This is a genomic window from Streptomyces sp. DSM 110735 (assembly GCF_016482685.1).
Classification (GTDB): domain Bacteria; phylum Actinomycetota; class Actinomycetes; order Streptomycetales; family Streptomycetaceae; genus Streptomyces.
Map to the genome: position 1 here is coordinate 1 of NZ_JACYHF010000017.1, position 56,404 is coordinate 56,404.

The window sequence follows — 56,404 nt, forward strand, 5'->3', positions numbered from 1 at the left end:
GGTGCCTCGGGTGTCTCCGGTGCGGGCTCCGGGTCCTCTGTCTGGCTCACCGAGCCGTCGCTCGCGCTCCGGGTGCGGCGGGGTCGGGCGGGGGTGCGGGGCTCCTCCGGTGCCTCGGGTGTCTCCGGTGCGGGCTCCGGGTCCTCTGTCTGGCTCACCGAGCCGTCGCTCGCGCTCCGGGTGCGACGGGGTCGGGCGGGGGTGCCTGCGGCGACCTCGCCGGTGGACGGGGCGTCAGCGGGGTTGGCGGTGCCAGCCGTTTCGCCCACCGATCCGGTGCCGTCGGCGCCACCCGCCGATCCAGCCCCGGTGTCCCCAGCAGCCTCCGTCGCCCCCGCGATCTGGCTCACCGAGCCGTCCGAGGCGGAGCGGGAACGGCGCACCGGACGCTCCGCCGGTGCGGAAGCGTCCTGGCTCACCGAGCCTTCCGACGCAGAACGCGTACGCCGCTCCGTCGCCGGAGGCGTCTGGCTGGCCGAGCCCTCCGACGCCGAGCGTGTGCGACGTGCCGGGCGGTCCGCCGCCGCGGACTCCGCGCCGGGGGAGCCCTCCGTGGCCGAGCGGGTGCGGCGGGCGGGGCGTTCGCGGGTCGGGGCAGGAGGGAGCTGGCCCTTCAGGGGGCCCCATTCGTTGGGGTCCGGGACGCCCGGGGGGAGCATCTGGCGGCGCTTGGGGGTGCCGTGTTCCGACTCGCCGGGTTCCTTGGCGCCGGGCCATGCCTTGGCGACGCGGGCGGCGAGGACGAAGTCCTTGCGGAGGGGGTGACCCTCGAAGTTCTCGGGGAGGAGGAGGTGTTCGAGTCCGGGGTGGCCCGTGAAGTCGACGCCGAACATCTCGTGGGTCTCGCGCTCGTGCCAGGCGGCACCCGCGTAGACGCCGACGGCGGACGGCAGGACCGGCGCCGCGTGCGGCACGGTCGTACGGACGAGCAGGCGCCGTACGGGACCCAGGGCCACCACGTGCGCGGAGACCCGGAAACCCGTGCCGGGCTCGTCCACCGCGCTCAGCCAGTCGAAGTACGTGCAGGTCAGGGTCGTACGCGCCGTTTCCAGGGCGTCGAGCCAGGCGTCCGGGGCGACGTCCACCGTGAGGACGTCGTACGACTCCTCCGCCGTGGCCCCCGGTCCGAACAGTTCCTCGGTGTCGGCGGGCAGCCAGCCGGTCGTCGTCATCGCGCGTCCCCCTGGACAGGGGCGGCGGGCGGCTTGACCAGACCGCTCTGGAGGGCGGCGGCGGAGGGCCTGGCGGAGCCGTACCGCTCGCCCAGCGACTCGCGCGCGATCTTCTCCTGGAGCTTGAGGATGCCCTGGAGGAGCGCCTCGGGGCGCGGCGGGCAGCCGGGGACGTACACGTCGACCGGGATGATCTGGTCGACGCCCTTGGTGACGGAGTACGAGTCCCAGTACGGTCCGCCGCAGTTGGAGCAGGCGCCGAAGGAGATGACGTACTTCGGCTCGGGCATCTGCTCGTAGAGCCGCTTCACGGCGGGCGCCATCTTGTCGGTGACCGTGCCGGAGACGACCATCAGGTCCGCCTGGCGGGGACCCGGCGCGAAGGGGATGACGCCGAGGCGGATGAAGTCGTGCCGGGCCATCGACGCGGCGATGAACTCGATCGCGCAGCAGGCGAGACCGAAGTTGAAGACCCAGAGGGAGTAGCGGCGGCCCCAGTTGAGGACGACCTTCATCGGCTCGGGGGCGAGCCGGGCGAGCGCGCCGAGCCGCTTCGGCTCGGGCAGCGGCACCGGCTCGGCGGAGGCGGCGGCGGAGGTCGCGGCCGGGTTCACGTCCATGTCAGGACGCCCTTCTTGTATGCGTACAGCAGGCCGACGGCGAGGAAGCCCAGGAAGATGAACATCTCCACGAGGGTCGTCGCGCCATAGCCGGGGGCGGCGAAGACCGTCGCCCAGGGGAACAGGAAGATCGAGTCGACGGCGAAGATCACGTAGAGGAACGCGTACACGTAGTAGCGGACCTGGGTGTGCGCCCAGCCCTCGCCGACCGGGTCGACGCCGCACTCGTACGTCATGAGCTTCTCGGGGGTGGGAACGACCGGCCGCAGCAGCCGTCCCGCGCCGAAGGCGACCGCGACGAAGAGCACGCCGACGACGGCGAGCAGCCCCACGACCGAGTACGACCCGAAGTACGACCCGGGGTGGTCCGCCGCGAGGCTGGCCGCGGCGACCGTCGAGTCCCCCAACGTCTCCCGCACCGTCCTTCTCCTCGCTCCCTGACCTGTGTGATCCGCGTGCCCTGGGTGACCCCTGTGAACCGCGTGACGTGACGCGATCCGAGGGTCTGTATGCACGGGAGTCTAGGCCCTGGCAAAGGAGCGGTAAGCAGGTCGTCACGCGCTGAGAGGGGCGGGAAGGGGCGCGGGGTGGGGTTTTCCCCCGGGGGCGGAAGGCGGACTGCCGCATGGCGCGGGGGGTGTGGGACACGGCAGGCTGACCGCCATGACCGCTGCCGCCTCCGCCGCGAGCCGGGACGAGGGCAACGTCCGGACCGCTCACGCCCTCCCGACCGACGCCGCTCACGCCCTCCGGACCGACGCCCGTGGGACGGACCACGCCCGCCGGACCGACGCCCCCGTCTCCCCCTCCGACGCCGAACCCCTCTCCCCCGCCCGGCTCCCCTTCGGTGGCCAGACCTGGAAGGAGATCGCGTTCCTTCTGCTGAACCTGCCGGTGGCGGTGTTCGGGTTCACCTATGTCGTCACCTGCGTGTCCGTCAGCGCGGGGCTGACGGTGACGGTGCTCGGGCTGCCGCTGCTCGCGGGCTGTCTGCTGGGGGCGCGGCTGCTCGGGCGGCTGGAGCGGGCGCGGGTGGGCGGGCTGCTCGGGGTGCGGGTGCCCGAGCCGTCGCCGCTGGCGGTGCTGCGCGGACGGGACCGGAGGGCGGCGCGGCGGCTGTGGCTCGTGCTGCGTGATCCGGTGGGCTGGCGGGCGCTGCTCTACTTCTTCATCCGGCTGCCCTGGGGCATCTTCACCTTCTGCACGGTCCTGACCTCGCTGTTCGTGCTCTGGCCGGTACTGTCGTTCATCGCCCGGGGACTGACGAACGTGGACCGGGCGCTGGCCCGGGGTCTGCTGTCGCCCTCGGACGAGCTGGAGCGGCGGATAGCCGAGCTGGAGTCCGACCGGGGAGTGGTCGTGGACACGGCGGCGGCGGACCTGCGGCGCATCGAGCGGGACCTGCACGACGGGGCTCAGGCGCGCCTGGTCAACCTCGCCATGGAGCTGGGGCTCGCCAAGGAGAAGCTGCTGGAGGACCCGGAGACCGCCGCCCGCATGGTCGACGACGCCCACGGCGAGGTGAAGACCGCCCTGCGGGAGCTGCGCGACCTCGCCCGGGGCATCCACCCCGCCGTCCTCACCGACCGCGGACTCGACGCGGCGCTCTCCTCCATCGCCGCCCGCTGCACGGTCCCGGTGACCGTCACCACGGATCTCCCCACGCGCCCCGCCCCCGCCATCGAGGGCATCGCCTACTACACCGCCAGCGAACTCCTCCAGAACATCAGCAAACACAGCCGCGCCCACCACGCCACCGTCGACCTCTGGCGCACCGACGACCGCCTGATGCTCCAGGTCCGCGACGACGGCACGGGCGGCGCGACCGCCTCCCCCGGCGGCGGTCTCCACGGCCTCACCGAACGCCTCGGCGCGGTCGACGGGCTCCTCCTGATCGACTCCCCGCCGGGCGGCCCGACGACGATCACGGCGGAACTGCCGTGGCGGGACCGGATGGCGTAGACGGGACCGTACGGCGTAGGAGCGGGCGCCCGCCTAATGCGTCGAGGGCGCCAGCACCAGCCGCCCCCGCAGCCCGCCCTCCGCCAACCGCTCGTGCGCCCGTGCCGCCCCCTCCAGCGGGAGCACGTCCGCCACCCGCAACGTCAGGCCCAGCGCGGCGAGGCCGGCCAACGCCACCCCGTCCGCGCTGATCCACTGCTCATGGGTCCGGATGCCGCGCAGCGGAGGCGGCGCCGTCCCCACGGCCGCCGTGACGTACGCACCCCGCGTGCGCACGGCGGCCAGGGCCCGGATGCCGAGTCCGGCCGTGTCGAGGACGGCGTCGACCCCGCCCGGGATCACCCGCCGGACCTCGGCCGCGAGCGCGGAGGCATCCCGCCCGACGGTCCGTCCCGCACCGAGGCCGCGCACGAACTCCCTGTCCCGCGCGCCTACTTGGGCCACGACACGCAGACCGCGCCGTACCGCCAGTTCCACGGCGAAGCCGCCCACCGCCCCGGCCGCGCCGGTCACCAGCAGGGTGTCGCCGGGGGCGAGGTCCAGCGCGTCCAGGGACTGCGCGGCCGTGAGGCCGTTCAGCGGCAGGGTCGCGGCGGCCACCGGGGAGACACCGGGCGGCGTCGGCGCCACCGCCGCCGCGTCCAGCACCACGTACTCCGCATACGTCCCCAGCGACACGTCCAGCAGATCACGCAGCCCGATCACCGGCTCCCCCGGCGCGAACGCCGTCACCCCGGCCCCGGGCCGGTCGACCACGCCCGCAACGTCCCAGCCGAGGCCCGTGCACGACCGCGCCGCCATCAGCCCGCCCTCGACCAGCGCGCCGGAACGGGTGGCCAGATCGACAGGGTTGACCGTCGCCGCCTCGACCCGGATCCGTATCTGTCCGGGCCCTGGTTCCGGCAGCGGAACCGTCACCGTCTCCAGCACCTCGGTCCCGCCGTACCCCCGGGCCACCACCGCCCGCATCGTCCCGCCCGCGTTCTCAGCGCTCATGCCGCTCACCGTAGGGAGGGCTACTCTCCAGCAGGAAGTACGTACTTCGAGGTGCCCTCGGCACCGAAAGGAGAGCCATGCCCACCCGCACCGCCGCGCAGCGCAGGACCGAGGCGAAGCGCGAGTACGACGCCTACCTCGCCGAATGCCCGGCCCGCCAGCTCCTGGACCGCATCGCCGACAAGTGGGTCAGCCTCACGGTCACCGCGCTCGCCGACGGCCCGAAGCGGTACAGCGACCTGCACCGCAGGCTGGCCGGGGTGAGCCAGAAGATGCTTACCCAGACCCTCCGGCACCTGGAGCGCGACGGCCTGGTCACCCGGACCGTGACCCCCGCCGTCCCCGTCCGCGTCGACTACGCGCTCACCCCGCTCGGCCGTTCCCTCCTGCCCGTCATGCGCGCGATCAAGGGCTGGGCCGAGGACCACATGGCCGAGGTGTGGGAGGCCCGCGTCGCCTACGACGCCCGGGACTGACCCACAGCCCGCCGGAGGCCGAACGGTAGGGAAAACCCCCGCCCACCACACCGGCCCACGTCATGGCCCCGCGCCCATCCCCCGCGGGAGCCTGGAGGCACGTTCGGACAGGTGACGAGAGGACGGTTCGCGGCGATGGCCACCGAGTACGACGGACAGGGGTACCGGGTTTCCAGTGCATCCGGCGGCGGGCGGAGCCCTCGTGTGCCGGCCGGGTTGCGGGCGCCGTTCGAGGGGCGGACCTGGCGGGAGTTCGGGTATGTGCTGCTGAGCCTGCCGATCGCGATCGCGATGTTCGTGTGGGCGGTGACGGCGGTGTCGCTCGGCGCGGGGCTGCTGGTGACGTTCGTCGGGGTTCCGGTGCTGGCGCTGGGGCTTGCGGGCTGCCGGGGGTTCGGGGCGCTGGAGCGGGCGCGGGCGCGCGGGCTGCTCCGGGTCGAGGTGGCGGAGCCGGAGCCGCTGACCGTACGGGGACCCGGTGCCCTCGCCTGGATCGGCGCCGTGCTGAAGAGCGGCAGCTCCTGGCGGACCCTCCTCTTCGCGCTGCTCCGCTTCCCGTGGGCGGTGTTCTCCTTCGCGGTCGGGCTGAGCTTCTGGACGTACGGCTGGGCGCTGCTGACGTACCCGCTGTGGTTCTGGGTGTTCCCGATGTACGCCGGGCAGGGCGGCATCCAGCTCTACGGCGACGCGCACCACAGCGTGTATCTGGACAACCCCTTCGAGATCACCGTGACCGCGCTGACCGGTCTGGTGTTCACGCTGCTCACGCCGTGGGTCCTGCGGGGTCTGACCACGGTGGACGGGCTGCTGGTGCGCGGGCTGCTCGGTCCCTCGCGGCTCGCGCGGCGTGTGGAGCGGCTGGAGTCGGGGCGCGGGACGGTGGTGGACACGGCGGCGGCGGACCTGCGGCGCATCGAGCGGGATCTGCACGACGGCGCCCAGGCGCGGCTGGTCAACCTCGCCATGGACCTCGGTCTCGCGAAGGAGAAGCTGCGCGAGGACCCGGAGGCGGCTGCCCGCATGGTCGACGAGGCGCACGGCGAGGTGAAGACCGCCCTGCGGGAGCTGCGCGACCTGGCGCGGGGCATCCATCCCGCCGTCCTCACCGACCGGGGTCTCGACCCGGCGCTCTCCTCCGTCGCCAGCCGCTGCACGGTCCCGGTGACCGTCACCACCGACCTGCCGAGCCGTCCCGCCCCCGCCATCGAGGGCATCGCGTACTACACCGCCTCCGAGCTGCTCCAGAACATCAGCAAGCACAGCCGCGCCCACCGCGCCACCGTCGACCTCTGGCGCACCGACGACCGGCTGATGCTGCTGGTCACGGACGACGGTGTGGGCGGCGCCGACCCCGCCAAGGGCTCCGGACTCGCGGGTCTGTCGGCGCGCCTGGGCGCCGTGGACGGTCTGCTGGTGGTCGACTCCCCGCCCGGCGGTCCGACCCGGATCACGGCGGAACTTCCCTGGCGGGACTGAGCCGGGCGGCGACAGCACAGCCGAGGTGGAGAGACCCCCGCACCGCCCTCTTTGCTGGGATGCTGGTCCCGTGGTGGACAAGGCGTCGTGGCAACGGGCTGTGGGGGGCCGGGAGATCGTGGAGAACAGGGTGCGCGTGGTCATCGCCGAGGACTCGGTGCTGCTCAGGGAGGGGCTGACCCGGCTGCTGACCGACCGGGGTCACGAGGTGGTCGCCGGGGTCGGGGACGCGAAGGCGCTGGTCAAGACCGTCACCGAGCTGAACGCGGCGGGCGAGCTGCCGGACGTGGTGGTGGCGGACGTACGGATGCCCCCGACCCACACCGACGAGGGCGTACGCGCCGCGGTCGAGCTGCGCAAGGCGCACCCGGGGCTCGGGGTGCTGGTCCTTTCGCAGTACGTGGAGGAGCGGTACGCCACCGAGCTGCTGGCCGCGTCCAGCCGGGGCGTGGGGTATCTGCTGAAGGACCGGGTCGCCGACGTGCGCGAGTTCGTGGACGCGGTGGTCCGGGTGGCCGGGGGCGGTACGGCGCTCGACCCCGAGGTCGTCGCGCAGTTGCTCGGGCGCAGCCGCAGGCAGGATGTGCTGGCCGGGCTGACCCCGCGCGAGCGCGAGGTGCTGGGGCTGATGGCGGAGGGGCGGACGAACTCGGCGGTGGCCAAGCAGTTGGTGGTCAGCGACGGCGCGGTGGAGAAGCACGTCAGCAACATCTTCCTCAAGCTGGGGCTCGCCCCGAGCGAGGGGGACCACCGGCGGGTGCTGGCGGTGCTGACGTACCTGAACTCGTAGGGGACGTGTCCGCGCCCGTAGGGGCGCTCCCCTACGGGCGCCGTGGGGGTCACTCCTTATGGGGACTGTTCTCACGGGGACTGTTCGCGTCCGGCGCCGGGGGAACCCGGGTGAAACCAGGGGCCACCTGGGGAGTGTCTTTCGAGTGGTCCTCGGGGGTGACGGGAAATCATGAGCTGTCAGCCCGCGAGGCCGTCCCGGGGAGCCGTCCACCATGTGGATTCCCTCGGAAGGCGACCCTAACCGACGTAGGGTTGATCCTGGACGGCCGGTGGGACGGCCGCCCATGGACAGCCGCCTCGAAGGAGGTCCAGTTCAGTGACCAGCCAGGTCAGCAGCCCAGCGGAACCGGCCGACGACACGGTCGTGGGAGAGCAGCGCACACCGGGCGGCGCGAAGGACGTGCGGCGCCTGGACCGGGTGATCATCCGGTTCGCGGGGGACTCGGGTGACGGGATGCAGCTCACCGGCGACCGCTTCACCTCGGAGACCGCGTCCTTCGGCAACGACCTCTCCACGCTCCCCAACTTCCCCGCCGAGATCCGTGCCCCCGCGGGCACCCTGCCGGGTGTCTCCTCGTTCCAGCTCCACTTCGCCGACCACGACATCCTCACCCCGGGCGACGCGCCGAACGTGCTGGTCGCGATGAACCCGGCCGCGCTGAAGGCCAACATCGGCGACCTGCCGCGCGGCGCCGAGATCATCGTCAACACCGACGAGTTCACCAAGCGCGCCCTGCAGAAGGTCGGCTACGCGGGCGACCCGCTGGAGGACGGCTCGCTGGACGGCTACCAACTGCACCCGGTGCCGCTCACCACGCTCACGGTCGAGGCGCTCAAGGAGTTCGACCTCTCCCGCAAGGAGGCCGAGCGCAGCAAGAACATGTTCGCCCTCGGGCTGCTGAGCTGGATGTACCACCGCCCCACCGAGGGCACCGAGAAGTTCCTGCGCACCAAGTTCGCCAAGAAGCCGGACATCGCGGCGGCGAACATCGCCGCCTACCGCGCGGGCTGGAACTTCGGCGAGACGACCGAGGACTTCGCCGTCTCCTACGAGGTCGCCCCGGCCGCCCGCGCCTTCCCGCCGGGTCTGTACCGCAACATCTCGGGCAACCTCGCCCTGTCCTACGGGCTGATCACCGCCTCCCGGCAGGCGGATCTGCCGCTGTTCCTCGGCTCGTACCCGATCACCCCCGCCTCCGACATCCTGCACGAGCTGTCCAAACACAAGAACTTCGGTGTGCGGACCTTCCAGGCGGAGGACGAGATCGCGGGGATCGGCGCGGCGCTGGGCGCGGCGTTCGGCGGCAGCCTCGCGGTGACGACGACCAGTGGTCCGGGCGTGGCGCTCAAGAGCGAGACGATCGGGCTCGCGGTCTCGCTGGAGCTGCCGCTGCTGATCGTCGACATCCAGCGCGGTGGTCCCTCGACCGGTCTGCCGACCAAGACCGAGCAGGCCGACCTGCTCCAGGCGATGTACGGCCGCAACGGCGAGGCGCCGGTCCCGGTGGTCGCGCCGAGAACCCCGGCCGACTGCTTCGACGCGGCGCTGGAGGCGGCCCGGATCGCGCTGACCTACCGCACCCCGGTGTTCCTGCTCTCCGACGGCTACCTGGCCAACGGCTCGGAGCCGTGGCGCATCCCGGAGTCGGACGAACTCCCGGACCTGACCGTGCGGTTCGCGCAGGGTCCGAACCACACCCTGGAGGACGGCACCGAGGTCTTCTGGCCGTACAAACGCGACCCGCTGACCCTGGCCCGCCCCTGGGCGATCCCGGGCACGCCCGGTCTCGAGCACCGCATCGGCGGCATCGAGAAGCAGGACGGCACGGGCAACATCTCCTACGACCCCGCGAACCACGATCTGATGGTCCGCACCCGCCAGGCGAAGATCGACGGCATCGAGGTCCCCGACCTCCGGGTGGACGACCAGGACGGCGCCCGCACGCTGGTGCTGGGCTGGGGTTCGACGTACGGCCCGATCACGGCGGCGGTACGGCGGCTGCGCACGGCCGGCGAGCCGATCGCCCAGGCTCATCTGCGCCACCTCAACCCCTTCCCCGCCAACCTGGGCGAGGTCCTCGCGCGCTACGACAAGGTGGTGATCCCCGAGATGAACCTCGGCCAGCTCGCCACCCTGATCCGGGCGAAGTACCTGGTGGACGCGCGCTCCTACAACCAGGTCAACGGGATGCCGTTCAAGGCGGAACAGCTTGCCGCCGCGCTGAAGGAGGCCATCGATGACTGACCTGGGCAACGGGCTGCTCCAACTGGTCCCCAAGGCGGAGGCCAAGCAGTCGATGAAGGACTTCAAGTCCGACCAGGAGGTCCGCTGGTGCCCGGGGTGCGGTGACTACGCGATCCTCGCCGCCGTGCAGGGCTTCATGCCGGAGCTGGGGCTGGCGAAGGAGAACATCGTCTTCGTCTCCGGGATCGGCTGCTCCTCCCGCTTCCCCTATTACATGAACACCTACGGGATGCACTCCATCCACGGACGCGCCCCGGCCATCGCGACCGGACTCGCCGCCTCCCGGCGGGACCTGAGCGTGTGGGTGGTCACGGGCGACGGCGACGCCCTGTCCATCGGCGGCAACCATCTGATCCACGCGCTGCGCCGCAACGTCAACCTCAAGATCCTGCTGTTCAACAACCGGATCTACGGTCTGACCAAGGGGCAGTACAGCCCGACCTCCGAGCTGGGCAAGATCACCAAGTCGACGCCGATGGGCTCGCTGGACGCGCCGTTCAACCCGGTCTCGCTCGCGCTCGGCGCGGAGGCGTCCTTCGTGGCCCGCACGATCGACTCCGACCGCAAGCACCTCACCGAGGTCCTGCGGCAGGCGGCGGACCACCCCGGCACGGCGCTGATCGAGATCTACCAGAACTGCAACATCTTCAACGACGGCGCCTTCGACGCCCTCAAGGACAAGCAGCGCGCCGAGGAGGCGCTGATCCGCCTGGAGCACGGGCAGCCGGTGCGGTTCGGCGGCGCGGACGGCGAGCGCGGGGTCGTGCGCGACCGGGCGACCGGTGACCTGAAGGTCGTCGACGTCACCCCGGAGAACGAGGCGGACCTGCTGGTCCACAACGCCCACGCCGACTCCCCCACCACCGCCTTCGCGCTCTCCCGCCTGGCCGACCCCGACACCCTGCACCACACCCCGATCGGGGTGTTCCGCTCGGTGGAGCGTCCGGTCTACGACACGCTCATGTCCGACCAGCTCGACACGGCGATCGAGCAGCGGGGCAAGGGCGATCTGGCGGCGCTGCTGGCGGGCGGCGACAGTTGGACGGTCATCGGCTGAGGAACGCCGAGGTGACGGAGCCCGGGCGGGTCCGCGCGTCCGGGTTCAGGAAGCCCGGGCGGCGGACGCGGTCCGGGCTTCGTCGTACGTCCGGCGCGCCGCGTCCACCCGGTCCATGCGGTCGTGGGTCCACTGGGCCAGCGACCTGACCTGTTCGGCGGCCTCGCGGCCGAGCGGGGTGAGGGAGTAGTCCACGCGGGGCGGGATGACGGGCTGGGCGTCGCGGTGGACCAGTCCGTCGCGCTCCAGGGTCTGGAGGGTCTGGGTGAGCATCTTCTCGCTGACGCCCCGGCCGTTCCAGCGGTCGATGGCGCGGCGCAGCTCGCCGAACCGGTAGGAGCGGTCGAGCAGCTCGATCAGCACGAGGACGCCCCAGCGGCTGGTGACGTGCTCCAGGACCAGCCGGTACGGGCACTGGGCCTCGGCTTCCGCCATGTCACTTACTGCCATGCCAGTACCTTACTTCAAAGTGGGTACTTTCGCTTGGTTAGCGCCGCTCCTAGGGTGAGTGCATACCGACCCGGCTTACCGCCCTCAAGGAGCGCACCCATGAGCATCGTCGTCACCGGAGCCACCGGACACCTCGGCCGTCTGGTCGTGGAGCAGTTGCTGGAGCAGGTCCCCGCGGGGGAGATCACCGCCGTCGTACGGGACGAGGCGAAGGGCGCCGACCTCGCCGCGCGCGGGGTGCGGATCGCCGTCGCGGACTACAACGCCCCCGAGACCTTCGACGGTCTCCTCGCCCCGGGCGACAAGGTCCTGCTGATCTCGGGCAACGAGATCACCAAGGACCGCGCGGTCCAGCACCAGGTCGTCATCGACGCGGCCAAGGCTGCGGGGGTGGCGCTGCTTGCGTACACCAGCGCGCCGGGCACGCTGAACGTACGGCTGACCGACCCGCACCGGGCCACCGAGAAGGCGCTGCTCGCCTCCGGGCTGCCGTACTCGCTGCTGCGCAACGGCTGGTACCACGAGAACTACACCGAGAACCTGGCGCCGGTCCTCGCCCACGACGCGGTGGTCGCGGCGGCGGGCGACGGCCGCGTCTCCTCTGCCGCGCGCGCCGACTACGCCGCCGCGGCGGTCGCGGTGCTGACCGGCGAGGGTCACGAGAACACGACGTACGAGCTGGGCGGCGACGAGGCGTGGGGCTTCGCCGAGTACGCGGCGGAGCTGAGCCGGGCGACCGGGCGGGAGATCGCCTACCGGTCGGTCTCCGTGCCGGAGCTGGAGGCGATCCTCACCGGCGCCGGGCTGCCGGAGGCGCTCGTGACGGTGTTCGCCGAGGTGGACCAGGCGATCGAGCGGGGTGACCTGGTGGTCTCCGGCGGGGAGCTGTCGCGCCTGATCGGGCGCCCGACGACGCCGCTGGCGGTCGCGGTCGAGGCGGCGCTGAAGGACTGAATGCCCTTGCCGGGCCGCGTGTCATGACCGTATGGCGATACGGGCATGACACGCGGCCCGCGGCGGCGCTACCTTCTTCCTCGCGTGGCTGGAAATGCGAGAAGGAGGGGCCCGTGGCCGGGACGTCCAAGGGTGAGCACCGAATAGGTCTGCTGAACGGCTTCGCGGCCTACGGCATGTGGGGTCTGGTCCCCCTGTTCTGGCCGCTGCTGAAGCCCGCCGGGGCGATGGAGATCCTGGCCCACCGGATGGCGTGGTCGCTGGTGTTCGTCGCGGTCGCGCTGCTCTTCGTACGGCGCTGGGCGTGGGCCGGTGAGCTGCTGCGGCAGCCGCGCCGCCTCGCGCTGATCACGCTGGCGGCGGCGGTCATCACTGTGAACTGGGGCGTCTACATCTGGGCTGTGAACGCGGGTCACGTGGTGGAGGCGTCCCTCGGGTACTTCATCAACCCGCTGGTGACCATCGCGATGGGCGTGCTGCTGCTCAAGGAACGGCTGCGGCCGGTGCAGTGGGCGGCGGTCGGTGTGGGCTTCGCCGCCGTCGTCGTCCTGACCGTCGGCTACGGCCGTCCGCCGTGGATCTCCCTCTGTCTCGCCTTCAGCTTCGCGACGTACGGGCTGGTCAAGAAGAAGGTCGGGCTCGGCGGTGTCGAGTCGCTGGCCGCCGAGACCGCGATCCAGTTCCTGCCCGCGCTCGCCTATCTGATCTGGCTCTCCGTCCACGGCGGCGCCACCTTCACCACCGACGGTCCCGGCCACGCGGCGCTCCTCGCCTCGACCGGCATCGTCACCGCCCTCCCCCTGGTCTGCTTCGGCGCGGCCGCCATCCGCGTCCCCCTCTCCACCCTCGGCCTCCTCCAGTACCTCGCCCCCGTCTTCCAGTTCCTCCTCGGCATCCTCTACTTCCACGAGGCGATGCCCCCGGAACGCTGGGCGGGTTTCGCCCTGGTCTGGCTCGCCCTGATCCTCCTGACATGGAACGCGATGCACTCCGTGCGGAGGGCGCGGGTGGTGGCGCGGTCGGCGGGGGTGTCGGGGGCGGCGTCGTCTTCGGCGTCGGCTCCGGCGGAGGTTCCGGGGGCTTCGGCGGAGGTGGAGCCGACGGCGGCTGCGGCGGAGGCGGCTACGGCGGAGTCCTGAGCGGGCGCTTGCGGCGCGCGACCCTCCCGTAACCGCACCCGGCACCCGGGGGGGTGCCGCCGCGACGCCCCCACGCCCCGTTCCGCCGATCACCCGGCACCCGCCCACCCCCACCGCTATAAGTGGGACATGACGAACCCGTCCTCCCCCGCCCCGCTGCACTGGAAGCTCGTCATCGACGCGGCCGACCCGCACGCGCAGGCTGACTTCTGGGCCGCTGCCCTGCGTTACGAGCCCGAGGACAACAGCGCGCTGATCGAACGCCTGCTGTCCTTCGGCGCGCTCGACGGCGAGGCCACCGTGGAGTACCACGGGCACCCCGCCTTCCGTGACCTCGCGGGCGTACGCCACCCCGACGACCCCTACGACCCCGCCACGGGCACCGGTCTCGGCCGACGCCTCCTCTTCCAGCGCGTCCCCGAACCGAAGACGGGGAAGAACCGCCTCCACATCGACCTCCACCCGGGCCCCGACCACCGCGCCGAGGAGATCACCCGCCTGAAGTCCCTCGGCGCCCGCGTCCTGCGCGAGGTCTCCGAACCGGCGGGCGACTGGGTGGTCCTGGCGGATCCGGAAGGCAACGAGTTCTGCGTCAGCTAGGGCCTGTCCGGCGGATCTTCGTGGAGCAGCCCGCGGCGTCTGGTGCGTGCTCTCGGCGTGCGCCCGGATCTCCCTCGTACTGGACGTACTCGGGTGATTCGGGCGTGCGGCGAGAGTGCGTGCCAGGCGTCGCGGGCCCACGAAGATCCGCCGGACAGGCCCTAGCCGACGCGAGTGTCCCAAGGAAAGCCGAGCCCATGACCGACCACTGCTGCGAGTCGATGACCGCCCAGGTCAACACCCGCTGCCCCCACCACGCCGACCCCTTCACCTGCCCCGACGCCCTGATCGACTTCACCCCCCGCTTCCAGGAATACGCCCTGATCATCCACGACGGCGGCACCTCCAGCCTCACCATCGACTACTGCCCGTGGTGCGGCCACCGTCTCCCGGAATCGCAGCGCGACCGCTGGTACGACGAACTGGAGCACCTCGGAGTCGACCCGGCGGAGGACGAGATCCCACCGGCGTTCCAGACGGCGGACTGGCTGACGGCGCTGCCTCGTGAAGGCGTATGAACTGGACGCCATGAGGCGGGCCATCGCCATCTCCGCTCAGGGGCTCGGGTCGACGAGTCCGAATCCGCCGGTCGGGTGTGTGGTGCTCGGCAGGGACGGGCGGGTCGTGGGCGAGGGGTATCACGTGCGGAAGGGGGAGTCCCACGCCGAGGTCAACGCGCTTGAGGCGGCCGGAGGGCGGGCGGTGGGCGGTACGGCGGTGGTCACGCTGGAGCCGTGCAATCACTACGGACGTACGCCTCCTTGCCGGGAGGCGTTGATCGACGCCGGGGTCGCCCGGGTGCTGATCGCCGTGCTGGACCCGACCTCGCGCGGGGAGGGCGGGGCGGCACTGCTGCGGGCGGCGGGGGTGGAGGTGGAGCAGGGTGTGCTCGCGGACGAGGCATTGCTGGTCCTCGGGCCCTGGCTGGCTTCGCTGACGCGTGGACGGCCGTTCGTCACCTGGGTGTACGGCGCGGGAGAGGGCGAGCGGCGGAGCCCGGTGTCCGACGAGGTCCGGCGGCTGCGGCAGTCGTACGACGTGGTGATCCGGGCGAGCGGAAAGGTCGAGGAAGGGAATCCCGGTCGTCACGGGGACGGGGTTTTCCGGGTTCCCCGGCTCTCTCCGGGCGCCAGTGGGGACGAGGTGCTGAAGGTGCTCGACGGGGCAGGCGTGCGGTCCGTTCTGGTCGAGGGGGCGTCCGCCGGTTCGTCCCTCGCGGCGCTTGCCGACCGGGTGATCTGTTACCTGCCGCCCACGCCGAGCGGCGTACCGTACGCCCCACCACGGCATCCACCGGTCGCGTTGCCTGCGGGCTTCCGCCTCACCGACGTCTCGCGCGACGCGGAATATGTCCGCCTGGTGGGCGAGCGGGAGGTCTAGGTCGGGCGCCCGGCAGCTCGCGCCCGCGCCGCCAGGCGCGGTAGGCGTTCCCGCGCCGACTCCAGCAGATGCGGGTCATCTGTCGATGCCGGACCCGGTTCCGTCAGGAGGAGGGTCCAGAGGGTGGTCAGGGTGTGGCCGAGGGGGAGGGCGCTTGCCGGGTCCGGGATCGCTCGCCAGGCCGCCGCCGCGCTGAGGACGTTGGCGTAGGCGGCGGCGGGGTTGGCGGATTCGCGGTGGCGGTAGGCGAGGTTGAGGGAGAGTTCGCAGGCGTGGCGGACGTCGCCGGTCAAGTAGGCGATGTAGGCGGCGAGTTCGCCGAGGGTGAGGACCTCGGGGTGGCGGGGGCCGAGCGCGCGGGCTGCGTGGGCTGTCGTGCGGGACGCCAGGGTCGCCGCTTCCGGGATGCGGCCGTCGCGGATCGCCTCGGCTATCGGGGCGAGGGGACCGGTCAGGGAGTCGGAGAGGATTTCCTCGGCCAGGGTGTCGAAGCGGCTCGCGGGTGGGACGGGCTCGGTCTGCTGAATCGGTTCGGCAGGTAGGTGCCGCGCCGCCGGGACCGACACCGCGCGCTTCTTCTCCAGACTCAGTCCGGACATCGTTTCCTCACTCCCCCGGCGCCGCCATCCGGCCGTACGCCTCCTGTCTGCCAGTGTGCCCGGCGCTCCTCGGCCGGGCCGTCACCGGCGCGTCACAGCCTCGCATCAGCCCAGAGGGTCGGAGAGACAGAGAGACAGAGAGACGGACCTTGAGAAAGGTCGACCCGGAATAAGTGCGTGTGCATAAGATGCTTGCGTCTGTATCAGGGACCGCCACCACCCCGGGAGAACCATGAACCGCCGCTTCGTCTTCGTTCTGGGCAGCGCCCGCACCGAGGGCAACACCGAGTTCCTGGCCCGTACCGCCGCCGAGCAGCTCCCTTCCGACACGGAGCAGGAGTGGCTGCGGCTGTCCGAGCTGCCGCTGCCCGAGTTCACCGACCTGCGGCACGACAGCGATCACGTACGGCCCGCCTCGGACACCCCCGTCGGACGGCTGCTGGACGCCACCCTCGCGGCGACGGACGTGGTGATCGCCTCGCCGCTGTACTGGTACTCCGTCTCGTACCTCACCAAGCACTACCTGGACCACTGGTCGGGCTGGCTGCGCATCCCCGGGCTCGGCTTCAAGGAGCACATGGCCGGGCGGACCCTGTGGGGCGTGACGGCGCTCGCGGGCGCGAACCCCTCGGTCGCCGACCCGCTGGTGGGCACGCTCAACAACTCGGCCGCGTACATGGGGATGCGCTTCGGCGGCGTCCTGCTCGGCAACGGCAGCGCACCCGGTGACGTACGCAAGGACACCGACGCGCTGGCCCGCGCCAAGACCTTCTTCGCGGGCGACGCGCCCCTCGCCCGCTTCCCCTACCAGGACGCCTGAGCCGAAGAGCGCCTACGCCTCGATGTCCCGCGCGGTGAACCGCGCCCACGCCGCCGCGCCGAACACCGCCACGTACAGCCCCTGCAGGCCCAGGTTGCGCCACACGTCCTCCCAGGGGACGGGGTCGCGCAGCAGGTCGGCGAAGGACAGCCAGTAGTGGGAGAAGAGGTACGGCTGGAGGGCGTGCAACTGGGGCAACTGGTCGAGGATCTGGACGGTGATGAGCAGCCCGACCGTGGTCGCCATCGCCGCGATCCCGCTGTTGGTCAGCGTCGACACGAACAGACCGAGCGCCGCCACGCCGGTCAGGGACGCGGCGACGACCAGCGCGATCAGCAGGGCGCGCCCGATGCCGTCGGCGAAGGAGATCCGGGTGCCGGAGATGGTGGTGACGTCGCCCAACGGGAAGAGCAGGGCGCCGACGATCAGCGCGGTGACGGCGACGACGAGCGTGGCGAGCAGGCAGAAGGCGACGACGGTGGCGTACTTGGTCAGCAGCAGCCGGGTGCGTCCCGCCGGGGCGACCAGCAGATAGCGCAGGGTGCCCGCACTCGCCTCGCCCGCGATGGCGTCCCCGGCGACGACGCCGACGGCCATCGGCAGGAAGAACGGCAGCGTCGCGGCGAGCGCCGTGAACACCAGGAACAGTCCGTTGTTGGTGATCTGCGACAGGAAGGCAGGTCCCCCGCCGCCTCCTCCGGCCGATCCGCCGTCGCTGGTCTCGGCCTTGACCGCGATCCCGATCAGTACGGGTACGGCCGCGAGAACGGCGAGCAGTGCGAGGGTACGCCAGCGGCGCACCGTGATCACCAGCTCGCTGCGCAGCAGCCCGAGCGTCCACAGGGGGCGCGTGACCCGGTACGCCGGTTCAGCCCGCGACATCGAAACCCTCTCCGGTCAGTGCCACGAACGCGTCCTCCAGCGAGGCGCGTTCGAGCGTGAAGCCGCGGACGCGGACGCCCGCCGTCACCAGGGCCGCGTTGACCTCGGCGAGGTCCCGCGCGGGCGGCGCGCCGGTCACCCTCTCGCCCTCCACGGCGACGTCCGCGACGCCCTGTTCCTTCAGCACCCGGGCGGCGTCGACCGGGTCCGGGGTGCTCACCACGAGCCGCCCGTGCGCCCCGGCGGCCAGCTCGGCCACCGCGCCCTGGACGACCAGACGACCCCGGTTCATCACGGCGGCGTGCGTGCAGACCTGCTCGATCTCGTCGAGGAGGTGGGAGGAGAGGAACACAGTGGTGCCGTCGGAGGCCAGCTCGCGCACGAGGGTACGGATCTCCCGCATGCCCTGGGGGTCGAGCCCGTTGGTCGGCTCGTCCAGGACCAGCAGTCGGCGCGGCTGGAGCAGGGCGGCGGCGAGACCGAGGCGCTGCTTCATGCCGAGGGAGTACGCCTTCGCCTTCTTGCCGGAGGCGGCGACGAGACCGACCCGCTCCAGGGCGGCGGCGACCCGGGCGCGCCGGGTGCGGGGGTCGGCGGTGGGGTCGGCGGCGTCGTAGCGCAGGAGGTTGTCGCGCCCGGAGAGGAAGCCGTAGAGAGCCGGACCCTCGATGAGCGCGCCGACCTGGGGCAGTACGGCGCGGGTGGAACGGGGCATGGGGCGACCGAGGACGTGGGCGGTGCCGGAGGTCGGCTCGATCAGACCCATCAGCATCCGGATGGTGGTGGTCTTGCCCGAGCCGTTCGGTCCGAGGAACCCGAACACGCTGCCCGCCGGGACGCTCAGATCGAGCCCGTCCACGGCGAGCTGACCGCCGTAGCGCTTGGTGAGACGGCGGGTGGCGATCACCGGACCGGCGTCGGACGAGGTCGGGGAACCGACCTCGGACCTCCCGGGCGATCTCCCGGGCGCTTCCGCGGAGGACGGCTCGTTCATGGGCTCCCCACTCATCCTCGTCCTCCGCGGAAGCGGACCGGTCAGTGCTCGGCGTTGGCCGTCTTCAGCAGGGTCTGCTTGGTGACGGCGCCCGCGTAGACCTTGCCGTCGTCGGTGATCAGGGCGTTGACCAGGCGGGTGGAGAACACCGTGCCCTTGCCGAAGTCGCCGCTCACCTGGTCGCCGAGCGAGCCGAGGAAGCCGCCCGCCGAGCCGGAGGGCATGCCGCCCTTGGCGCCGGTGTCGAAGGTGGCGACGCTGGTCCAGCCCTTGCCGATGGTCTTGCCGCCCTGGGCCGCACCGCCGAACAGCGCGCCCGGACCCGCGGCGTGCTCCCGCTTGCCGGAGTCCTTCTCCTCGGTGACCTTCGCGCCCTTGGGCGGGGTGAAGTCGAAGGTGGAGGCGGGCGGCTTGGCGAAGGAGACCTGGGTGAAGCCGGTGTCGACGACGGGCTTGCCGCCGCTCTTCGCGGTGAGCGTGAACTTCAGCGGGGTGCCGGTCTTCGCGTCCACCGCGATGGTGACCGCGCCGACCGTGCTGCCCTGCTGCTTGGGCTTGATCTGCAGCTTGTAGGCGTCGCGCCCGGCGACCCGCTCGGTGCCGGCCACGGTCACGGAGGTGGTGTCGTCCACCGCCTTCAGGGCGTTCTTGGCGAAGTCCTGCGGGGTGCCCTGCCGCTCGTCCTCGCGCTGCTTGCCGTGCTCGTGCTGCTCGGCGGTGCCGTGGAAGACCTCGTTGCTTGCGCTGTCGTAGCCCCAGACGTCCTTGCCGTCGTGGATCAGGCTGTACTCCGCGCCGCGCTCGCGCAGCGAGAGCTTCTGCTTGTCCGGTCCGTCGGCGGCCACGCGCAGGGTGTGGGTGCCGGAGGCCAGCTCGGTGACCTTGCTGCTCGGGTCGGCGGATGAGCCGCCGTCGTGGCCGCCGCTGCCGGAGCCGAGGCTGCTCTCCAGACCGCCGAGGTCGGGCAGACCGAGGTCGGTGCTGATCTTCACCGTGCCGGACAACTGCTGGACGTCCGAGCGGGCGATCTTCTCCACGAGCTGCTGTGCGCTGATCTTCGGCAGATCGGGGTCACCGGAGTCGGCGAGTGCCGGGACCAGTCCGATCGTGGCCGCGGCCACCCCCGTCACCGCGACCGGGACGACGTACCGGACGGCCTTGCGACGGCCCGACCGCGGGTTCTCGTCCGGTGCGGTGCCCCTGGTGTCGTCGGATGCGTACGGTGCCATGTGTGCCTTACCTCCGTGTCGGCGGCGGCTGCCCCTCGCTGTAATCCACCCAGCCGCCATTCTCACCCGAATCGGTGAGGAGTGGTGGTTTCCGTGGTCACCATCAGACCAAACCGGCCGCGTGAACACGTCAGTCCACGGAGCCAACTCGGCGTACACCTGCGGTATGACGCACGGGGCGGTACCTCCCGCCCGACCCGTAGGGGTCGTACGGGCCGTACCGCCCCGTGTCGTACGTCCGCGTCGTACGTCTGCCCGGTCAGCCGGTGCGGTGCACCACCGCGTCGCACAGTTCGAGCAGGGCCGACTTGGCCGTGCAGTCCGTGAGGGGGGCCAGCGCGGCGCGGGCCTCCTCCGCATAGCGGACGGCGTCGCGGCGGGCCTGCTCCAGGGCGGGGTGGGTGCGCAGGGCGGCCAGCGCCTCGGCGTGCCGGTCGTCGTCGGTGAGGTCGGAGTCGAGCAGCTCGCACAGCGCGACGTCGTCCGCCGCGCCGAGGCGGGCGGCGCGCTCGCGCAGCCGGAGCACGGGCATCGTGGGGATGCCCTCGCGCAGGTCGGTGCCGGGGGTCTTGCCGGACTCCCGGGTGTCGGAGGCGATGTCGAGGACGTCGTCGCAGAGCTGGAAGGCGACGCCGAGGCGCTCGCCGTACTGGGTGAGCACGTCCACCACGGTCTCGTCGGCGCCGGACATCATCGCGCCGAACCGGCACGAGACGGCGACCAGGGAGCCCGTCTTGCCGGAGAGCACGTCCAGATAGTGCTCGACCGGGTCGCGGCCGTCCATGGGACCCGCGGTCTCCATTATCTGACCGGTGACCAGCCGCTCGAACGCGAGCGCCTGGACGCGCACGGCCTCCGGGCCGAGGTCGGCCAGTATCTGCGTCGCGCGGGCGAAGAGGAAATCTCCGGTGAGGACCGCGACCGAGTTGCCCCAGCGGGTGTTGGCGCTGTCCACGCCGCGGCGCACGGCTGCCTCGTCCATGACGTCGTCGTGGTAGAGCGTGGCCAGGTGGGTCAGCTCGACGACGACGGCGGAGGGCACGATGCCCGGGGCGTACTTGTCGCCGAACTGGGCGGCGAGGAGCACGAGCAGGGGACGGAACCGCTTGCCGCCGGCCCGCACGAGGTGCTGCGCGGCTCCGGTGATGAAGGGGACCTCGCTCTTGGTGGCCTCTAGCAGGCCCTCCTCGACAGCCGTCAATCCGGCCTGGACATCGGCTTCCAGTGCCTGGTCCCGCACGCTCAGCCCGAACGGCTCGCCGACGGTCACGAGGGGTCTCCTGTCTGCTGGTGTCTGCTGGCGACTACACGGTTTGTCGATAGGTCGCTGCCATCACTCGGATCAGCGTATCCGGTCGCGTTTCCATCACCGCTATCACCCACCGGGCCACCACGGGAGGTATCGGGTCACAGCGGTCGTCTTCTTCTTTGGCGGACATGGACGGACATTCATCGACTTAACAGGACGATGCGCCTGCTGTCGGCAGTCGGCGCGCCGGGCGGGTCCTCGTCCGACCCCCTGCGGAGGGGGTCGTCCGGTCCAACGAACGGGACCACCCCTGAGGTTCCGCATCCGACCGGACCGACACTCCCTAATACCCACAGACGGATCAAATCCACCTAATCACTCATGTCTGACTTTGCGTATTTTGCGGTTTCGTGAGTTGGGTCACCAGACCCCCTACGGCGACCGACAGGTCCCCACTACCCCGCTCGCCTTGCTTCATGGGCCAGTTGAGCGCCAATGAGCTCAAAGGATCAAGTACCCCATTCGGGACAAGTCAAGATCAACCATGGCTTTATGTGAATCCGGCACTTGTTCCCGACATCTGCTCTCGCATACGTTCCGGCCCGTCGGGCGACGCCGAATCCTGCCGGGCCCGACACACCCACTCGACGAACTCATTTCGTACGGCAGGAGCGGGGGAACCAGGTAGGCCGCCGGGGACGGGTCGACGCGCGTTGATTGACGCGCGTCGACCCGGCAACGGCTCGGGGTGAAGCCGCGACTTCGTGTCCATCGGGCACGGAGCGTTCGTGTCCCACGGACACGGATGTGAGCGGCCGGGCACCTCCCCGCCCGAACCCGACAGCTCACCTCGCAGGCGCCGGAGAGGAACGTGTCATGTCTGCTGCCGCTCAGCCGCGCCGTGCCCGCGCCCAGCGCGTCTTCCGTACGCTCGCCGTCACCGGTACCGGTGCCGCCGTGCTCGCGATTCCGTTCATCGGCGCCACCAGCGCCTCCGCCGCCCCCGCCGCGGCGCCGGCCTCCGCTTCGGCCGCCGTGACGACTCCGGCCGGGTACGCGAACAACCTCGACGGCTGGATCCGCGAGTCCCTCGCGATCATGAGCCAGAAGGGCATCCCGGGCACCTACAACGGCATCTACCGCAACGTGATGCGCGAGTCCTCGGGCAACCCCCGCGCCATCAACAACTGGGACATCAACGCCGTCAACGGCACCCCGTCCAAGGGTCTGCTCCAGGTCATCGACCCGACCTTCACCGCGTACCACGTGGCGGGCACCTCCCTCGACCCGTACGACCCGGTCGCGAACATCACGGCCGCGTGCAACTACGCCTGGCACCGCTACGGCTCCATCGACAACGTCAACGGTCCGTACTAGGCCGCAGGGACGTTCGTCGGGGCGGGGCGCCCGTAGGTGACGCACCTACGGGCGCCCCGCCCCTTTCTCCTGTCCTTCGGGCCGGAGCCCGTACACCCTCTCCAGGACGACCGCGATGCCGTCGTCCTCGTTGGAGAGGGTGATCTCGTCCGCGACCGCGCGCAGTTCGCGGTGGGCGTTGGCCATGGCGACGCCGTGGGCGGCCCACTGGAACATGGGGATGTCGTTCGGCATGTCGCCGAAGGCGATGGTGTCGGCGCGACCGAGACCCAGGTGCTCGGCGGCCAGGGCGAGTCCGGTGGCCTTGGTGATGCCGCAGGGCTGGAGCTCGACGGTGCCGGGTCCGGACATGGTGACCGTGGCCAGCGAGCCGACGACCGAGCGGGCGGTCCCGGTGAGTTCGTCGTCGGACAGGTCGGGGTGGCGCAGCAGCACCTTGCTGATGGGCGCGCGCCAGAGGTCGTCGCGCCGGTCCACCCGTACGGCGGGCAGCGTGGGGTGGGGCATCAGATAGCCGGGCTCGATGAGGGTGAGTCCGTCCACGCCGTCCTGGTCGACGGCGGCGTACACCTGGCCGACCTCCGCCTCGATCTTCCCGAGCGCGGTCTCGGCCAGCTCCCGGTCCAGCCGTACGGACCACAGCATCCGCCCGGTCCCCGCGTCGTACACCTGCGCCCCCTGCCCGCACACCGCGAGCCCGCCCGCCCCCAGCGACGCCAGCAGCCCCCGCACCCTCGGCACCGGCCGCCCGGTCACCACGAGATGCCGCGCCCCCTCCCGCGCGGCCCCCTCAAGCGCTGCCCGTGACCGCGCCGAAACGGTGTCATCACCGCGCAACAGCGTCCCGTCCAGGTCGGTGGCGATGAGTGCGGGAAGGGGAGGTGCGGCCATGATCAGAGAATACGGACGGGGGTGGTCTCCGACTCAGGTGCGGGGTACGGGAGTTGCGGAGGGGCGGGTGCCCGGGGGCTGCCGCGAGGTGTCCGCGTACGGGTACGGCTCTGCTGGTGGGCGAGCGGGGGCGCGACCGGAATGCAGCCGAGCGACCGCCGAGGGGGCACTGGGGCGCGGCCCAGTGCAGCCGGGGCATCGCTGGTCCCCCGGTCGGGGCAGGTCTGCCGGGCACAATCGAGGTGCAGCCGCGGAGCCACCGGAGCGCAGTCCGGCGCGACCAGAGCACGCCCGGGGCACAACGGGAGGCTGCCGCAACGCGGCCGGGTGCGGCCTGGCCGGGCGCTGCCGGGAGACGACCAGCCGCCACCGAAACGCGAGCGAGAACAGCCCAACGGGCGGCGTTCCGGCACAGCCAGGACGCAGCTCTGGGACGGCCCGGCGTGACCAGGGCGCAGCCCAGGAACCGCCCGGTACGGCCAAGGCGCGGCCTAAGGGCGGGTCCAGGGAGCGGCGAGACTCGTGGACCCGCGGCGCCTACCCGTGTGCCGCAGCCAGGTGTTTCGCCAGGCGTGGGGAGGCGAATTCCGTGCCGCAGACGAAGCGCATGACCGGGCCGTAGGAGGAGGCGGCGGGGAGGCCGGTGAAGTAGAGGCCGGGGATGGAGGAGACGTAGCCGGGGCCGAGGCGGGGGGTGCCTCGGGTGGTGGTGAGGCGGGTGCGGAGGGTGGGGCCGAGGAAGTCCATCGCGGAGACGTTCACGCGGTAGCCGGTGGCGGCGATGACGTGGTCGGCGGTGAGGTGTTCGGTGCGGCCGCCGTGGGTGCGGACCTTCAGGAGCGGGGCGCCGTCGGAGATCTCGGTGGAGAGGACCCGTTCGACCTCCGTCACCTGCACCTTGCCCTCGAAGCGGTCGCGGAGCCACCACGCGCCGAGCGGTCCGAGGACCCGGCGGACGAGGTGGTGGCGGACGGGGTCGGGCAGGTGGCGGTAGGGGTCGGCGTGGTAGCTGAGCGCCCACAGGGACCAGGCGCGGCCGAAGGGCGACTCGGGACGGAAGCGGGGCTGCTCCCAGGGCGGCGCGCCGAAGGCGACCTTGCCCCGGCCGCGCGAGACCACCCGGACCTGGGCGCCCGCCTCGGCGGCGAGCGCCGCCGTCTCCAGCGCGGACTGCCCCGCGCCGACGACGATCAGCTCCTTGCCCGAGAAGCGACCGAGGTCGTGGTGCTCGTAGACGTGGGAGACATGGGAGACGGGGGCGGTCGGGCCGAGGGCGGCGGACGCCGGGCCCGCCAGCTCGGGTGGCAGATGGGCGAGCCCGGAGAGACCGGTCGCCACCACCACCGCGCGCGCCTGGAACGCCTCCCCCGAGTCCAGCTTCAGCTCGAAGTCCCCGCTGCCCTGCGCCCGCTCCACCGAAACCACCCGGACCTGCTCCAGATCGGGCACCAGCTTGCGCTGGAACCACTCCCCGTAGGCGATGAAGGTCTCCACCGGGATGATGTCCTCGTCGGTGACCAGGCGCCGTATCCCCGCCGCGTCGCAGTAGTCCGCGAGGGTGTGCCCCGGCTGGGGGCAGTCCAGGCTGGAGGCGGCGGGCGTCGACTTCAGCAGCATCCCCTCGGGCATGTGGTCGCGCCAGCTCACCATGGGGTCGCCGAAGACACGGACGGGCAGCCCCCGTGCCCGCAGATGGGCCGCGGTGGACAGACCGAACGGTCCTGCCCCGACGACTGCAACCGGTCGAATCACGAAGTCCCTCCCAGGACGCGCTCGCGCCACCCTCGTGGCCTTGCCGCTTCGCCTTGCTCTCGCGTTGCCGCCGCGTGGAGTTCCCGCCGGGCGGGGTTCCCGCCGCGGGGAATCGCCGCCGTACGGACTCGCCGCCGCGGGTTCAGGTGGTGCCGCCGCGGCGGTTGGTCCGCCACAGCGCGTAGAGATGCTTCGCGCCCGGACGCACGAAGCGGGCCAGCATGGTGACGAACGGCATCGGGTCGTCCGCCGCGAGCCACGCCAGCTCGGTGCCGCTCGCCCGCGCCGGGGCGTGCGGCGTGGTGTAGCCGCTGCGGCGGTAGGCGAGGAGCGCGGGCAGGTCGATGTTCTCCACCACGTACCGGTTCCCGGAGCGCTGCGCGCCCTCGGGCACGGGGCGCCCGGTGAGGTTCAGATGCAGGGCGCGGACGACGTCGATGCCGGAGTCGCTCTCGAAGAGCCGGAACTGCGCGCCCATCCGGGGGTTGAAGTCCAGGAGCTTGTACCGCCCGTCGCGCCGGTCGAAGCGCAGGTCCAGGTCGACGACCCCGCTGAAGCCGATCTCCTTGATGAACCGCGCCGCCATGTCCGCGAGTTCGGGGTTGTCCACCACGTACGCGTGCGCCGTCATCCCCGCGTGCGGTGGCCAGGAGCGGACCTTGACCCCGGTGAAGAGGGCGAGCGGGCTCGCGTCGGCGTCGAAGCAGGCGTGCACGATCCAGTCCTCGGCGGACTCCCTCGGCAGATACTCCTGGAGGATGACGCCGGGGTCCTCGCCCCAGTCGCGGGCGAGGTCGAGCAGACCGGCGCGGGTGGCGATCCGGGTCGTGCCGCCCACGGCAGGTCGGCTGCGCCGGACGAACGCCTCGCGGTTCTTGGCCACCACCGGGAAGCGCGCCCGCTCCGCGAACTCGGCTATCTCAGCGTACGAGCGCGGGAACACCGTCACCGGGGCGGCGATCCCGTGCTCCGAGCACAGCTCGTGCAGCCCCTGCTTGCTGGCAAGGCGGCGGGGCAGCGCGGGGTCCACGCGCGGGAAGAGGAACGGTCCGGCCAGCGCGTCCTGGTGCTCCGCGATGAGGACGGCGGCCTCCTCGTCGGTCGGGATCAGGACCGTGGGGCGCCCGATCCGGCGCCCGATCCGCAGCAGCCCCTCGACGAGGTGCTCCGGTTCCTCGGCTCCCGTGGTCGGCCAGACGAACGCCCGCTTCAGATAACGGGAGGCTGCGGCAGGGGTGTAGGCGTCCTCGGTGATCGCGTACATCGGCACGCCCAGCCTGCCGAGACTGCGGATCGCGCCGACCCCGCCGTGGTGCAGCGGATAGCCGCCGAACTTGACTATGAGACCGGGCACTTCACGGTCCACCTGGACCGGCGTGCGGCTTCCGGCCACGGGTCGTCCCCCCACGTGTCCCCCCTTTGGACCGGACCCACCCCGCCCGTGTCCCCCACAGGACGCTAAGCCGGAACACTTCCCTCCGACAAGAGCTATTCGGACATTGCGAACTCTTTAGTCATGGGGCGGACAACTCCACGGCGGGCACCCGAAACGACCACGGAACCGCTCGTCAACGCGCTGCACAGTGCTGCCAAGACAGCGGTCCCGCCCGTAACGTGTGGGCCGACCACATGGTTGGCCACACCAGGCACGGCCCGGATGAGAGCGAGGCGGCACCCATGCCCCCCTTCGACGTCCCCGAGGGCGACCCCTTCGGTCCGCACAACCTTCCCTATGGCGTGTTCTCGCCCTCCGACGACGCCGAACGGAGGGTCGGGGTCCGGCTCGGCGACCGGGTGCTCGACGCGGGCGCGGTCGCCGCGGCGCTCGGCTCCCCGGACGCGGACCTGCTCGCGCGCCCCACGCTGAACCCGCTGCTCGCCGCCGGACCGGAGGCGTGGTCGCGGGTGCGGAGCGCCCTGACCACCTGGGTCACGGACCCCGCTCACGGCGCCACCGTGGAAGCCCACCTCCACCCGCTCGCGGACGTCCGGCTCCACCTCCCCTTCGAGGTGGCCGATTACGTCGACTTCTACGCCTCGGAGAACCACGCCCGCAACGTCGGCCGCATCTTCCGCCCCGACGCCGCGGACTCGCTCACCCCCAACTGGAAGCATCTGCCCATCGGTTACCACGGCCGCGCGGGCACGGTCGTCGTCTCCGGCACCGATGTCGTACGTCCCTCGGGGCAGCGCAAGGGTCCCGGCGACCCCGAGCCCGTCTTCGGACCCTCGGTCCGGCTGGACATCGAGGCGGAGGTCGGCTTCGTGGTCGGCACCCCCTCCGCGCAGGGCACGCCGGTGCCGCTGACCGCGTTCCGCGAGCACGTCTTCGGGCTGTGCCTCCTCAACGACTGGTCCGCGCGCGACATCCAGGCGTGGGAGTACGTCCCCCTCGGTCCCTTCCTCGGCAAGTCCTTCGCCACCTCGGTGTCGGCGTGGATCACCCCGCTGGCGGCGCTGGAGCACGCCCGCGTGGCACCCCCCGAGCGCACGCACCCCCTGCTCCCCTACCTCGACGACTCCCACGCCGAGCCCGGCGGCTACGACCTCCGCATCTCGGTCGCCGTCAACGGCGAGGTCGTCTCCGAGCCCCCCTTCTCCACCATGTACTGGACCGCCGCGCAGCAGCTCGCCCACCTCACGGTCAACGGCGCCTCCCTGCGCACCGGCGACCTCTACGCCTCCGGCACGGTGAGCGGACCCGCCGAGAACCAGCGCGGCTCGCTGCTGGAGCTGACCTGGAACGGGCGCGATCCGCTGGAACTCCCGGACGGCAAGCGGGCGTTCCTGGAGGACGGCGACGTGGTGACGCTGACGGCGTGGGCGCCGGGCGCGGACGGCACCCGGATCGGGCTGGGCGAGGTGAGCGGGCGCGTGGTGGGAAGGTGAGCGGAGGCTGCCGGGGGCGCTGAGACGGGGGCGGCGGCGCGGAAGTCCCAACCGGGCCGTTCCGCTTCCCCGTTCGGCCCCCGGGACGACTGACGGACGGCTCTTCCGGCGTCATACTGGCGTAACACGCACCACCGCCCCGCACCTTGGCCACCAGGAACCGGAGCCCCGGCATGACCGTCTGCCTGCTCCTGCTGAGCGCCGTCGCGCTGACGGCCGCCCTGCCCGCGCCCCGCGCGCTCGTCCGGGCCGCCTGGCCCGACCGGGAGCCCGTGGTGGCGCTGTGGGTGTGGCAGTGCCTGGTCGCCACCGTGCTGCTGTGCTGTCTGACCGCGCTGGTGCTGGGCGCGGCGGCGGTCTTCCACACCGTCCGCGACCATGTGTTCGCGCCCGCGCCGCCCGCCGTCACCGCCGCGTACGACCTCTCGGCGGCGCCGCCCTGGGCCGCCGTCCTCACGGTGCTGCTCGCCTCGGGAGCCGCCTGGACCACCGCGATGCTGGCGCGCGAGCTGACCGAGGTGCGGCGGCGGCGCGGGGTGACCCGGGCGCATCTGGACGAGCGTGCCCCGGAGCTGCCCGCCGGGCTCCCCTCGGGGCGCGGACCGCTGCTGGTCCTGGAGGACGAGTACCCGGACGCCTGGTGGCTGCCCGGGCATCCGCCCCGCCTGGTCGTGACCACCGGGGCGCTGCACCGGCTCACCGACCCCCAGCTCGACGCGGTGCTCACCCACGAGCGCGGTCACGCCCGCGCCCACCACGACTGGCTGCTGCATCTGTCGAGCGCGCTGGCGACGGGCTTCCCGCGCGTGCCGCTCTTCGCGCACTTCCGCGACCAGACGCACCGGCTGGTGGAACTCGCCGCCGACGACACCGCCTCCCGGCGCTGCGGTCACCTCACCACCGCGCTGGCCCTGATCGAGCTGAACCAGCACCGGGGCGTGCTGTCCTGCGCCTCCAGCCGCCGCCTGCTCGGCGAGCGCGTCGACCGGCTCCTTCAGCCGCCGCCCCGGCTGCTGCGCAGGCAGCGCGCGCTGACCACGGCGGTGGCAGCGCTGGTCCCGCTGCTGCCCCTGCTGATCACCTTCGCACCGGGGCTGACGGCGCTGGCGTGAGCCGCCGGACGGGCCCTAGTCCCAGTAGGGCTCTTCGTCGTCGCCGGGCCAGGGGTCGTCGTGGTCGACCGGTCCGGCGGGCGCGGCGGTCCTGGCGGACCGAGCCGGTGCGGTGGGTTCCGCGGACCCGGCAGCGCCCGAACTCTCCGCCCCCGGCTGCCCGTTCAGCACCGCCAGCACCCCCTCGCCGTACGTCGCGAGCTTCTTCTCGCCCACTCCGCTGATCGTGCCGAGTTCGCGCACCGAGGTCGGGCGGGCGGTGGCGATCTCGCGGAGGGTGGCGTCGTGGAAGATGACGTACGCCGGGACGCCCTGTTCCTTCGCCTGCTCGGCGCGCCAGGCGCGCAGCGCCTCGAAGACGGGGACCAGTTCGGCGGGCAGCTCGGCGGCAGCCGTCCTGCCCTTGCGCTCGCCCCGGCTGCCGGAGGAACGAGCCGTGGTGGGTCGCTTCGGTTCCTTGCGCAGCGGCACCTCGCGTTCGCGCCGCAGCACGGCGCCGCTCTCCTCGGTGAGCACCAGCGTGCCGTACTCGCCCTCGACCGCCAGCAGCCCCTGCGCGAGCAACTGGCGTACGACACCGCGCCATTCGCCCTCGCTCAGGTCCTCGCCGATGCCGAAGACGGAGAGCTGGTCGTGGTCGAACTGGATCACCTTGGCGCTGCGCTTGCCGAGCAGGATGTCCACGATCTGCACGGTGCCGAACTTCTGGCCGCGCTCGCGCTGGAGGCGCACCACGGTGGAGAGGACCTTCTGCGCGGCGACGGTGCCGTCCCAGGTCTCCGGCGGGGTCAGACAGGTGTCGCAGTTGCCGCACGCCTCGGCGCCGGGCTCCTGGCCGAAGTAGGCGAGGAGCTGGCCGCGGCGGCAGCGGGCGGTCTCGCACAGGGCGAGCATCGCGTCCAGGTGGGCGGCGGCGCGGCGGCGGAAGTTCTCGTCGCCCTCGCCGGACTGGATCAGCTTGCGCTGCTGGACGACGTCGTTGAGGCCGTACGCCATCCAGGCGGTGGAGGGCAGTCCGTCGCGGCCCGCGCGACCGGTCTCCTGGTAGTAGCCCTCGATGGACTTGGGCAGGTCGAGGTGGGCGACGAAGCGGACGTCCGGCTTGTCGATGCCCATGCCGAAGGCGATGGTGGCGACGACGATCAGCCCGTCCTCGCGCAGGAAGCGGGACTGGTGGTCGGCGCGCGTCGCCGCGTCCAGACCCGCGTGGTACGGCACCGCGGCGATGCCGTTGGCGGTGAGGAACTCGGCGGTGCGCTCGACGGAGTTGCGCGAGAGGCAGTAGACGATGCCCGCGTCCCCGGCGTGCTCCTCGCGCAGGAAGGCGAGGAGCTGCTTCTTGGGGTCGGCCTTGGGGACGATCCGGTACTGGATGTTGGGCCGGTCGAAGCTGGCGACGAAATGGCGGGCAGCGGGGAGGTTCAGCCGCTGGGTGATCTCCTCGTGGGTCGCCCGGGTGGCCGTGGCGGTCAGGGCGATCCGGGGCACGTCCGGCCAGCGCTCGCCCAGCAGCGAGAGGTTCAGGTAGTCCGGGCGGAAGTCGTGACCCCACTGGGAGACACAGTGCGCCTCGTCGATGGCGAACACGGAGATCTTTCCCCGGGAGAGCAGGTCGAGCGTGGCCTCCACGCGCAGCCGCTCCGGGGCGAGGTAGAGGAGGTCCAGCTCACCGGCGAGGAACTCGGCCTCGACCGTGCGGCGCTGGTCGAAGTCCTGCGTGGAGTTGATGAACCCCGCCCGCACACCGAGCGCGCGCAGCGCGTCCACCTGGTCCTGCATGAGCGCGATCAGCGGCGAGACCACGACACCGGTGCCCGGTCTGACCAGCGCCGGGATCTGGTAGCACAGCGACTTGCCGCCACCGGTCGGCATGAGGACCAGGGCGTCGCCGCCCGCCACCACATGCTCGATGATCGCTTCCTGCTCGCCCCGGAAGGAGTCGTACCCGAAGACCCGGTGGAGCATGGCCAACGCCTCACTCGCGTCCGCACCCGGCCCCTCGGTCACCACTGCCATCTCGTCGATCCCACCTGTCCCACTCGGAGCCCGTGCCGCTCACCGACCACGACCACCACCATAGGCGCCCATACCGACAGCGCCGACGGTTATCCACAGGCCCGCAGCTTCCGGGCGCCGCATATGCCTGTGGCAATCGTCAACGACACGACTTCTCGTTCACACGTTCACGGGAGACCCGCCCGTTTTCCGCCGATACTCTGGACGCACCCGGCGAGACTCCGTCCCATGGGAGCACTGATGAGCGTCGCACCGAAGGCGTCCACGCCCGCCTGGCCGACCCCGCCCCAGGGCGGGTGGACCGCCGACGACCTGGACCGGCTTCCGAATCTTCCTCCGCACACGGAGCTGATCGACGGGAGCCTGGTCTTCGTGAGTCCGCAGACCACCTTTCACGAGCGAGTTGTCGACTTCTTCAAGTGGCAACTGCAGTCCTTGGCGCCATCGGAGTTCGAGGTCTTCCGCGAATTCACCATCGACATCGACCGGCAGAACCGGCCCGAACCGGATGTCATCGTGCTGCACGCGGAGGCGTGGACGGTCTCCGGTCAGACTCGCTTCCCGGCGGAGACGATCGTCCTCGCCGTCGAGGTCGTCTCCGAGGACTCCGTCTCCCGGGACCGCGAGACCAAGCCGCTGAAATACGCCCGCGCGAAGATCCCCTACTACTGGCGAGTGGAGGATGAGCAGGACCGCGCCGTCGTCCATGCCTTCGAACTGGAACCGGCCACCGGCGCCTACGTCAGCGTCGGAATCTTCCGGGAGCGGATGAAGGTCGACATGCCCTTCCCGATGGACTTGGACCTCACCAAGATCAGGACGCGACCCCGGAACGCGGGCTGAACGCCCACCGACCACGCCGCTGCCCGGCACCCACGTGAAGAGCGGGGTACCGGGCAGCGGCGTGTCGGATCAGCGCACGAACACGCTCGCCTGGTTCGCCAGGGTCAGGAAGTACTGCGGTGCCACGCCCAGGACCACCGTGACCGCCACACCGATCGCGATCGCCATGGTCGTCAGCGGGGAGGGGACGGCGACCGTGGGACCGTCCGGCTTCGGGGCGCTGAAGAACATCAGGACGATCACGCGGATGTAGAAGAAGGCGGCGATGGCGGAGGAGAGCACACCGATGACCACCAGCGGAGCCGCGCCGCCCTCCGCCGCCGCCCGGAAGACCGCGAACTTACCGGCGAAGCCGCTGGTCAGCGGGATGCCGGCGAAGGCGAGCAGGAAGACCGCGAAGACCGCCGCCACCAGCGGGGAACGGCGCCCGAGCCCCGCCCACTGGGAGAGGTGGGTCGCCTCGCCGCCCGCGTCGCGGACCAGGGTGACCACGGCGAAGGCGCCGATCGTCACGAAGGAGTACCCGGCCAGGTAGAAGAGGACAGAGGACACACCGTTCCGCGAGGTGGCGATCACGCCCGCGAGGATGAAGCCCGCGTGCGCGATGGACGAGTACGCGAGCAGGCGCTTGATGTCGGTCTGGGTGATGGCGATGATCGCGCCGCCCAGCATCGTGATGATGGCCACGCCCCACATCACCGGGCGCCAGTCCCAGCGCAGCCCCGGCAGGACCACGTAGAGCAGCCGCAGCAGCGCGCCGAACGCGGCGACCTTGGTCGCGGCCGCCATGAAGCCGGTGACCGGGGTCGGCGCGCCCTGGTACACGTCCGGCGTCCACATGTGGAACGGCACCGCGCCCACCTTGAACAGCAGTCCCATCACCAGCAGCGCCATGCCGATGAGCAGCAGCGCGTCGTTGCCCATGGTGTCCGCGAGCGCCGGGTCGACCCCGCTGACCGTGCCGTCGACGACCTGCGCGATGCGGGTGTACGACACCGAGCCCGCGTAGCCGTACAGCAGGGCGATGCCGAACAGCGTGAACGCGGAGGCGAACGCGCCGAGCAGGAAGTACTTGACCGCGGCTTCCTGCGACAGCAGCCGCTTGCGGCGGGCCAGCGCGCACAGCAGGTACAGCGGGAGGGAGAGGACCTCCAGAGCCACGAACAGCGTCAGCAGGTCGTTGGCCGCCGGGAAGACCAGCATCCCGGCGATCGCGAAGAGCAGCAGCGGGAACACCTCGGTGGTGGTGAACCCGGCCTTCACGGCCGCCTTCTCGCCCTCGCCGCCCGGCACGGCCGCCGCCTGCGCCGCGAAGGAATCGACCCGGTTGCCGTGCGCCGCCGGGTCGAGGCGCCGTTCCGCGAAGGTGAACAGACCGACCAGACCGGCCAGCACGATCGTGCCCTCGAGGAAGAGCGCCGGTCCGTCGACCGCGATCGCGCCCATCGCCGCGACGTGCGCCTTCGTGGTGCCGTATCCCCCGGCCGCGAGCGCGACGACCGCCGCGAAGGCGGCGCACAGCGCGACGGCCGAGACGAACACCTGGGCGTAGTAGCGCGAGCGGCGCGGGACGAACGCCTCGATCAGCACGCCGACCAGGGCGGCGCCGAGCACGATGAGCGTCGGCGACAATTGTCCGTATTCGATCTTCGGCGCCTCGATCTTCGGGATCGGGTCCGCCGCCATTGTCCACAGGCTGTGGACGGCTGTCGCACTCACTTGGCCGCCTCCACCGCGGGCTTGGGGTCCTTCTTGTGTACGTCGGACAGGGTCTGCTTGACCGCCGGGTTGACGACGTCCGTCAGGGGCTTGGGATAGACGCCCAGGAAGACCAGCAGCACGATCAGCGGGGCCACGACCAGCACCTCGCGCACCCTGAGGTCAGGCATCGCGGAGACCTCGGGCTTCACCGGACCCGTCATCGTCCGCTGGTAGAGCACCAGCGTGTACAGCGCGGCCAGGACGATGCCGAACGTGGCGATGATCCCGATCACCGGATAGCGCGTGAACGTGCCGACCAGGACCAGGAACTCGCTGACGAACGGCGCGAGTCCGGGCAGCGACAGGGTCGCCAGACCGCCGATCAGGAAGGTGCCCGCGAGCACCGGGGCGACCTTCTGCACGCCGCCGTAGTCCGCGATGAGCCGCGAGCCGCGCCGGGAGATCAGGAACCCGGCGACCAGCATCAGCGCGGCGGTCGAGATGCCGTGGTTGACCATGTAGAGCGTCGCGCCGGACTGGCCCTGGCTGGTCATCGCGAAGATGCCGAGCACGATGAAGCCGAAGTGCGAGATCGACGCGTACGCCACAAGCCGCTTGATGTCCCGCTGCCCGACCGCGAGCAGCGCGCCGTAGACGATGCTGACCAGGGCCAGGACCAGGATCACCGGGGTCGCCCACTTCGACGCCTCCGGGAAGAGCTGGAGGCAGAAGCGGAGCATCGCGAAGGTGCCCACCTTGTCGACGACCGCCGTGATGAGGACGGCGACCGGGGCGGTGGACTCCTGCATGGCGTTGGGCAGCCAGGTGTGCAGCGGCCACAGCGGCGCCTTCACCGCGAAGGCGAAGAAAAAGCCGAGGAACAGCCAGCGCTCGGTGCTCGTCGCCATGTGCAGCGAGCCGTTCGCGCGTGCCTGCACGATCTCCTGGAGGCTGAAGCTCCCGGCGACCACGTACAGCCCGATCACCGCGGCCAGCATGATCAGACCGCCGGCGAGGTTGTAGAGCAGGAACTTCACGGCCGCGTACGAGCGCTGCGCGGACGCCGCCACCTCACCGTGCTGGTGCGCACGGTCCCCGAAGCCGCCGATGAGGAAGTACATCGGGATGAGCATGGCTTCGAAGAAGATGTAGAAGACGAAGACGTCGGTGGCCTCGAAGGAGATGATCACCATCGCCTCGACGGCCAGGATCAGCGCGAAGAAGCCCTGGGTGGGGCGCCACCGCTTGCTGCCGGTCTCCAGCGGGTCGGCGTCGTTCCAGCCGGCCAGCACGATGAACGGCATCAGCAGCGCGGTCAGCGCGATCAGCGCCACCGCGATGCCGTCCACGCCCAGGTCGTAGCGGACCCCGAAGTCCTTGATCCAGGCGTGGGACTCGGTGAGCTGGTAGCGCGCGCCGCCCGGGTCGAAGCGGACCAGGACGACGATCGCCAGGGCGAGCGTGGCCAGCGAGACGAGCAGCGCCAGCCACTTGGCGGCGGTGCGCCGCCGCGCCGGTACGGCGGCGGTGGCGACGGCCCCGAGGGCCGGGAGTACCGCCGTCGCTGTCAGCAGGGGAAAGGACATCGGTATCAGACCGCCCTCATCAGCAGGGTCGCGGCGACCAGCAGGGCCGCGCCGCCGAACATCGAGACCGCGTAGGAGCGGGCGAAGCCGTTCTGGACCCGGCGCAGCCGCCCGGACAGACCGCCGAACCCGGCGGCCGTGCCGTTGACCACGCCGTCCACCAGGGTGTGGTCGACGTAGACCAGGGAGCGCGTGAGGTGCTCGCCGCCGCGGACGAGGACGACGTGGTTGAAGTCGTCCTGGTACAGGTCGCGGCGGGCCGCCCGGGTGAGCAGCGAACCGCGCGGCGCGAGCGCCGGGACCGGCTTGCGGCCGTACTGCGCCCAGGCCAGACCCACGCCGATCACCAGGCAGACCATGGTGGCGCCGGTGACGGTGAGCGCGCTCAGCGGGGAGTCGCCCTCGGCGTGCCCGGTGACCGGCTCCAGCCAGTGCAGGAAGCGGTCGCCCACGTCGAAGAAGGCACCGCCCGCGACCGAGCCGACCGCCAGCACGATCATCGGGATCGTCATGGTGCGCGGGGACTCGTGCGGGTGCGGTTCGTGGCCTGACCCCGCGGCGGAGCCGCTATCAGATGCCGTGGGCTGCCAGCGCTTCTCGCCGAAGAACGTCATCAGCATCACGCGCGTCATGTAGAACGCGGTGATCGCCGCGCCCAGGAGGGCGGCGCCGCCGAGGATCCAGCCCTCGGTGCCGCCCTTGGCGAACGCCGCCTCGATGATCTTGTCCTTGGAGAAGAAGCCGGACAGACCCGGGAAGCCGATGATCGCGAGGTAGCCGAGCCCGAAGGTGACGAACGTGATCGGCATGTACTTCCGCAGACCGCCGTACTTGCGCATGTCGACCTCGTCGTTCATGCCGTGCATGACCGAACCGGCGCCGAGGAACAGCCCGGCCTTGAAGAATCCGTGCGTGACCAGGTGCATGATCGCGAAGACGTAGCCGATGGGTCCGAGTCCCGCCGCGAGGACCATGTAGCCGATCTGCGACATGGTCGAACCGGCCAGCGCCTTCTTGATGTCGTCCTTGGCGCAACCGACGATCGCACCGAACAGCAGCGTGACCGCGCCGACCACGGTGACCACGAGCTGGGCGTCCGGGGCGCCGTTGAAGATCGCGGCGGAGCGGACGATGAGGTAGACGCCCGCGGTGACCATGGTGGCCGCGTGGATGAGGGCGGAGACCGGGGTCGGGCCCTCCATGGCGTCACCGAGCCAGGACTGCAGCGGCACCTGGGCGGACTTGCCGCACGCGGCGAGCAGCAGCATCAGCGCGATGGCGGTGAGCCTGCCCTGGGAGGCGTCCTTGGCGTGGTCGAAGACCGGTCCGAAGGCGAAGGTGCCGAAGGTGGTGAACATCAGCATGATCGCGATCGACAGACCCATGTCGCCCACGCGGTTGACCAGGAACGCCTTCTTCGCGGCGGTCGCGGCGCTGGGCTTGTGCTGCCAGAAGCCGATCAGGAGGTACGAGGCGAGACCGACGCCCTCCCAGCCGACGTACAGCAGCAGGTAGTTGTCGGCGAGGACCAGCAGGAGCATCGCCGCGAGGAACAGGTTGAGGTAGCCGAAGAAGCGGCGCCGCCGCTCGTCGTGCTCCATGTATCCGATGGAGTAGAGGTGGATCAGCGAGCCGACGCCGGTGATCAGCAGGACGAACGTCATCGACAACTGGTCGAGCCGGAAGGTGACGTCCGCGTGGAAGTCGCCCACCGAGATCCAGGTCCACAAGTGCTGGATCAGCGTGCGGTGTTCGGCGTCCTTGCCGAGCAGCCCGGCGAACAGGACCAGACCGATGACGAAGGAGGCGGTGGACAGCAGGGTGCCGATCCAGTGGCCGACGCGGTCCAGGCGCCGACCGCCGAGCAGGAGCACGGCGGCTCCGAGCAGGGGCGCCGCGATGAGCGGCGCGATCAGGTTCTCCACGATTCTTCCGACCCCTTACAGCTTCATCAGGCCGGCGTCGTCGACCGAGGCCGAGTGGCGGGCGCGGAACAGCGACACGATGATCGCGAGCCCGACCACGACCTCCGCCGCGGCGACGACCATCGTGAAGAAGGCGATGATCTGGCCGTCGAGGTTGCCGTGCATCCGGGAGAAGACGACGAACGCGAGGTTGCAGGCGTTGAGCATCAGCTCGACGCACATGAACAGGACGATCGCGTTGCGCCTGATGAGCACGCCGGTCGCGCCGATGGTGAACAACAGGGCAGCGAGATAGAGGTAGTTGACGGGGTTCACTGTGAGGCGTCCTCCGTCCGCCTGAGGTTCACCGGTTTGCTCTCCGTGCGCTCCAGACGGTCCTTCGCGCGCTGTTCGAGTGCCTTGAGGTCGCCGAGCGCCCGCGCGGACACGTCCCGGATCTGACCGCGCTCGCGCAGGGTGGCGCTGACGGTCAGCTCGGAGGGGGTGCCGTCGGGCAGCAGTCCCGCGATGTCGACGGCGTTGTGCCGGGCGTAGACACCGGGGGCGGGCAGCGGGGGCACGTGCTTGCCCTCGCGGACGCGCTGTTCGGCCAGCTCGCGCTGGGTCTTGGCGCGTTCGGTGCGCTCGCGGTGGGTGAGGACCATGGCGCCGACGGCGGCCGTGATCAGCAGGGCGCCGGTGAGTTCGAAGGCGAAGACGTACTTGGTGAAGATGAGGGCCGCCAGACCCTGCACGTTGCCGTTCGCGTTCGCCTGGCCGGTGCCGTCGAACTGCTTCAGGGAGGCGTTCGCGATGCCGCCGATCAGCAGGACGCCGAAGCCGAGCCCGCACAGCAGGGCCAGCCAGCGCTGGCCCTTGATGGTCTCCTTCAGCGAGTCCGCGGCCGTCACGCCGACGAGCATCACCACGAAGAGGAACAGCATCATGATGGCGCCGGTGTAGACGATGATCTGCACGACGCCCAGGAAGTAGGCGCCGTTGGCGAGGTAGAACACCGCCAGGATGATCATGGTCCCGGCGAGCGAGAGCGCGCTGTGCACGGCCCGCTTCATCAGGACGGTGCACAGGGCGCCGATCACCGCGACGGTGCCGAGGATCCAGAACTGGACGGCCTCACCGGTGGAGGTGGTGTAGGCGTTCACGCTTCCACCTCCCGGTCTTCCGGCTTCTCGCCCTTGGAGGTGGCCACTTGGCGGACCGTGCCGGGAGCCGCCTCGGTCACCAGCCCCCGGTAGTAGTCCTGTTCGTCGGTGCCCGGGAAGATCGCGTGCGGGCTGTCGACCATCCCCTCCTCCAGACCGGCGAGCAACTGCTCCTTGGTGTAGATGAGGTTGGCGCGGCTGGAGTCCGCCAGCTCGAACTCGTTGGTCATCGTCAGCGCGCGCGTGGGGCACGCCTCGATGCACAGCCCGCACAGGATGCAGCGGGCGTAGTTGATCTGGTAGACGCGGCCGTACCGCTCGCCCGGGGAGTAGCGCTCCTCGTCGGTGTTGTCGGCGCCCTCCACGTAGATGGCGTCCGCCGGGCACGCCCAGGCGCACAGTTCGCAGCCGACGCACTTCTCCAGTCCGTCCGGATGGCGGTTGAGCTGGTGCCGTCCGTGGAAGCGGGGAGCGGTGGTCTTCTTCTGCTCCGGGTACTGCTCGGTGAGCCGCTTCTTGAACATGGCCTTGAAGGTCACGGCGAAGCCGGCCACGGGGTTCTGGAAACCGGGTGCGGTCTCCTTCGGCTCCTCAGCCATCGGACGCCTCCTTTCCATCCGTGGTTCCGTCACTGACAGTGTCCGGTCCACCACTGACAATCAGCTCCCGCTCGGCGCGGCGCGGGCGGCGCCTGGGCACCGGCGGCAGCTCCTGGCCGGGCAGCGGCGGGACGGGGAAGCCGCCCGCCAGGGGGTCGAACGCGGGCCGCTCGGCGGGGGTTTCGGCGCTCTTGGTCTTCTCGCGGAACAGGTCGGCGACGAAGGAGAGCAGCAGCAGGGCGAGCACCCCACCGCCGACGTAGAGGGCGATGTCGGCGAAGTCGTAGTTCTCGTTGCGCAGGACCCGGACGGTGGCGACGAGCATCAGCCAGACCACCGAGACCGGGATGAGGACCTTCCAGCCGAGCTTCATGAGCTGGTCGTAGCGGACGCGGGGCAGCGTGCCGCGCAGCCAGATGAAGAAGAACAGCAGCAACTGGACCTTGATGACGAACCAGAGCATCGGCCACCAGCCGTGGTTCGCGCCCTCCCAGAAGGTGCTGATCGGCCAGGGAGCCCGCCAGCCGCCGAGGAAGAGGGTCGCCGAGACGGCCGAGACCGTCACCATGTTCATGTACTCGGCGAGCATGAACAGCGCGAACTTGATGGACGAGTACTCGGTGTTGAACCCGCCGACCAGGTCGCCCTCGGACTCCGGCATGTCGAAGGGGGCGCGGTTGGTCTCGCCCACCATGGTGACGATGTAGAGGATGAAGGAGACCGGCAGCAGCAGGATGTACCAGCGGTCGTGCTGCTGCTCGACGATCGTCGAGGTCGACATGGAGCCCGAGTAGAGGAACACCGAGGCGAACGCGGCGCCCATGGCGATCTCGTACGAGATCATCTGCGCGCAGGAGCGCAAGCCCCCGAGGAGCGGGTAGGTCGAGCCGGAGCTCCAGCCCGCGAGCACGATGCCGTAGATGCCGACGGAGGCGACCGCGAGGATGTAGAGCATCGCGATCGGCAGGTCGGTGAGCTGCATGGTGGTGCGGTGCCCGAAGATCGAGATCTCGTTGTCGGCGGGACCGAACGGGATCACCGCGATCGCCATGCAGGCGGGGACGGTCGCGACGATCGGTGCGAGGACGTAGATCAGCTTGTCCGCGCGTTTGACGACCACGTCCTCCTTGAGCATGAGCTTCACGCCGTCGGCGAGCGACTGGAGCATGCCCCAGGGACCGTGCCGGTTGGGGCCGATGCGCAACTGCATCCAGGCGACGACCTTGCGCTCCCACACGATGGAGAGCAGCACGGTCAGCATCAGGAACGCGAAGCAGAACACGGCCTTGACGACGACCAGCCACCAGGGGTCGTGGCCGAACAGCGAGAGGTCTTCGGCGGCGAGGAACGGGCTCATCCTCGGTCCTCCTTGAGGTCCAGGTCACCGGACACCGCCGGGCCGATACGGACGAGGGAGCCGGGCCGCGCCCCGGTGTCGGAGGCGACGCCCGCGCCGGTGGAGTCCAGCGGGAGCCAGACCACCCGGTCGGGCATCTCCGTGATCAGGAGCGGGAGTTCGGTGGTTCCGGCGGGACCGGTCACGGCGAGCGGGGCGCCGTCCGCGACGCCCGCCTCGGCGGCCGTGGCGGCCGACACGCGCGCATACGCGGCGTGCCGGGTCCCGGCGAGCGCGTCGTCGCCCTGCTGGAGGACGCCGAGGTCGAGCAGGAGCCGGTGCCCGGCGAGCACGGCTTCTCCGGCGGCCGGGCGGGGCAGCGCCCCGGCGGTGGCCAGCGGGTCGGCGGCCGCGGGACCGTTCCAGGCGCCGAGCCGGTCGATCTCCGCGCGCGTGGTGGCGAGGTCCGGCAGTCCGAGGTGGACGTCCATGGCGTCGGCCAGCATCTGGAGCACCCGGCCGTCGGTCGGGGCGAGGCGGCGGGTCATCTGGTCGGGCTTGAGCGCCGCCTCGAAGAAGCGCACCCTGCCCTCCCAGTTGAGGAAGGTGCCGCCCTTCTCGGCGACCGCGGCGACCGGCAGGACGACGTCGGCGCGCTCGGTGACCTCGCTGGGGCGCAGCTCGAGGGAGACCAGGAAGCCGACCGCGTCGAGCGCGTCCCGGGCACGGGCCGGGTCGGGCAGGTCGTCGACCTCCACCCCGGCCACGATCAGCGCGGACAGCTCGCCGGTCGCGGCGCCCTCCACGATCTGCTGGGTGTCGCGGCCGTAGCGGCCCGGCAGTTCGGCCAGACCCCAGGCGGCGGCGACCTCGTCCCGCGCGCGCGGGTCGGTCGCCGGGCGCCCGCCCGGCAGCAGCGAGGGCAGCGCGCCCGCCTCGACGGCGCCCCGCTCCCCCGCCCGGCGCGGGATCCACACCAGCTTCGCACCGGTCGCGGTGGCGGCGCGCACGGCGGCGGTCAGACCGCCCTCCACGCCCGCGAGCCGCTCGCCCACGACGATCACCGCGCCCTCGGCGCGCAGCGCCCCGGCTGCCTCGGTGCCCGGTGTCTCGAGACCGGTGCCGCTCGCGAGGGCGTCCAGCCACTCGGGCTCGGTGCCGGGGGCGGCGGGGAGCAGGGTGCCGCCCGCCTTCTCCAGACCCCGGGTGGCGTGGGTGGCCAGCGCGAACACCTTCTGCCCGTGCTTGCGCCATGCCTTGCGCAGCCGCAGGAAGACGCCGGGCGCCTCCTCCTCCGCCTCGAAGCCGACGAGCAGCACGGCGGGCGCCTGCTCAAGTGCGGTGTACGTGACGCCCGTACCGTCGAGGTCGCGCCCCCGGCCCGCCACCCGCGCGGCCAGGAAGTCCGCCTCCTCGCCGCTGTGCACGCGGGCACGGAAGTCGATGTCGTTGGTGTCGAGCGCGACGCGCGCGAACTTGCTGTACGCGTAGGCGTCCTCGACGGTGAGCCGTCCGCCGGTGAGGACACCGGCGCGGGAGCGGGCGGCGCCCAGTCCGCGCGCGGCCGCGTCCAGCGCCTCGGGCCAGGAGGCGGGCTCCAGGACGCCGTCGGCGTTGCGCACCAGCGGGGTGTCGAGCCGGTCCCGCGCCTGCGCGTACCGGAACGCGAAGCGCCCCTTGTCGCAGATCCACTCCTCGTTGACCTCGGGGTCGTCGGCCGCGAGGCGTCGCATGACCTTGCCGCGCCGGTGGTCGGTGCGGGTGGCGCAGCCGCCGGAGCAGTGCTCGCACACCGAGGGCGAGGAGATGAGGTCGAAGGGGCGGGAGCGGAACCGGTACGCCGCCGAGGTGAGCGCGCCGACCGGGCAGATCTGGATGGTGTTGCCGGAGAAGTACGACTCGAACGGGTCGCCCTCGCCGGTGCCGACCTGCTGGAGCGCGCCGCGCTCGATCAGCTCGATCATCGGGTCGCCCGCGACCTGGTTGGAGAAGCGGGTGCAGCGCGCGCACAGCACGCACCGCTCGCGGTCGAGCAGCACCTGGCTGGAGATGGCGAGCGGCTTGGGGTAGGTGCGCTTGCGGCCCTCGAAGCGGGAGTCGGCGTTGCCGTGCGACATCGCCTGGTTCTGCAGCGGGCACTCGCCGCCCTTGTCGCAGACCGGGCAGTCCAGCGGGTGGTTGATGAGCAGCAGCTCCATCACACCCTTCTGCGCCTTCTCCGCGACCGGCGAGGTGAGCTGGGTGCGCACGACCATGCCGTCGGTGCAGGTGATGGTGCAGGACGCCATCGGCTTGCGCTGGCCCTCCACCTCCACGATGCACTGGCGGCAGGCACCGGCCGGGGCGAGCAGCGGGTGGTCGCAGAAGCGCGGGATCTCGATGCCGAGCTGTTCGGCGGCGCGGATGACCAGGGTGCCCTTGGGCACGCTGATCTCGATGCCGTCGATCGTCAGCGTGACGAGGTCCTCCGGCGGGATTGCCGCGCCTCCCCCGCCCGTGGGCGCATTGGTGGTCACGGTCATGCGTTCACCTCCGGGCGGTCCGCCCAGGCCGTCGACTTGGCCGGGTCGAAGGGGCAGCCCCGGCCCGTGATGTGCTGCTCGTACTCCTCGCGGAAGTACTTCAGCGAGGAGAAGATCGGGGATGCCGCGCCGTCGCCGAGGGCGCAGAAGGACTTGCCGTTGATGTTGTCGGCGATGTCGTTCAGCTTGTCGAGGTCGGACATCACGCCCTTGCCCGCCTCGATGTCCCGCAGCAACTGCACGAGCCAGTACGTCCCTTCGCGGCAGGGCGTGCACTTGCCGCAGGACTCGTGGGCGTAGAACTCGGTCCAGCGGGTGACGGCGCGGACCACACAGGTGGTCTCGTCGAAGCACTGGAGCGCCTTGGTGCCGAGCATGGAACCGGCGGCGCCGACGCCCTCGTAGTCGAGCGGCACGTCCAGGTGTTCGTCGGTGAACATCGGGGTGGAGGAGCCGCCCGGGGTCCAGAACTTCAGCCGGTGTCCGGGGCGCATCCCGCCGCTCATGTCGAGCAGTTGGCGCAGGGTGATGCCGAGCGGCGCCTCGTACTGGCCGGGGCTCGCGACATGCCCGCTGAGCGAGTAGAGCGTGAAGCCGGGGGACTTCTCGCTGCCCATGGAGCGGAACCAGTCCTTGCCGTGCTGGAGGATCGCGGGAACCGACGCGATGGACTCCACGTTGTTCACGACGGTGGGGCAGGCGTACAGACCCTCGACGGCGGGGAAGGGCGGGCGCAGCCGGGGCTGGCCGCGGCGCCCTTCGAGGGAGTCGAGGAGCGCGGTCTCCTCGCCGCAGATGTAGGCGCCCGCGCCCGCGTGCACGGTGAGTTCGAGGTCGAGCCCGGTGCCGAGGATGTCCTCGCCGAGGAACCCGGCGGCGTACGCCTCGCGCACCGCCTCATGCAGCCTGCGCAGGACGGGGACGACCTCGCCGCGCAGATAGATGAAGGCGTGCGAGGAGCGGATCGCGTAGCAGGCGATCACGATGCCCTCGATGAGGCTGTGCGGGTTGGCGTAGAGAAGGGGGATGTCCTTGCAGGTGCCGGGCTCGGACTCGTCGGCGTTGACGACGAGGTAGTGCGGCTTGCCGTCGCCCTGCGGGATGAACTGCCACTTCATGCCGGTGGGGAATCCGGCGCCGCCGCGGCCGCGCAGTCCGGATTCCTTGACGTAGGCGATCAGGTCGTCCGGGGACATCGCGAGCGCCTTGCGCAGACCCTCGTAGCCCTCGTGGCGCCGGTAGACGTCCAGCGACCAGGAGCGGTCCTCGTCCCAGAACGCCGACAGCACGGGTGCCAGCAGCTTCTCGGGGCTGGTGTCCTTGAGGTCGGTTGCCAACGTCATCACTCCCCCTCCTCTGCGGTCGGACCCGCCGGGTGCGCCGGATCGGACGCCGAGGTGTCCTGCGGCGCGTCGTGGGAGCTGAGGTGCTCGGTGGGCGACGGGTCGTGGACCGGCTCCTCCTCGTGCGGTCCGCCGTCGCGCGGGTGGACCACGCGCGCGGGGTGCGTCTCGCCCTTGGCGAGCCGGAGTCCCACCAGGGAGGCGGCGCCCGCGCTGCCGCCCTCGGCGACCGCGCCGGGGCGGTCGTCGGGGAAACCGGCGAGGATGCGGGCGGTCTCCTTGAAAGTGCACAGCCGGGCGCCGCGGGTGGGCTCGACGGGTTCTCCGGCGCGCAGGTCGTCGACGAGACGGGTGGCGCTGGCCGGGGTCTGGTTGTCGAAGAACTCCCAGTTGACCATCACGACCGGCGCGTAGTCGCAGGCCGCGTTGCACTCGATGTGTTCCAGGGTGACCTTGCCGTCGCCTGTGGTCTCGCCGTTGCCGACGCCCAGGTGCTCCTGGAGGGTCTCGAAGATGGCGTCGCCGCCCATGACCGCGCACAGGGTGTTGGTGCAGACGCCCACCTGGTAGTCGCCGGAGGGGCGGCGCCGGTACATCGTGTAGAAGGTGGCGACCGCGGTGACCTCGGCGGTGGTCAGCTCCAGCACGTCGGCGCAGAACTTCATGCCGGTCCGGGTGACGTACCCCTCCTCGGACTGCACGAGGTGGAGCAGGGGCAGCAGGGCGGAGCGGGAGTCCGGATAGCGCGCGATCACCTCGCGCGCGTCCCGCTCCAGGCGGGCCCGGACGTCGTCCGGGTAGGCGGGCGGGGGCAGCTCGGGCATCCCGAGGCCGACGCCCCGCTCGGAGGAAGAGGTGGTCACCGGTCGACGCCTCCCATCACGGGGTCGATGGACGCCACGGCGACGATCACGTCGGCGACCTGGCCGCCCTCGCACATCGCCGCCATGGCCTGAAGGTTGGTGAAGGACGGGTCGCGGAAGTGGACCCGGTAGGGGCGGGTGCCGCCGTCGGAGACGGCGTGCACGCCGAGTTCGCCCTTGGGGGACTCGACGGCCGCGTACGCCTGGCCGGGCGGGACCCGGAAGCCCTCGGTGACCAGCTTGAAGTGGTGGATCAGGGCCTCCATGGAGGTGCCCATGATCTTCTTGATGTGGTCGAGGGAGTTGCCGAGCCCGTCCGGGCCGAGCGCGAGCTGCGCGGGCCAGGCGATCTTCTTGTCGGCGACCATGACGGGTCCGGGCTGCAGCCGGTCCAGGCACTGCTCGACGATCGAGAGCGACTGGCGCATCTCCTCCAGACGGATGAGGAAGCGGCCGTAGGAGTCGCAGGTGTCGGCGGTCGGCACCTCGAAGTCGTACGTCTCGTAGCCGCAGTACGGCTGGCTCTTGCGCAGGTCGTGCGGCAGCCCGGTGGAGCGCAGGATCGGTCCGGTGGCGCCGAGCGCCATGCAGCCGGCCAGGTCGAGATAGCCGACGTCCTGCATACGGGCCTTGAAGATGGGGTTCCCGGTGGCGAGCTTGTCGTACTCCGGGAGGTTCTTCCGCATCTTCTTGACGAACTCGCGGATGCGGTCGACCGCGCCGGGGGGCAGGTCCTGGGCGAGTCCGCCGGGGCGGATGTAGGCGTGGTTCATTCGCAGACCGGTGATCAGCTCGTAGAGGTCGAGGATCATCTCGCGGTCGCGGAAGCCGTAGATCATGATGGTGGTGGAGCCCAGCTCCATGCCGCCGGTGGCGATGCACACCAGGTGCGAGGAGAGCCGGTTCAGCTCCATGAGGAGTACCCGGATGATGCTGGCCCGCTCGCTGATCTGGTCCTCGATGCCGAGGAGCTTCTCGACGGCGAGGCAGTAGGCGGTCTCGTTGAAGAAGGACGTCAGGTAGTCCATGCGCGTGACGAAGGTGGTGCCCTGCGTCCACGTGCGGAACTCGAGGTTCTTCTCGATGCCGGTGTGCAGATAGCCGATGCCGCAGCGGGCCTCGGTGACCGTCTCGCCCTCGATCTCCAGGATGAGGCGGAGCACTCCATGGGTGGAGGGGTGCTGCGGACCCATGTTGACGACGATGCGTTCGTCGTCCGCCTTCGCCGCGGACCGGACGACCTCGTCCCAGTCGCCACCGGTGACCGTGTAGACGGTTCCCTCGGTGGTCTCGCGGCCGCTTACGGGGGGAGTGCTCACGAGTACGACCTCCGCTGGTCCGGAGCCGGGATCTGGGCGCCCTTGTACTCGACGGCGATGCCGCCGAGGGGGTAGTCCTTGCGCTGCGGGTGGCCCTGCCAGTCGTCCGGCATCATGATCCGGGTCAGGGCCGGGTGACCGTCGAAGACGATCCCGAAGAAGTCCCAGGTCTCGCGCTCGTGCCAGTCGTTGGTCGGGTAGACGGAGACCAGGGACGGGATGTGCCGGTCGTCGTCGGGGGCGGAGACCTCCAGGCGGATCAGCCGGTTGTGGGTGATCGAGCGCAGGTGGTAGACGGCGTGCAGCTCGCGTCCCTTGTCGTGCGGGTAGTGGACGCCGCTGACGCCGGCGCACAGCTCGAAGCGGAGCGCCGGGTCGTCGCGCAGGGTGCGGGCGACGCGGAGAAGGTGCTCGCGCTCTACGTGGAAGGTGATCTCGTCGCGGTCGACGACCGTCTTCTCGATCGCGTTCTCCGGGAGGAGTCCCTGTTCCTCCAGGGCGCCCTCCAGCTCGTCCGCCACCTCGTCGAACCAGCCGCCGTAGGGACGGCTCGCCGGTCCCGGGAGCCGGACCGAGCGGACGAGACCGCCGTAACCGGAGGTGTCGCCGCCGTTGTCGGCGCCGAACATGCCGCGCTGGACGCGGATCTCCTCGCCGCCCTGACCGCGCTGGCCGGGGAGGTTGGAGGCGGAGAGGTCCTTCTCGGGGTTCACGCCGTTGTCGTCGCTCACCGCAGCAGCCCCTTCATCTCGATCGTGGGCAGGGCCTGCAGCGCGGCTTCCTCCGCCTCGCGGGCGGCTTCCTCGGCGTTGACGCCGAGCTTCGTGCCCTGGATCTTCTGGTGGAGCTTGAGGATCGCGTCGATCAGCATCTCCGGGCGGGGCGGGCAGCCGGGGAGATAGATGTCGACCGGCACGATGTGGTCGACGCCCTGGACGATCGCGTAGTTGTTGAACATGCCGCCCGAGGAGGCGCAGACGCCCATGGAGATCACCCACTTGGGGTTGGGCATCTGGTCGTAGACCTGGCGCAGCACCGGCGCCATCTTCTGGCTGACCCGGCCCGCGACGATCATCAGGTCGGCCTGGCGCGGCGAGCCGCGGAAGACCTCCATGCCGAAGCGGGCGAGGTCGTAGCGTCCGGCTCCCGTGGTCATCATCTCGATGGCGCAGCAGGCCAGTCCGAAGGTGGCCGGGAAGACGGACGCCTTGCGCACCCACCCCGCGGCCTGCTCGACGGTGGTCAGCAGGAAGCCGCTCGGCAGCTTTTCTTCGAGTCCCATGTCGTGTGGCCCCTCAGTCCCATTCCAGGCCGCCGCGCCGCCATACGTACGCGTACGCGACGAAGACGGTGAGCACGAAGAGCAGCATCTCCACGAGCCCGAAGACCCCGAGCGCGTCGAAGGTGACGGCCCAGGGGTAGAGGAAGACGATCTCGATGTCGAAGACGATGAAGAGCATCGCCGTCAGGTAGTACTTGATGGGGAAGCGCCCGCCGCCGGCCGGCGTGGGGGTCGGCTCGATGCCGCACTCGTAGGCTTCCAGCTTCGCGCGGTTGTAGCGCTTCGGGCCGATCAGCGCGGCCATGATCACGGAGAAGATCGCAAAGCCTGCCCCGAGGGCTCCCAGTACGAGGATGGGCGCATACGCGTTCACCGCTCCTCGCTCCTCTCAGTCGGCATTGACTGGTGGCGGTTGGTTCGGATGGTTCGGGGGGCTCACTTCCGCCGCACGCGTCCCATGAACCCCACCCGTCCCGGCGAAGATCGAGAACATGTGAAGCAGGTCACAAGCCCAACTGCTCCGCATCTTATGCCCGACGCTCTGTGATCTGCGACACGGGGTATTGCACGAGCTTTGTGATCTCCACCACCTGACGAAGGATCATGAAGTCGGATGATGGGTGATCTTCGCACGCGAAGCGTTCAGTTGATCACCAGAAGTGACAATCTCGCCTGTTACCGCAGGTCCGAGGGGGCGTCTCCATATCAAGAGAGTTCCCGTACATGCAAATTGGCGCGGGACGGGGCGCGGTGCTAGGGGTGCGCGTTCACGCGTCCGAGGGAAGCGGGACGCACGGAGTGGACGCGATCGCGCACGTGCGCGCGTTCACGAGCCGGTTTCGTGACCTCCGTCACGCCGGTAGTGATCATTCCGTAACCGGGCTTGGCCAACTACCCCAACCGATGGTAGGCCGGGGGCAATTCGGGCGTAATGATCAAAGACCGTGATCAACGGGCCTATGGCAGGCGCCCGCAATGTCCGTTACGGCGTCAATAAAGAGCCCCGCGAAAGGTTTTCGGGGCCGCCGTTGAACAATTGTGGCGCAGCACACGTTTCTTGAAGATATGAAGGAGCCCCTGGTACCGGTTGTTCCCATGTCCCACACCGCTCACATACGCAGCCACCGGAAGCCCCGCCGCAGCGCGTCGTCCATCGCCGTGCGCTCCGGTGCCGCCGTCGGCGTCCTCAGCACCCTGGCGGTCGCAGGAGCGGCCGGTTACGCGAACGCGGCCGACGCCGCGCCCGCGACGCAGACCCTCGAACTCCCCACCCTGACGGCCGACGTGGCCTCCCAGGTCGCCCAGTCCGCCGACGCCACCCAGCAGGCGGCCGCCAACTACGAGCTGCAGGCCGAGCGTGACGCGGCCGCCGCCAACGCCGCCAAGCAGGCCAAGGCGGACCTCGCCGACGCCAAGCAGAAGGCAGAGGCGAAGAAGAAGGCGCAGCAGGAGGCCCGCAAGGAGGCCGCCGCCCGCGCCACCCGCAACGCCGAGCGCACGGTGCTCACCGCGTCCGCCTCCGGCAACAGCGCCGACGCGAGCACCATCACGGGCTCCTCCTCGGCGACGGGTTCGGCCGCCGCGGTCATCAACTTCGTGAAGTCGCAGGTCGGCAAGGCGTACGTGTCCGGCGCCACCGGTCCCTCCGCCTACGACTGCTCGGGTCTCGTGCAGACCGCCTTCAAGCAGGTCGGCATCAGCCTGCCGCGCGTCTCCCAGGACCAGTCCACCGCGGGCACCCAGGTCTCCCTGAGCAACCTTCAGTCCGGCGACATCCTCTACTGGGGCAGCGCGGGCAGCGCGTACCACGTGGCGGTCTACGTCGGCGACGGCATGTTCGTCGGCGCCCAGAACCCCTCCACGGGCGTAGCGGAGAAGCCCCTCTCCTACGACCCGCCCACCGGCGCCGTCCGGGTCCTCTGACCCGACCGGAACGATTTCACGAAGGGCCGCTGCCACGCGGGGGGCAGCGGCCCTCGTGCGTCTCCTGACGCTCTCCGGGCGGGGCTTGGGGGAATTCCACGCCACCTGTCTCGATCGGCTCTCCGTGCGGGAGCGGAAGGACGCCCTGCGACAGGCGACGGCCCGGCGCGGCGAGGTCTTCGCGCGCCGGGCCGTCGGGGCAACCGAGTTGGGGAGCGTCAGGCGCTCGGGGCCACCTTTGTCAGGCCGTTGATGATGCGGTCCATGGCGTCGCCGCCGGTGGGGTCGGTGAGGTTGGCCAGGAGCTTCAGGATGAACTTCATCAGCATCGGGTGGGTCAGACCGCGCTGGGCGCCGATCTGCATGATCTTCGGGTTGCCGATGAGCTTCACGAAGCCGCGGCCGAGGGTGTAGTAGCCGCCGTAGGTGTCCTTGAGGATCTGCGGGTAGCGCTGGAGGGCGATCTCGCGCTGGGCCGGGGTCGCGCGGGCGTGAGCCTGGACGATGACGTCGGCGGCGAGCTGGCCGGACTCCATGGCGTAGGCGATGCCCTCGCCGTTGAAGGGGTTCACCAGTCCGCCGGCGTCGCCGACGAGCAGCAGACCGCGCGTGTAGTGCGGCTTGCGGTTGAACGCCATGGGCAGCGCCGCGCCGCGGATCGGACCGGTCATGTTCTCCGGGGTGTAGCCCCAGTCCTCCGGCATGGACGCGCACCACGCCTTCAGCACCTCGCGCCAGTCCAGCTCCTTGAAGGAGTCCGAGGTGTTCAGCACGCCGAGACCCACGTTGGACGTGCCGTCGCCCATGCCGAAGATCCAGCCGTAGCCCGGCAGCAGCCGGTCCTGCGCGCCCCGGCGGTCCCACAGCCCCAGCCAGGACTCCAGGTAGTCGTCCTCGTGGCGCGGCGAGGTGAAGTACGTCCGCACCGCCACGCCCATCGGACGGTCCTCCCGGCGGTGCAGCCCCATCGCGACCGAGAGCCGCGTGGAGTTGCCGTCGGCGGCCACGACGAGCGGCGCGTGGAAGGTGACCTCGCGCTTCTCCTCGCCCAGCTTCGCCGTCACGCCCGTGATCCGGCCCGTACGGTCGTCCAGGACCGGACCGGTGACGTTGCAGCGCTCGTACAGCCGCGCGCCCGCCTTCTGCGCGTTGCGCGCCAACTGCTCGTCGAAGTCGTCGCGTTTACGGACCAGTCCGTAGTTCGGGTACGACGCGAGGTCCGGCCAGTCGAGCTGCAGCCGGGAGCCGCCGCCGATGATGCGCAAACCCTTGTTGCGCAGCCAGCCCGCCTCCTCGGAGATGTCGATCCCCATGGCGACGAGCTGCTTCACCGCGCGCGGGGTGAGACCGTCGCCGCACACCTTCTCGCGCGGGAACTCGGTCTTCTCCAGCAGGAGTACGTCGAGTCCGGCCCGGGCGAGGTGGTACGCGGTGGCGGCGCCGGCTGGGCCCGCGCCCACGACGATCACATCGGCGGAGTGGTCGGAGAGGGGCTCGGTCACGGCGGGATCTCCCCAAGGTTCGGAATCTTCGTGCCGACCGGCACTGGACATGGGCAGTCTATTCAGCAGAATTGATCAACCGGCTGAAGGGCGGATCCTTGACATCCTCCTCTCCCTGAAGGGAGGGGATTCCTGGCTCAGGCTGCCTCCAGGAGCGGCGCTCCCGGAGGTCTTACGCCCTCAGCGCCAGCCGGGGTGAGACCAGCCCGGACCAGCATGACGCGTGCGGAGTTCTTGTCCCTGGGGGCCACGAATCCGCACGCGGTACAGGTGTAGGTACGTTCGGAAAGAGGGAGTGCGTGCTTGGTTCTCGCTCCGCACGAGGCACAGTCCATCGTGGTGTGCGCGGGGTGGACGAGTCGGATGTCCCGTCCGTGTTTGCGGCCCATCTCGATCAGGGCCCGCTTGGTGGCACCGATCGCCGCGTCGGCGGCTTTACGGGCCATGGTGGTCTTCGCGAGGAATTTCGGACGGAAGTCCTCGACGGCGATCGCGTCGTGGTCACGGACGATCTTCTTCGCCCATTTGCGGGCGGTGTCCTGCCGCTGGCGGGCGACCTTCTTGTGCAGCTTCGCCGTCTGTTTCCGTGCCTGCCGGTAGCCCCTGGACGTGGCCTGCCCACGCGCGGGCTTACGGCGGCCCATCATCCGCTGATAGTGGGCCAGCTTCTGTGCGGCAGTCTTCCCGTGCTGTGCGTGGGGGAGGTCGTGGGCGTCGGATGTGGTGGTGGCGGTCTCCTTGACGCCCCAGTCCACACCGAGGACGCGGCCGGTGGCCGGAAGCGGCTGGGCTTCGGCCGCAACGACGAACGACGCGTACCAGTGCCCCACGGCGTCCCGGTACACCCGCACCGACGACGGCGCGGCCGGGAGTTCACGGGACCACACCACCGTCAATACGATCCCGCCCGCGAGATGCAGACGACCGTCCTTCAGCCTGAATCCGCGCTGGGTGTAGTTCAGCGTGGGCAGCGCGTCCCGCTTCCGCTTGATACGAGGCATCCCTGCGCGCTGTCGCATCGGCAGCTTCGCCTTGACGTCCTTGAGCGCCTTTGCGCGGGACTTGCCGAAGTCACGGATGGTCTGCTGCTGCGGCACCGACGAGCCCTCACGGAGCCATCCCGTAGCGGCGCGGGCCTCGGTCAGCATCTTGTCGAGCTGCGCCGGGCCGCACGTCGCCTTCTCGGCGGCGTCCCGATTCGCGGCGTGGACCTTGTGGGACATGGCCACGCATTCGTTCCACACCCACCGGCAGCGCGCCCACTCGGCCTCGAGGCCGGTACGGGCAGTCTTCGACACGCGAAGCCGGTAGGTGTACCGGGCGTGCCCGGGACCTCCCCCAACCTGTGGTGTCGTCATGCCACCGTTTTACCACTACGGTCGGCGCCATGGATGAAGAAAGGCGCATCACTCTCCGCCTCCCCGCCGACCTGCACGAATGGCTCACCGCCCAAGCCAGGTCCGCCCGCAGGTCCCTCAACTCCGAGATCGTGCACCGGCTTGAGGCCGGGCTCGGCAATGCCTCGGCAGACGACCAATCGCCCTGACGGCGATTGCTCTTCCCCTGCCCTGCTCCGCAGGTGCTTCGCCCCTCCCCCGCAAGCGGGAGGTACCCCCACCCCGGCCCGACGGCCAGGGCATCCACGAAGGAGAGACCCAGGTGAACCGAACTCACCCCGTGGTGCGGCTGCGTGTGCCCACCGACGAGGACGCCTTCGTCTGGCACCGGGTGTTCGACGATCCCGACGTCATGGAGTTCCACGGGGGGCGCGCCGCCGAGTTGTCGGTGTACGAGGAGCTGACCGCGCGGCAGCGGCGGCACGACGCGGAGCTGGGGTTCTGTCTCTGGTCCGTGCTGGACTCCGACGGGGAGGTGGTGGGGTTCACCGGGGCTCAGCCCTGGCCGCACGCCTGGGGACCGGCGGGTGAGATCGAGATCGGCTGGCGGCTCGGACGCGCCCACTGGGGGCGGGGGTACGCGACGGCTGCCGCCGAGGCGACGCTGGAGCGGTTGCGCTCCGCGGGTGTGGCGGGGGTGGTCGCGATGGTCGACTCGGAGAACGTGCGGTCCATCGCTGTGGCGGAGCGGCTGGGGATGCGGGTCGTGGAGACGTTCACGACTCCGGCTTCCGCGCGGCGGGGGCACTGTTATCGGCTTGCGCTGTGAGCCGTGCGGTGTGAGCGGTGCGTTGTGAGCGGTGCGTTGTGAGCAGTGCGCGGTGACTCAGAGTAACTGATTGTTACAGAAAGACACTCCTCGCTTCCGGGCGCCCTCTCGCGGAGTTACCCTTCCAGTACCGCTGGGGGTGACATCTGTGCGAATACCACCCAAAACATCCGAGGTGCGTGTCCCTCGTCTGGTCGGGCTGATGGCCGTGGACGCGCGGGAGACGGCCAGAGCGCGGGGGCTGTTCCTCAACGCCCCCGACCGGCCGGACTTCGCCCGCACCGTCGTCGACTACGTCGTACGCCAGTACCCGGCGCCCGGCGCCGAGGTGCCGCCGGACTCCATGGTCTACGTCTGGTTCGACTTCGGGGAGGGCGAGGGGGGCGGGGGTGTGCGGGAGCCCCGGCTGCCGCAGCCGCCGTCCGGTGGGCTGCAGCGGGAGTTGGGGGAGCCGGGGGATGCGTTCTCTGTGGTCGGGAGCTGAGGGTCGCGTCCCGGGGGTGAGGGGCGCGCCGGGCTGAGGTGTGGGCTGGGCTCAGGTGTGACTTCAGCTCTCCTTGAAGCCCCTGTGCAGCGCCACCACTCCGCCCGTCAGGTTCCGCCACGCCACGCGCGACCAGCCCGCCTTGCGCAGCTTCTCCGCCAGCCCCGGCTGGTCGGGCCATGCCCTGATCGACTCCGCCAAGTACACGTACGCGTCCGGGTTCGACGACACCGAGCGGGCCACCGGGGGCAGCGCGCGCATCAGGTACTCCGTGTACACCGTCCGGAACGGCGCCCACGTCGGGTGCGAGAACTCGCAGATCACCACGCGGCCGCCGGGCTTGGTCACGCGGTACATCTCGCGCAGCGCGGCGTCCGTGTCCTGCACGTTGCGCAGACCGAAGGAGATCGTGACGGCGTCGAAGGTGTCGTCCTTGAACGGGAGCCGGGTGGCGTCGCCCGCCGTGAAGGGGAGCCAGGGGTTCTTCTTCTTGCCCACCTGGAGCATGCCCAGGGAGAAGTCGCAGGGGACGACGTAGGCGCCCGTCTGCGCGAAGGGGAGCGAGGAGGTCGCCGTGCCTGCGGCGAGGTCGAGGATCTTCTGCGCGGGGCGCGCGTCGACCGCTCTCGCCACCTCCTTGCGCCAGCGGCGGTCCTGGCCGAGTGACAGCACGTCGTTCGTCAGGTCGTACCGTTCCGCCACGTCGTCGAACATCGAGGCGACTTCGTGCGGCTGCTTGTTCAGGGAGGCGCGGGTCACCTGGTCATTGTTGCAGCCCTGGTGTCGCTTCGTGCGGTGTGGGCGGGGCGTCGTGCCGACCTGCGGGTCCGTGGTCGCTTTCGTCGTGCCGTCCACCGGCCGTGGTCGCTTCCGTCGTGCCGTCCACCGGCCGTGGTCGCTTCCGTCGCGCCCTCGTGCGGCGTGGGGCGGGGACGCGGCGGGGGGTGTCCGTCCTCGGTCCGGCGGGCTGCGTCTCGAAGAGGGGCAACGTGTTTTCGCCGGCCGCTGCGGGCGGACACCCCCCGCCACGTCCCCTCCTCGCCGTCTGCGGCCGACGGTCCGCTCAGCGTCTGCGGTAGAGCAGGCGGCCCGCCAGCACCGTCGCCACGCAGGTCGCCGCGCCCTCTTTCACCAGGGCTGTTCTGTCCGCTACGTCGAACACCGCGAAGCGGGCCGCTCCGCCCGGCTTGAGGGGTGGCAGGAGGATCAGGGGGGTCGGGGAGAGGGACGGGGGGCCGGGGAGGCGGGGTGGGCGTTGGCCTACGGCCAAGCCCGCTCTGCGTACGGCGTCTGCCGCCGCTCTGGTGTTCAGTTGGCCTGCTACCGCCACCGTGCCGTGGGCGAGCATGCGTTGGACGCCCCTGCGCGCGCTCGCGCCCAGGCGGGTGGGGTCGGTGCGGAAGAGCTCGCGGGCCCGCTCGCCGCCGAAGGGCTCAGTGCCGAGTTCGGCTGCCTCTCTGGGGTCCGGGTGGTACGTGGACTCCAGGAGTTCCGGGGCGTACGGGTTCAGGAGACCCGGGGTGAGGATGCCGGGCCAGCGCCGCACCCTGGCGTCGGGTGCGGCGGCGGTCAGCTCTTCGTACGGGGCTACGGCCACGATGGTCGCGCCATCGATCAGGACCGCCGTCTCCGGGGAGTGCTCGGCGGTGTGAAGTGTCAGCATCGGGCGCCTAGTTGGTGGCGATCAGCTTCAGCTCGGGGTGGGCCGTGCCGCCCTCGATCGCCGTCGAGGAGATGTGGGAGACCACGCGGTCGTCCACCGGGTCGTTCGCCGGGTCGTCGTGGACCACGAGGTGCTCGTAGGTGGTCGCGCGCTGGGCGGGAGTGCGGCCCGCCTTGCGGATCAGGTCGATGATCTCCAGGCGGTTGGAGCGGTGCTTGGCGCCCGCCGAGGAGACGACGTTCTCCTCCAGCATGATCGAGCCGAGGTCGTCCGCGCCGTAGTGCAGGGAGAGCTGGCCGACCTCCTTGCCGGTGGTGAGCCAGGAGCCCTGGATGTGCTGGACGTTGTCCAGGAACAGACGGGCGATGGCGATCATGCGGAGGTACTCGAAGAGCGTCGCCTGGGTGCGGCCCTTCAGGTGGTTGTTCTCCGGCTGGTAGGTGTACGGGATGAAGGCGCGGAAGCCGCCCGTACGGTCCTGCACGTCACGGATCATGCGCAGGTGCTCGATGCGCTCGGCGTTGGTCTCGCCGGTGCCCATCAGCATGGTGGACGTCGACTCCACGCCCAGGTTGTGCGCCGTCTCCATGATCTCCAGCCAGCGCTCGCCGCTCTCCTTGAGCGGGGCGATCGCCTTGCGGGGGCGCTCCGGGAGGAGTTCCGCGCCCGCGCCCGCGAAGGAGTCCAGACCCGCCTCGTGGATGCGGGTGATGGCCTCCTCGACCGAGACCTTGGAGATCCTGGCCATGTGCTCGACCTCGGACGCGCCGAGGGAGTGGATGACCAACTGGGGGAACGCGTCCTTGATCGCCTTGAAGTGCGACTCGTAGTACTCCACGCCGTAGTCCGGGTGGTGGCCGCCCTGGAACATGATCTGGGTGCCGCCCAGTTCGACCGTCTCCGCGCAGCGGCGCAGGATGTCGTCGAGGTCGCGCGTCCAGCCCTTCTTGGTGTCCTTCGGAGCCGCGTAGAACGCGCAGAACTTGCACGCCGTGACGCACACGTTCGTGTAGTTGATGTTCCGCTCGATGATGTACGTCGCGATGTGCTCGATGCCCGCGTACTTGCGGCGGCGT

The 56,404-nt window shown here is 70.9% G+C and carries 53 protein-coding genes and 1 riboswitch (1 of these 54 cut by a window edge); of the genes, 20 read left to right on the plus strand and 33 right to left on the minus strand.

Annotation, left to right across the window (positions count from 1 at the left end):
• The 3 genes from IF655_RS23100 to IF655_RS23110 all read right to left on the minus strand — a co-directional run.
• On the minus strand, positions 1-1,172 hold a 1,172-nt coding region (locus IF655_RS23100), incomplete at its 3' end, for an NADH-quinone oxidoreductase subunit C (RefSeq protein ID WP_199587012.1).
• Positions 1,169-1,792 (minus strand): NADH-quinone oxidoreductase subunit B, encoded by a 624-nt coding sequence (locus tag IF655_RS23105; protein WP_199587013.1) that lies wholly within the window; start codon positions 1,790-1,792, stop codon positions 1,169-1,171. The genes IF655_RS23100 and IF655_RS23105, both read right to left, overlap by 4 nt.
• The gene (locus IF655_RS23110) at positions 1,783-2,211 is read right to left on the minus strand and encodes an NADH-quinone oxidoreductase subunit A (protein ID WP_199587014.1); all 429 of its coding nucleotides are present in this window, start codon (positions 2,209-2,211) and stop codon (positions 1,783-1,785) included. The genes IF655_RS23105 and IF655_RS23110 overlap by 10 nt, the downstream gene beginning before the upstream one ends.
• 244 nt (positions 2,212-2,455) lie before the next feature.
• Between IF655_RS23110 and IF655_RS23115 the strand changes: the two genes are divergently transcribed.
• Entirely contained in the window at positions 2,456-3,754 is a 1,299-nt protein-coding gene (locus tag IF655_RS23115; protein WP_199587015.1) for a sensor histidine kinase, read from the plus strand.
• Between the two features lie 33 nt (positions 3,755-3,787).
• Here the strand turns inward: IF655_RS23115 and IF655_RS23120 are convergent, their stop codons facing one another.
• A complete protein-coding gene (locus IF655_RS23120) occupies positions 3,788-4,750 on the minus strand; it encodes an NADP-dependent oxidoreductase (protein WP_242488895.1) in 963 nt (320 codons plus the stop codon).
• Positions 4,751-4,827: 77 nt separating this feature from the next.
• Here IF655_RS23120 and IF655_RS23125 point away from each other — a divergent pair, with 77 nt between their 5' ends.
• The 5 genes from IF655_RS23125 to IF655_RS23145 all read left to right on the plus strand — a co-directional run bounded on the left by IF655_RS23125 (position 4,828) and on the right by IF655_RS23145 (position 10,796).
• Positions 4,828-5,226, plus strand: coding sequence for a helix-turn-helix domain-containing protein (locus IF655_RS23125; protein WP_199587016.1), 399 nt, complete (start codon positions 4,828-4,830; stop codon positions 5,224-5,226).
• Between the two features lie 135 nt (positions 5,227-5,361).
• Entirely contained in the window at positions 5,362-6,702 is a 1,341-nt protein-coding gene (locus IF655_RS23130; protein WP_199587131.1) for a sensor histidine kinase, read from the plus strand.
• Positions 6,703-6,820: 118 nt separating this feature from the next.
• A complete protein-coding gene (locus IF655_RS23135; RefSeq protein WP_199587017.1) occupies positions 6,821-7,492 on the plus strand; it encodes a response regulator transcription factor in 672 nt (223 codons plus the stop codon).
• A gap of 318 nt (positions 7,493-7,810) precedes the next feature.
• Positions 7,811-9,739 carry a 2-oxoacid:acceptor oxidoreductase subunit alpha gene (locus tag IF655_RS23140; RefSeq protein ID WP_199587018.1) on the plus strand — a complete coding sequence of 643 codons (1,929 nt, stop codon included), beginning with the start codon at positions 7,811-7,813 and terminating at the stop codon, positions 9,737-9,739.
• The gene (locus tag IF655_RS23145) at positions 9,732-10,796 is read left to right on the plus strand and encodes a 2-oxoacid:ferredoxin oxidoreductase subunit beta (RefSeq protein WP_199587019.1); all 1,065 of its coding nucleotides are present in this window, start codon (positions 9,732-9,734) and stop codon (positions 10,794-10,796) included. Before IF655_RS23140 ends, IF655_RS23145 begins: the two co-directional genes overlap by 8 nt.
• Before the next feature lie 45 nt (positions 10,797-10,841).
• Here IF655_RS23145 and IF655_RS23150 read toward each other — a convergent pair whose 3' ends face one another.
• Positions 10,842-11,246, minus strand: coding sequence for a helix-turn-helix domain-containing protein (locus IF655_RS23150; RefSeq protein ID WP_199587020.1), 405 nt, complete (start codon positions 11,244-11,246; stop codon positions 10,842-10,844).
• 99 nt (positions 11,247-11,345) lie between these two features.
• On the opposite strand from IF655_RS23150, the gene IF655_RS23155 reads away from it, so the two are divergent.
• The 5 genes from IF655_RS23155 to ribD all read left to right on the plus strand — a co-directional run bounded on the left by IF655_RS23155 (position 11,346) and on the right by ribD (position 15,319).
• A complete protein-coding gene (locus IF655_RS23155) occupies positions 11,346-12,200 on the plus strand; it encodes an SDR family oxidoreductase (RefSeq protein WP_199587021.1) in 855 nt (284 codons plus the stop codon).
• A 113-nt stretch (positions 12,201-12,313) separates the two neighbouring features.
• Positions 12,314-13,339 (plus strand): EamA family transporter RarD, encoded by a 1,026-nt coding sequence (gene rarD / locus IF655_RS23160; RefSeq protein ID WP_199587022.1) that lies wholly within the window; start codon positions 12,314-12,316, stop codon positions 13,337-13,339.
• A 129-nt stretch (positions 13,340-13,468) separates the two neighbouring features.
• Positions 13,469-13,939 carry a VOC family protein gene (locus IF655_RS23165; RefSeq protein ID WP_199587023.1) on the plus strand — a complete coding sequence of 157 codons (471 nt, stop codon included), beginning with the start codon at positions 13,469-13,471 and terminating at the stop codon, positions 13,937-13,939.
• Positions 13,940-14,136: 197 nt separating this feature from the next.
• Positions 14,137-14,457, plus strand: a complete 321-nt coding sequence (locus IF655_RS23170; RefSeq protein WP_199587024.1) for a hypothetical protein — start codon at positions 14,137-14,139, stop codon at positions 14,455-14,457.
• A gap of 10 nt (positions 14,458-14,467) precedes the next feature.
• A complete protein-coding gene (gene ribD, locus IF655_RS23175; protein ID WP_199587025.1) occupies positions 14,468-15,319 on the plus strand; it encodes a bifunctional diaminohydroxyphosphoribosylaminopyrimidine deaminase/5-amino-6-(5-phosphoribosylamino)uracil reductase RibD in 852 nt (283 codons plus the stop codon).
• Here the strand turns inward: ribD and IF655_RS23180 are convergent.
• Positions 15,316-15,918, minus strand: coding sequence for a hypothetical protein (locus tag IF655_RS23180; RefSeq protein WP_199587026.1), 603 nt, complete (start codon positions 15,916-15,918; stop codon positions 15,316-15,318). The two genes, ribD and IF655_RS23180, sit on opposite strands and share 4 nt — an antisense overlap.
• A 232-nt stretch (positions 15,919-16,150) precedes the next feature.
• On the opposite strand from IF655_RS23180, the gene IF655_RS23185 reads away from it, so the two are divergent.
• Complete coding sequence (locus IF655_RS23185) at positions 16,151-16,738, plus strand: flavodoxin family protein (protein WP_199587027.1); 588 nt, start codon at positions 16,151-16,153, stop codon at positions 16,736-16,738.
• Positions 16,739-16,750: 12 nt separating this feature from the next.
• On the opposite strand, the gene IF655_RS23190 is transcribed toward IF655_RS23185, so the two are convergent.
• The 4 genes from IF655_RS23190 to IF655_RS23205 all read right to left on the minus strand — a co-directional run bounded on the left by IF655_RS23190 (position 16,751) and on the right by IF655_RS23205 (position 21,113).
• A complete protein-coding gene (locus tag IF655_RS23190; RefSeq protein ID WP_199587028.1) occupies positions 16,751-17,620 on the minus strand; it encodes an ABC transporter permease in 870 nt (289 codons plus the stop codon).
• Complete coding sequence (locus IF655_RS23195) at positions 17,607-18,614, minus strand: ABC transporter ATP-binding protein (protein ID WP_199587132.1); 1,008 nt, start codon at positions 18,612-18,614, stop codon at positions 17,607-17,609. Before IF655_RS23195 ends, IF655_RS23190 begins: the two co-directional genes overlap by 14 nt.
• Positions 18,615-18,655: 41 nt before the next feature.
• On the minus strand, positions 18,656-19,843 hold the full coding sequence (locus tag IF655_RS23200; RefSeq protein ID WP_199587029.1) for a DUF2092 domain-containing protein: 1,188 nt from the start codon (positions 19,841-19,843) through the stop codon (positions 18,656-18,658).
• 259 nt (positions 19,844-20,102) lie between these two features.
• Entirely contained in the window at positions 20,103-21,113 is a 1,011-nt protein-coding gene (locus IF655_RS23205) for a polyprenyl synthetase family protein (protein ID WP_199587030.1), read from the minus strand.
• Between the two features lie 614 nt (positions 21,114-21,727).
• Positions 21,728-21,966: riboswitch (cyclic di-AMP (ydaO/yuaA leader) on the plus strand.
• A 2-nt stretch (positions 21,967-21,968) separates the two neighbouring features.
• Between IF655_RS23205 and IF655_RS23210 the strand changes: the two genes are divergently transcribed.
• Positions 21,969-22,469, plus strand: coding sequence for a transglycosylase SLT domain-containing protein (locus IF655_RS23210; protein ID WP_199587031.1), 501 nt, complete (start codon positions 21,969-21,971; stop codon positions 22,467-22,469).
• Positions 22,470-22,514: 45 nt separating this feature from the next.
• On the opposite strand, the gene IF655_RS23215 is transcribed toward IF655_RS23210, so the two are convergent.
• The 3 genes from IF655_RS23215 to IF655_RS23225 all read right to left on the minus strand — a co-directional run bounded on the left by IF655_RS23215 (position 22,515) and on the right by IF655_RS23225 (position 26,520).
• Complete coding sequence (locus IF655_RS23215) at positions 22,515-23,360, minus strand: HAD family hydrolase (protein ID WP_199587032.1); 846 nt, start codon at positions 23,358-23,360, stop codon at positions 22,515-22,517.
• Positions 23,361-23,897: 537 nt separating this feature from the next.
• Complete coding sequence (locus IF655_RS23220; protein WP_199587033.1) at positions 23,898-25,112, minus strand: FAD-dependent oxidoreductase; 1,215 nt, start codon at positions 25,110-25,112, stop codon at positions 23,898-23,900.
• Positions 25,113-25,254: 142 nt separating this feature from the next.
• Positions 25,255-26,520, minus strand: coding sequence for an ATP-grasp domain-containing protein (locus IF655_RS23225; RefSeq protein WP_307815027.1), 1,266 nt, complete (start codon positions 26,518-26,520; stop codon positions 25,255-25,257).
• Positions 26,521-26,789: 269 nt separating this feature from the next.
• On the opposite strand from IF655_RS23225, the gene fahA reads away from it, so the two are divergent.
• Both fahA and IF655_RS23235 read left to right on the plus strand, forming a co-directional pair.
• Positions 26,790-28,001 (plus strand): fumarylacetoacetase, encoded by a 1,212-nt coding sequence (fahA, locus tag IF655_RS23230; protein WP_199587034.1) that lies wholly within the window; start codon positions 26,790-26,792, stop codon positions 27,999-28,001.
• A gap of 173 nt (positions 28,002-28,174) precedes the next feature.
• A complete protein-coding gene (locus IF655_RS23235) occupies positions 28,175-29,113 on the plus strand; it encodes a M56 family metallopeptidase (RefSeq protein WP_199587035.1) in 939 nt (312 codons plus the stop codon).
• A 15-nt stretch (positions 29,114-29,128) separates the two neighbouring features.
• Here the strand turns inward: IF655_RS23235 and recQ are convergent, their stop codons facing one another.
• Positions 29,129-31,129, minus strand: a complete 2,001-nt coding sequence (gene recQ, locus IF655_RS23240) for a DNA helicase RecQ (protein ID WP_199587036.1) — start codon at positions 31,127-31,129, stop codon at positions 29,129-29,131.
• A 240-nt stretch (positions 31,130-31,369) separates the two neighbouring features.
• Between recQ and IF655_RS23245 the strand changes: the two genes are divergently transcribed.
• On the plus strand, positions 31,370-31,972 hold the full coding sequence (locus tag IF655_RS23245; protein WP_199587037.1) for a Uma2 family endonuclease: 603 nt from the start codon (positions 31,370-31,372) through the stop codon (positions 31,970-31,972).
• A 69-nt stretch (positions 31,973-32,041) separates the two neighbouring features.
• Here IF655_RS23245 and nuoN read toward each other — a convergent pair whose 3' ends face one another.
• From nuoN to IF655_RS23315, 14 genes are read right to left on the minus strand one after another with little or no spacing between them, the layout of a single operon-like run.
• Positions 32,042-33,691: an NADH-quinone oxidoreductase subunit NuoN gene (gene nuoN / locus IF655_RS23250; RefSeq protein WP_199587038.1), complete on the minus strand. Its 1,650-nt coding sequence runs from the start codon at positions 33,689-33,691 to the stop codon at positions 32,042-32,044.
• The gene (locus tag IF655_RS23255) at positions 33,688-35,259 is read right to left on the minus strand and encodes an NADH-quinone oxidoreductase subunit M (RefSeq protein ID WP_199587039.1); all 1,572 of its coding nucleotides are present in this window, start codon (positions 35,257-35,259) and stop codon (positions 33,688-33,690) included. Before IF655_RS23255 ends, nuoN begins: the two co-directional genes overlap by 4 nt.
• A 5-nt stretch (positions 35,260-35,264) precedes the next feature.
• Positions 35,265-37,184 (minus strand): NADH-quinone oxidoreductase subunit L, encoded by a 1,920-nt coding sequence (gene nuoL / locus IF655_RS23260; protein WP_199587040.1) that lies wholly within the window; start codon positions 37,182-37,184, stop codon positions 35,265-35,267.
• Positions 37,185-37,199: 15 nt separating this feature from the next.
• Positions 37,200-37,499, minus strand: a complete 300-nt coding sequence (gene nuoK, locus IF655_RS23265) for an NADH-quinone oxidoreductase subunit NuoK (RefSeq protein WP_199587041.1) — start codon at positions 37,497-37,499, stop codon at positions 37,200-37,202.
• Positions 37,496-38,326, minus strand: a complete 831-nt coding sequence (locus IF655_RS23270; RefSeq protein ID WP_199587042.1) for an NADH-quinone oxidoreductase subunit J — start codon at positions 38,324-38,326, stop codon at positions 37,496-37,498. The genes nuoK and IF655_RS23270 overlap by 4 nt, the downstream gene beginning before the upstream one ends.
• A complete protein-coding gene (gene nuoI / locus IF655_RS23275; protein WP_199587043.1) occupies positions 38,323-38,925 on the minus strand; it encodes an NADH-quinone oxidoreductase subunit NuoI in 603 nt (200 codons plus the stop codon). The genes IF655_RS23270 and nuoI overlap by 4 nt, the downstream gene beginning before the upstream one ends.
• Entirely contained in the window at positions 38,918-40,282 is a 1,365-nt protein-coding gene (gene nuoH / locus IF655_RS23280; protein WP_199587044.1) for an NADH-quinone oxidoreductase subunit NuoH, read from the minus strand. Before nuoH ends, nuoI begins: the two co-directional genes overlap by 8 nt.
• Positions 40,279-42,783, minus strand: a complete 2,505-nt coding sequence (locus tag IF655_RS23285; RefSeq protein WP_199587045.1) for an NADH-quinone oxidoreductase subunit G — start codon at positions 42,781-42,783, stop codon at positions 40,279-40,281. Before IF655_RS23285 ends, nuoH begins: the two co-directional genes overlap by 4 nt.
• The gene (gene nuoF, locus IF655_RS23290; protein WP_206776311.1) at positions 42,780-44,126 is read right to left on the minus strand and encodes an NADH-quinone oxidoreductase subunit NuoF; all 1,347 of its coding nucleotides are present in this window, start codon (positions 44,124-44,126) and stop codon (positions 42,780-42,782) included. The genes IF655_RS23285 and nuoF overlap by 4 nt, the downstream gene beginning before the upstream one ends.
• A complete protein-coding gene (nuoE, locus tag IF655_RS23295; protein WP_199587047.1) occupies positions 44,126-44,989 on the minus strand; it encodes an NADH-quinone oxidoreductase subunit NuoE in 864 nt (287 codons plus the stop codon). The genes nuoF and nuoE overlap by 1 nt, the downstream gene beginning before the upstream one ends.
• Complete coding sequence (locus IF655_RS23300) at positions 44,986-46,308, minus strand: NADH-quinone oxidoreductase subunit D (protein ID WP_199587048.1); 1,323 nt, start codon at positions 46,306-46,308, stop codon at positions 44,986-44,988. Before IF655_RS23300 ends, nuoE begins: the two co-directional genes overlap by 4 nt.
• Positions 46,305-47,039, minus strand: coding sequence for an NADH-quinone oxidoreductase subunit C (locus IF655_RS23305; protein WP_199587049.1), 735 nt, complete (start codon positions 47,037-47,039; stop codon positions 46,305-46,307). The genes IF655_RS23300 and IF655_RS23305 overlap by 4 nt, the downstream gene beginning before the upstream one ends.
• A complete protein-coding gene (locus IF655_RS23310; RefSeq protein WP_199587050.1) occupies positions 47,036-47,590 on the minus strand; it encodes an NADH-quinone oxidoreductase subunit B family protein in 555 nt (184 codons plus the stop codon). The genes IF655_RS23305 and IF655_RS23310 overlap by 4 nt, the downstream gene beginning before the upstream one ends.
• Positions 47,591-47,603: 13 nt before the next feature.
• Positions 47,604-47,963 (minus strand): NADH-quinone oxidoreductase subunit A, encoded by a 360-nt coding sequence (locus IF655_RS23315; RefSeq protein WP_018543830.1) that lies wholly within the window; start codon positions 47,961-47,963, stop codon positions 47,604-47,606.
• Between the two features lie 722 nt (positions 47,964-48,685).
• Between IF655_RS23315 and IF655_RS23320 the strand changes: the two genes are divergently transcribed.
• Entirely contained in the window at positions 48,686-49,513 is an 828-nt protein-coding gene (locus tag IF655_RS23320) for a C40 family peptidase (RefSeq protein WP_199587051.1), read from the plus strand.
• A gap of 218 nt (positions 49,514-49,731) precedes the next feature.
• On the opposite strand, the gene IF655_RS23325 is transcribed toward IF655_RS23320, so the two are convergent.
• Together IF655_RS23325 and IF655_RS23330 are read right to left on the minus strand one after the other, a co-directional pair.
• Complete coding sequence (locus tag IF655_RS23325) at positions 49,732-51,066, minus strand: geranylgeranyl reductase family protein (RefSeq protein WP_199587052.1); 1,335 nt, start codon at positions 51,064-51,066, stop codon at positions 49,732-49,734.
• An 86-nt stretch (positions 51,067-51,152) separates the two neighbouring features.
• Complete coding sequence (locus tag IF655_RS23330; RefSeq protein ID WP_199587053.1) at positions 51,153-52,373, minus strand: RNA-guided endonuclease TnpB family protein; 1,221 nt, start codon at positions 52,371-52,373, stop codon at positions 51,153-51,155.
• A gap of 29 nt (positions 52,374-52,402) precedes the next feature.
• Between IF655_RS23330 and IF655_RS23335 the strand changes: the two genes are divergently transcribed.
• The 3 genes from IF655_RS23335 to IF655_RS23345 all read left to right on the plus strand — a co-directional run bounded on the left by IF655_RS23335 (position 52,403) and on the right by IF655_RS23345 (position 53,665).
• On the plus strand, positions 52,403-52,561 hold the full coding sequence (locus IF655_RS23335) for an Arc family DNA-binding protein (RefSeq protein ID WP_199587054.1): 159 nt from the start codon (positions 52,403-52,405) through the stop codon (positions 52,559-52,561).
• 113 nt (positions 52,562-52,674) lie between these two features.
• The gene (locus IF655_RS23340; protein ID WP_199587055.1) at positions 52,675-53,181 is read left to right on the plus strand and encodes a GNAT family N-acetyltransferase; all 507 of its coding nucleotides are present in this window, start codon (positions 52,675-52,677) and stop codon (positions 53,179-53,181) included.
• Positions 53,182-53,356: 175 nt separating this feature from the next.
• Positions 53,357-53,665 (plus strand): PASTA domain-containing protein, encoded by a 309-nt coding sequence (locus tag IF655_RS23345; RefSeq protein WP_199587056.1) that lies wholly within the window; start codon positions 53,357-53,359, stop codon positions 53,663-53,665.
• A 63-nt stretch (positions 53,666-53,728) separates the two neighbouring features.
• On the opposite strand, the gene IF655_RS23350 is transcribed toward IF655_RS23345, so the two are convergent.
• The 3 genes from IF655_RS23350 to mqnC form a co-directional block, all read right to left on the minus strand.
• A complete protein-coding gene (locus tag IF655_RS23350; protein WP_199587057.1) occupies positions 53,729-54,424 on the minus strand; it encodes a demethylmenaquinone methyltransferase in 696 nt (231 codons plus the stop codon).
• 304 nt (positions 54,425-54,728) lie between these two features.
• Positions 54,729-55,328: a hypothetical protein gene (locus IF655_RS23355; RefSeq protein WP_199587058.1), complete on the minus strand. Its 600-nt coding sequence runs from the start codon at positions 55,326-55,328 to the stop codon at positions 54,729-54,731.
• A 7-nt stretch (positions 55,329-55,335) separates the two neighbouring features.
• Positions 55,336-56,404: the 3' portion of a cyclic dehypoxanthinyl futalosine synthase gene (gene mqnC, locus IF655_RS23360; protein WP_199587059.1), read on the minus strand. The gene runs 146 nt beyond the window's last position; the window shows 1,069 of its 1,215 coding nt (coding positions 147-1,215); its start codon lies off the right edge, out of view — the gene reads right to left on this strand; the stop codon is at positions 55,336-55,338.

What these genes read in the sequence shown, in the direction of transcription:
- IF655_RS23105 (WP_199587013.1), bottom strand. Translation starts at nt 1,792, where the DNA reads ATGGACGTGAACCCGGCCGCGACCTCCGCCGCCGCCTCCGCCGAGCCG.
- IF655_RS23115 (WP_199587015.1), top strand. Translation starts at nt 2,456, where the DNA reads ATGACCGCTGCCGCCTCCGCCGCGAGCCGGGACGAGGGCAACGTCCGG.
- IF655_RS23120 (WP_242488895.1), bottom strand. Translation starts at nt 4,750, where the DNA reads ATGAGCGCTGAGAACGCGGGCGGGACGATGCGGGCGGTGGTGGCCCGG.
- IF655_RS23125 (WP_199587016.1), top strand. Translation starts at nt 4,828, where the DNA reads ATGCCCACCCGCACCGCCGCGCAGCGCAGGACCGAGGCGAAGCGCGAG.
- IF655_RS23130 (WP_199587131.1), top strand. Translation starts at nt 5,362, where the DNA reads ATGGCCACCGAGTACGACGGACAGGGGTACCGGGTTTCCAGTGCATCC.
- IF655_RS23145 (WP_199587019.1), top strand. Translation starts at nt 9,732, where the DNA reads ATGACTGACCTGGGCAACGGGCTGCTCCAACTGGTCCCCAAGGCGGAG.
- IF655_RS23150 (WP_199587020.1), bottom strand. Translation starts at nt 11,246, where the DNA reads ATGGCAGTAAGTGACATGGCGGAAGCCGAGGCCCAGTGCCCGTACCGG.
- IF655_RS23155 (WP_199587021.1), top strand. Translation starts at nt 11,346, where the DNA reads ATGAGCATCGTCGTCACCGGAGCCACCGGACACCTCGGCCGTCTGGTC.
- IF655_RS23165 (WP_199587023.1), top strand. Translation starts at nt 13,469, where the DNA reads ATGACGAACCCGTCCTCCCCCGCCCCGCTGCACTGGAAGCTCGTCATC.
- IF655_RS23170 (WP_199587024.1), top strand. Translation starts at nt 14,137, where the DNA reads ATGACCGACCACTGCTGCGAGTCGATGACCGCCCAGGTCAACACCCGC.
- ribD (WP_199587025.1), top strand. Translation starts at nt 14,468, where the DNA reads ATGAGGCGGGCCATCGCCATCTCCGCTCAGGGGCTCGGGTCGACGAGT.
- IF655_RS23180 (WP_199587026.1), bottom strand. Translation starts at nt 15,918, where the DNA reads ATGTCCGGACTGAGTCTGGAGAAGAAGCGCGCGGTGTCGGTCCCGGCG.
- IF655_RS23185 (WP_199587027.1), top strand. Translation starts at nt 16,151, where the DNA reads ATGAACCGCCGCTTCGTCTTCGTTCTGGGCAGCGCCCGCACCGAGGGC.
- IF655_RS23190 (WP_199587028.1), bottom strand. Translation starts at nt 17,620, where the DNA reads ATGTCGCGGGCTGAACCGGCGTACCGGGTCACGCGCCCCCTGTGGACG.
- IF655_RS23195 (WP_199587132.1), bottom strand. Translation starts at nt 18,614, where the DNA reads ATGAACGAGCCGTCCTCCGCGGAAGCGCCCGGGAGATCGCCCGGGAGG.
- IF655_RS23200 (WP_199587029.1), bottom strand. Translation starts at nt 19,843, where the DNA reads ATGGCACCGTACGCATCCGACGACACCAGGGGCACCGCACCGGACGAG.
- IF655_RS23210 (WP_199587031.1), top strand. Translation starts at nt 21,969, where the DNA reads ATGTCTGCTGCCGCTCAGCCGCGCCGTGCCCGCGCCCAGCGCGTCTTC.
- IF655_RS23215 (WP_199587032.1), bottom strand. Translation starts at nt 23,360, where the DNA reads ATGGCCGCACCTCCCCTTCCCGCACTCATCGCCACCGACCTGGACGGG.
- fahA (WP_199587034.1), top strand. Translation starts at nt 26,790, where the DNA reads ATGCCCCCCTTCGACGTCCCCGAGGGCGACCCCTTCGGTCCGCACAAC.
- IF655_RS23235 (WP_199587035.1), top strand. Translation starts at nt 28,175, where the DNA reads ATGACCGTCTGCCTGCTCCTGCTGAGCGCCGTCGCGCTGACGGCCGCC.
- recQ (WP_199587036.1), bottom strand. Translation starts at nt 31,129, where the DNA reads ATGGCAGTGGTGACCGAGGGGCCGGGTGCGGACGCGAGTGAGGCGTTG.
- IF655_RS23245 (WP_199587037.1), top strand. Translation starts at nt 31,370, where the DNA reads ATGAGCGTCGCACCGAAGGCGTCCACGCCCGCCTGGCCGACCCCGCCC.
- IF655_RS23255 (WP_199587039.1), bottom strand. Translation starts at nt 35,259, where the DNA reads ATGTCCTTTCCCCTGCTGACAGCGACGGCGGTACTCCCGGCCCTCGGG.
- nuoI (WP_199587043.1), bottom strand. Translation starts at nt 38,925, where the DNA reads ATGGCTGAGGAGCCGAAGGAGACCGCACCCGGTTTCCAGAACCCCGTG.
- nuoH (WP_199587044.1), bottom strand. Translation starts at nt 40,282, where the DNA reads ATGAGCCCGTTCCTCGCCGCCGAAGACCTCTCGCTGTTCGGCCACGAC.
- IF655_RS23285 (WP_199587045.1), bottom strand. Translation starts at nt 42,783, where the DNA reads ATGACCGTGACCACCAATGCGCCCACGGGCGGGGGAGGCGCGGCAATC.
- nuoF (WP_206776311.1), bottom strand. Translation starts at nt 44,126, where the DNA reads ATGACGTTGGCAACCGACCTCAAGGACACCAGCCCCGAGAAGCTGCTG.
- IF655_RS23310 (WP_199587050.1), bottom strand. Translation starts at nt 47,590, where the DNA reads ATGGGACTCGAAGAAAAGCTGCCGAGCGGCTTCCTGCTGACCACCGTC.
- IF655_RS23320 (WP_199587051.1), top strand. Translation starts at nt 48,686, where the DNA reads ATGTCCCACACCGCTCACATACGCAGCCACCGGAAGCCCCGCCGCAGC.
- IF655_RS23325 (WP_199587052.1), bottom strand. Translation starts at nt 51,066, where the DNA reads ATGTCCAGTGCCGGTCGGCACGAAGATTCCGAACCTTGGGGAGATCCC.
- IF655_RS23330 (WP_199587053.1), bottom strand. Translation starts at nt 52,373, where the DNA reads ATGACGACACCACAGGTTGGGGGAGGTCCCGGGCACGCCCGGTACACC.
- IF655_RS23335 (WP_199587054.1), top strand. Translation starts at nt 52,403, where the DNA reads ATGGATGAAGAAAGGCGCATCACTCTCCGCCTCCCCGCCGACCTGCAC.
- IF655_RS23355 (WP_199587058.1), bottom strand. Translation starts at nt 55,328, where the DNA reads ATGCTGACACTTCACACCGCCGAGCACTCCCCGGAGACGGCGGTCCTG.